The sequence below is a fragment of the Aeromonas sp. AE23HZ002T15 genome, assembly GCF_054165525.2.
The window spans coordinates 2,425,001-2,470,000 of the sequence record NZ_CM201342.1; the positions used below are offsets into that span (position 1 = coordinate 2,425,001).

At 60.8% G+C, this 45,000-nt stretch carries 41 protein-coding genes, 1 tRNA gene and 2 rRNA genes (2 of these 44 only partly in view); 18 read left to right on the forward strand and 26 right to left on the reverse strand.

Annotated features, from left to right (window positions below):
- A protein-coding gene (polA, locus tag ACT5M9_RS11295; RefSeq protein ID WP_457983188.1) for a DNA polymerase I crosses the window boundary here: on the reverse strand, positions 1-1,777 show its 5' portion. It extends 992 nt beyond the left edge of the window; 1,777 of the gene's 2,769 nt are visible here — the first part of the coding sequence; its start codon is at positions 1,775-1,777; the stop codon falls past the left edge of the window.
- A 402-nt stretch (positions 1,778-2,179) separates the two neighbouring features.
- On the opposite strand from polA, the gene elbB reads away from it, so the two are divergent.
- The gene (gene elbB / locus ACT5M9_RS11300) at positions 2,180-2,830 is read left to right on the forward strand and encodes an isoprenoid biosynthesis glyoxalase ElbB (protein WP_457983190.1); all 651 of its coding nucleotides are present in this window, start codon (positions 2,180-2,182) and stop codon (positions 2,828-2,830) included.
- 173 nt (positions 2,831-3,003) lie between these two features.
- On the opposite strand, the gene zapB is transcribed toward elbB, so the two are convergent.
- From zapB to fieF, 4 genes are all read right to left on the reverse strand, one after another.
- Positions 3,004-3,213 (reverse strand): cell division protein ZapB, encoded by a 210-nt coding sequence (zapB, locus tag ACT5M9_RS11305; RefSeq protein ID WP_349920353.1) that lies wholly within the window; start codon positions 3,211-3,213, stop codon positions 3,004-3,006.
- A 248-nt stretch (positions 3,214-3,461) separates the two neighbouring features.
- Positions 3,462-4,742: a hypothetical protein gene (locus ACT5M9_RS11310; protein ID WP_457983191.1), complete on the reverse strand. Its 1,281-nt coding sequence runs from the start codon at positions 4,740-4,742 to the stop codon at positions 3,462-3,464.
- The gene (gene cysE, locus ACT5M9_RS11315; RefSeq protein WP_438551087.1) at positions 4,743-5,522 is read right to left on the reverse strand and encodes a serine O-acetyltransferase; all 780 of its coding nucleotides are present in this window, start codon (positions 5,520-5,522) and stop codon (positions 4,743-4,745) included.
- Between the two features lie 8 nt (positions 5,523-5,530).
- A complete protein-coding gene (gene fieF, locus ACT5M9_RS11320; RefSeq protein WP_457983194.1) occupies positions 5,531-6,442 on the reverse strand; it encodes a cation efflux pump FieF in 912 nt (303 codons plus the stop codon).
- Between the two features lie 86 nt (positions 6,443-6,528).
- Between fieF and ACT5M9_RS11325 the strand changes: the two genes are divergently transcribed.
- The 3 genes from ACT5M9_RS11325 (at position 6,529) to trmL (ending at position 9,107) form a co-directional block, all read left to right on the forward strand.
- On the forward strand, positions 6,529-7,221 hold the full coding sequence (locus ACT5M9_RS11325) for a response regulator (RefSeq protein WP_438551085.1): 693 nt from the start codon (positions 6,529-6,531) through the stop codon (positions 7,219-7,221).
- A complete protein-coding gene (locus ACT5M9_RS11330) occupies positions 7,218-8,573 on the forward strand; it encodes an ATP-binding protein (RefSeq protein ID WP_457983196.1) in 1,356 nt (451 codons plus the stop codon). The genes ACT5M9_RS11325 and ACT5M9_RS11330 overlap by 4 nt, the downstream gene beginning before the upstream one ends.
- A gap of 69 nt (positions 8,574-8,642) precedes the next feature.
- The gene (gene trmL / locus ACT5M9_RS11335) at positions 8,643-9,107 is read left to right on the forward strand and encodes a tRNA (uridine(34)/cytosine(34)/5-carboxymethylaminomethyluridine(34)-2'-O)-methyltransferase TrmL (RefSeq protein ID WP_457983198.1); all 465 of its coding nucleotides are present in this window, start codon (positions 8,643-8,645) and stop codon (positions 9,105-9,107) included.
- A gap of 77 nt (positions 9,108-9,184) precedes the next feature.
- Here trmL and ACT5M9_RS11340 read toward each other — a convergent pair whose 3' ends face one another.
- The 4 genes from ACT5M9_RS11340 to lexA all read right to left on the reverse strand — a co-directional run bounded on the left by ACT5M9_RS11340 (position 9,185) and on the right by lexA (position 12,732).
- Complete coding sequence (locus tag ACT5M9_RS11340) at positions 9,185-10,555, reverse strand: MATE family efflux transporter (RefSeq protein ID WP_457983200.1); 1,371 nt, start codon at positions 10,553-10,555, stop codon at positions 9,185-9,187.
- Positions 10,556-10,577: 22 nt separating this feature from the next.
- Entirely contained in the window at positions 10,578-11,204 is a 627-nt protein-coding gene (locus ACT5M9_RS11345; RefSeq protein ID WP_457983202.1) for an SCO family protein, read from the reverse strand.
- Between the two features lie 227 nt (positions 11,205-11,431).
- Positions 11,432-11,722 carry a hypothetical protein gene (locus ACT5M9_RS11350; RefSeq protein WP_438551080.1) on the reverse strand — a complete coding sequence of 97 codons (291 nt, stop codon included), beginning with the start codon at positions 11,720-11,722 and terminating at the stop codon, positions 11,432-11,434.
- A gap of 383 nt (positions 11,723-12,105) precedes the next feature.
- Positions 12,106-12,732 carry a transcriptional repressor LexA gene (lexA, locus tag ACT5M9_RS11355; RefSeq protein ID WP_438551079.1) on the reverse strand — a complete coding sequence of 209 codons (627 nt, stop codon included), beginning with the start codon at positions 12,730-12,732 and terminating at the stop codon, positions 12,106-12,108.
- 214 nt (positions 12,733-12,946) lie between these two features.
- On the opposite strand from lexA, the gene plsB reads away from it, so the two are divergent.
- On the forward strand, positions 12,947-15,370 hold the full coding sequence (plsB, locus tag ACT5M9_RS11360) for a glycerol-3-phosphate 1-O-acyltransferase PlsB (protein ID WP_457983204.1): 2,424 nt from the start codon (positions 12,947-12,949) through the stop codon (positions 15,368-15,370).
- Between the two features lie 86 nt (positions 15,371-15,456).
- On the opposite strand, the gene ubiA is transcribed toward plsB, so the two are convergent.
- A complete protein-coding gene (ubiA, locus tag ACT5M9_RS11365; protein ID WP_438551077.1) occupies positions 15,457-16,320 on the reverse strand; it encodes a 4-hydroxybenzoate octaprenyltransferase in 864 nt (287 codons plus the stop codon).
- Positions 16,317-16,868, reverse strand: coding sequence for a chorismate--pyruvate lyase family protein (locus ACT5M9_RS11370; RefSeq protein ID WP_457983206.1), 552 nt, complete (start codon positions 16,866-16,868; stop codon positions 16,317-16,319). Before ACT5M9_RS11370 ends, ubiA begins: the two co-directional genes overlap by 4 nt.
- 145 nt (positions 16,869-17,013) lie before the next feature.
- Between ACT5M9_RS11370 and ACT5M9_RS11375 the strand changes: the two genes are divergently transcribed.
- Positions 17,014-17,439 carry a flagellar basal body-associated protein FliL gene (locus ACT5M9_RS11375; protein WP_438551075.1) on the forward strand — a complete coding sequence of 142 codons (426 nt, stop codon included), beginning with the start codon at positions 17,014-17,016 and terminating at the stop codon, positions 17,437-17,439.
- A gap of 79 nt (positions 17,440-17,518) precedes the next feature.
- A complete protein-coding gene (locus ACT5M9_RS11380; RefSeq protein ID WP_457983207.1) occupies positions 17,519-17,689 on the forward strand; it encodes a hypothetical protein in 171 nt (56 codons plus the stop codon).
- Positions 17,690-17,768: 79 nt separating this feature from the next.
- On the opposite strand, the gene ACT5M9_RS11385 is transcribed toward ACT5M9_RS11380, so the two are convergent.
- The 4 genes from ACT5M9_RS11385 to ACT5M9_RS11400 form a co-directional block, all read right to left on the reverse strand.
- The gene (locus ACT5M9_RS11385; RefSeq protein ID WP_457983209.1) at positions 17,769-18,113 is read right to left on the reverse strand and encodes a DUF2799 domain-containing protein; all 345 of its coding nucleotides are present in this window, start codon (positions 18,111-18,113) and stop codon (positions 17,769-17,771) included.
- A gap of 185 nt (positions 18,114-18,298) precedes the next feature.
- The gene (locus tag ACT5M9_RS11390; RefSeq protein ID WP_349920384.1) at positions 18,299-18,421 is read right to left on the reverse strand and encodes a hypothetical protein; all 123 of its coding nucleotides are present in this window, start codon (positions 18,419-18,421) and stop codon (positions 18,299-18,301) included.
- 72 nt (positions 18,422-18,493) lie between these two features.
- Entirely contained in the window at positions 18,494-19,474 is a 981-nt protein-coding gene (gene acuI, locus ACT5M9_RS11395; RefSeq protein WP_457983211.1) for an acrylyl-CoA reductase (NADPH), read from the reverse strand.
- Positions 19,475-19,496: 22 nt separating this feature from the next.
- Complete coding sequence (locus ACT5M9_RS11400) at positions 19,497-20,519, reverse strand: LacI family DNA-binding transcriptional regulator (protein ID WP_457983213.1); 1,023 nt, start codon at positions 20,517-20,519, stop codon at positions 19,497-19,499.
- Positions 20,520-20,773: 254 nt separating this feature from the next.
- Between ACT5M9_RS11400 and ACT5M9_RS11405 the strand changes: the two genes are divergently transcribed.
- The 4 genes from ACT5M9_RS11405 to ACT5M9_RS11420 all read left to right on the forward strand — a co-directional run bounded on the left by ACT5M9_RS11405 (position 20,774) and on the right by ACT5M9_RS11420 (position 24,153).
- A complete protein-coding gene (locus tag ACT5M9_RS11405; protein ID WP_100860733.1) occupies positions 20,774-21,217 on the forward strand; it encodes a PTS sugar transporter subunit IIA in 444 nt (147 codons plus the stop codon).
- 34 nt (positions 21,218-21,251) lie between these two features.
- Entirely contained in the window at positions 21,252-21,539 is a 288-nt protein-coding gene (locus tag ACT5M9_RS11410) for a PTS sugar transporter subunit IIB (RefSeq protein WP_438551069.1), read from the forward strand.
- 68 nt (positions 21,540-21,607) lie between these two features.
- A complete protein-coding gene (gene ulaA, locus ACT5M9_RS11415; RefSeq protein ID WP_438551068.1) occupies positions 21,608-22,864 on the forward strand; it encodes a PTS ascorbate transporter subunit IIC in 1,257 nt (418 codons plus the stop codon).
- A 224-nt stretch (positions 22,865-23,088) separates the two neighbouring features.
- Positions 23,089-24,153: a glycosyltransferase family 9 protein gene (locus tag ACT5M9_RS11420; protein WP_457983232.1), complete on the forward strand. Its 1,065-nt coding sequence runs from the start codon at positions 23,089-23,091 to the stop codon at positions 24,151-24,153.
- Here ACT5M9_RS11420 and ACT5M9_RS11425 read toward each other — a convergent pair.
- The 6 genes from ACT5M9_RS11425 to rfaD form a co-directional block, all read right to left on the reverse strand.
- A complete protein-coding gene (locus tag ACT5M9_RS11425; RefSeq protein WP_520395639.1) occupies positions 24,104-25,126 on the reverse strand; it encodes a glycosyltransferase family 9 protein in 1,023 nt (340 codons plus the stop codon). The genes ACT5M9_RS11420 and ACT5M9_RS11425 overlap by 50 nt on opposite strands.
- A gap of 56 nt (positions 25,127-25,182) precedes the next feature.
- Positions 25,183-25,863, reverse strand: coding sequence for a glycosyltransferase family 25 protein (locus ACT5M9_RS11430; protein WP_457983215.1), 681 nt, complete (start codon positions 25,861-25,863; stop codon positions 25,183-25,185).
- Positions 25,860-27,071, reverse strand: coding sequence for an O-antigen ligase family protein (locus ACT5M9_RS11435; protein WP_457983217.1), 1,212 nt, complete (start codon positions 27,069-27,071; stop codon positions 25,860-25,862). The genes ACT5M9_RS11430 and ACT5M9_RS11435 overlap by 4 nt, the downstream gene beginning before the upstream one ends.
- A gap of 6 nt (positions 27,072-27,077) precedes the next feature.
- Entirely contained in the window at positions 27,078-28,838 is a 1,761-nt protein-coding gene (locus tag ACT5M9_RS11440) for a bifunctional glycosyltransferase family 4 protein/polysaccharide deacetylase (protein ID WP_457983219.1), read from the reverse strand.
- A gap of 89 nt (positions 28,839-28,927) precedes the next feature.
- The gene (locus ACT5M9_RS11445) at positions 28,928-30,055 is read right to left on the reverse strand and encodes a glycosyltransferase (RefSeq protein WP_457983221.1); all 1,128 of its coding nucleotides are present in this window, start codon (positions 30,053-30,055) and stop codon (positions 28,928-28,930) included.
- A gap of 87 nt (positions 30,056-30,142) precedes the next feature.
- Positions 30,143-31,102 (reverse strand): ADP-glyceromanno-heptose 6-epimerase, encoded by a 960-nt coding sequence (gene rfaD, locus ACT5M9_RS11450; RefSeq protein WP_457983223.1) that lies wholly within the window; start codon positions 31,100-31,102, stop codon positions 30,143-30,145.
- 156 nt (positions 31,103-31,258) lie between these two features.
- Here rfaD and ACT5M9_RS11455 point away from each other — a divergent pair, with 156 nt between their 5' ends.
- The 5 genes from ACT5M9_RS11455 (at position 31,259) to ACT5M9_RS11475 (ending at position 37,409) form a co-directional block, all read left to right on the forward strand.
- Positions 31,259-31,903 carry a TetR/AcrR family transcriptional regulator gene (locus ACT5M9_RS11455; protein WP_332505141.1) on the forward strand — a complete coding sequence of 215 codons (645 nt, stop codon included), beginning with the start codon at positions 31,259-31,261 and terminating at the stop codon, positions 31,901-31,903.
- 177 nt (positions 31,904-32,080) lie between these two features.
- Positions 32,081-33,271, forward strand: coding sequence for a glycine C-acetyltransferase (gene kbl, locus ACT5M9_RS11460; RefSeq protein WP_457983224.1), 1,191 nt, complete (start codon positions 32,081-32,083; stop codon positions 33,269-33,271).
- 90 nt (positions 33,272-33,361) lie between these two features.
- The gene (tdh, locus tag ACT5M9_RS11465) at positions 33,362-34,387 is read left to right on the forward strand and encodes an L-threonine 3-dehydrogenase, zinc-binding type (protein WP_033131338.1); all 1,026 of its coding nucleotides are present in this window, start codon (positions 33,362-33,364) and stop codon (positions 34,385-34,387) included.
- Positions 34,388-34,596: 209 nt separating this feature from the next.
- On the forward strand, positions 34,597-35,049 hold the full coding sequence (locus tag ACT5M9_RS11470; protein ID WP_457983225.1) for a c-type cytochrome: 453 nt from the start codon (positions 34,597-34,599) through the stop codon (positions 35,047-35,049).
- Between the two features lie 83 nt (positions 35,050-35,132).
- Complete coding sequence (locus ACT5M9_RS11475; protein ID WP_457983226.1) at positions 35,133-37,409, forward strand: putative bifunctional diguanylate cyclase/phosphodiesterase; 2,277 nt, start codon at positions 35,133-35,135, stop codon at positions 37,407-37,409.
- 51 nt (positions 37,410-37,460) lie between these two features.
- Here the strand turns inward: ACT5M9_RS11475 and rep are convergent, their stop codons facing one another.
- The gene (rep, locus tag ACT5M9_RS11480) at positions 37,461-39,473 is read right to left on the reverse strand and encodes a DNA helicase Rep (RefSeq protein ID WP_457983227.1); all 2,013 of its coding nucleotides are present in this window, start codon (positions 39,471-39,473) and stop codon (positions 37,461-37,463) included.
- 153 nt (positions 39,474-39,626) lie between these two features.
- On the opposite strand from rep, the gene ACT5M9_RS11485 reads away from it, so the two are divergent.
- Both ACT5M9_RS11485 and ACT5M9_RS11490 read left to right on the forward strand, forming a co-directional pair.
- Positions 39,627-40,847 carry an aminotransferase class V-fold PLP-dependent enzyme gene (locus tag ACT5M9_RS11485; RefSeq protein ID WP_457983229.1) on the forward strand — a complete coding sequence of 407 codons (1,221 nt, stop codon included), beginning with the start codon at positions 39,627-39,629 and terminating at the stop codon, positions 40,845-40,847.
- Between the two features lie 12 nt (positions 40,848-40,859).
- The gene (locus ACT5M9_RS11490) at positions 40,860-41,297 is read left to right on the forward strand and encodes a SufE family protein (RefSeq protein WP_457983230.1); all 438 of its coding nucleotides are present in this window, start codon (positions 40,860-40,862) and stop codon (positions 41,295-41,297) included.
- 69 nt (positions 41,298-41,366) lie between these two features.
- Here the strand turns inward: ACT5M9_RS11490 and tcdA are convergent, their stop codons facing one another.
- From tcdA to ACT5M9_RS11510, 4 genes are all read right to left on the reverse strand, one after another.
- Entirely contained in the window at positions 41,367-42,173 is an 807-nt protein-coding gene (gene tcdA, locus ACT5M9_RS11495; RefSeq protein WP_457983231.1) for a tRNA cyclic N6-threonylcarbamoyladenosine(37) synthase TcdA, read from the reverse strand.
- 157 nt (positions 42,174-42,330) lie between these two features.
- A tRNA-Asp gene (locus tag ACT5M9_RS11500) sits at positions 42,331-42,407 on the reverse strand.
- A 96-nt stretch (positions 42,408-42,503) separates the two neighbouring features.
- A 5S ribosomal RNA gene (gene rrf, locus ACT5M9_RS11505) occupies positions 42,504-42,618 on the reverse strand.
- Positions 42,619-42,740: 122 nt separating this feature from the next.
- Positions 42,741-45,000: ribosomal RNA gene (locus ACT5M9_RS11510) — 23S ribosomal RNA — on the reverse strand (it continues 629 nt past the right edge of the window).

Here is a 45,000-nt window from a genome sequence, read left to right on the forward strand (position 1 = left end):
TGATGATGGGCAGCCCCAGCTTGACGAACAGGATCTCGCCGAGCTGCTTGGGGGACGAGAGATTGAACTCCTGCCCCGCCAGCTCGTGGGCCTGACGCTCCAGCTCCCCCAGCCGCACCTCTATCTCCTGGCTCTGCTGATGCAGCAGCTTGGGCTCTATGGTGGTCCCCATCAGCTCCATTCTGGCCAGCACTGGCAGCAGGGGGAGCTCGATCTCGGTGAATACCTTGGCAAGCTCGGGCAATTTGCTCAGGCTGCCCCACAGGGTCTGATGCAGTCGCAGGGTAATGTCGGCGTCTTCCGCCGCATAGGGGGCCGCCTGCTCCAATTCGATCTGGTTGAAGGTGAGCTGCTTGGCCCCCTTGCCGGCGATCTCCTCGAAGGAGATGGTCTCGACCCCGAGGTACTTGCTGGCCAGGGAATCCATGTCGTGGCGGCTGGCGGTGGAGTTCAGCACATAGGACTCGAGCATGGTGTCGTAGGCGATGCCCTGCAAGTCGATGCCGTGGTTTTTCAGCACGTTGCGATCGTATTTGAGATTCTGGCCAATCTTTGGACGAGCAGGATCTTCCAGCAGGGGCTTGAGTTTGCCGAGCACCAGCGCCTCGCTCAGCTGAACCGGGGCCCCCAGGTAGTCGTGACCGAACGGCACATAGGCCGCCTTGCCCGGTTCGATGGCGAACGACACGCCGACGACGCGCGCCTCCATGTAATCCAGACTGGTGGTCTCGGTATCGAAGGCAAACAGCGGGGCGGCCTTGAGGCGCGCCAGCCAGTCGTCAAACTCGACCTCGTCCAGGATGCAGCGATAGTCTGTCTCGATAGCCGCGGCCGGGGTCGTTTCCTCATCGGAGGGAGCCTGGCTGGCACTCGCGCTGGCCCCTTCATCACCGGACTCCAGCTCCTTGATCAGGTTGCGCAGCTCGTACTCGCGGTAGACCGCCAGCAGGGACTCTTTGTCGATGGGGCCAAGCTGCAACTGCTCCAGCTCCTGCTCCTGCTCCAGCTCTACGTCTGTCTTGATGGTCGCCAGCAGATAGGAGAGGCGCACCTGCTCCTCCTGCTCGCGGAACTTGTCGGCGAAGGCCTTGGAGCCGCGGAAACCGAGGGCGGCCACCTTGTCCAAGTTGGCGGCGATCTCGTCTATGCTGCCTATTCCCTGCAGCAGGGCCAGGGCAGTTTTCTCGCCGACACCCGTCATGCCGGGAATGTTGTCCACCTTGTCCCCCATCAGGGCCAGGTAGTCGATGATGAGCTCGGGGGGCACGCCGAACTTTTCTATCACCCCTTCCCGATCCGTGGTCACATCCTTCATGGTGTCGATCAGGGTGACATGGTCGGAGACCAGTTGCGCCATGTCCTTGTCACCCGTGCTGATGAGCACCGGCAGCTGCTTCTCGGTGGCCTGACGGGCCAGGGTACCGATCACATCGTCCGCCTCGACCCCCTCCACCATCAGGAAGGGGAATCCCATCGCCTTGATCATCTGGTGGATGGGGGCGACCTGGCTGCGCAGATCGTCCGGCATGCTGGCACGGGTCGCCTTGTATTCGGGGTAGATGTCGTCGCGGAAGGTCTTGCCCTTGGCATCGAACACCACGGCCACGTGGCTGTCAGGGTATTGCTTGCGCAGGCTGCGCATCATGTTGGCCATCACCCGGACGGCGCCGCTTGGCAGCCCGGTCGATGTGCGCAGATCGGCCTGCTGGGAAGCGAAGAAGGCGCGGTAGAGATAAGAAGAGCCGTCGACCAGGATGAGGGGATTGCTAGAGGCCATGAAAATAGTCCTGCCAAGAATAAACAGTCGCTAGGATGCCACAGGGCCAGCACCACACCAAGTAGCGGGCATGCATGCTTTGGCGTCGGGGGCGAGCACTTTTTCTGTGGATAACTCTGTGTTCAAAATTGCAGGTTCGCCGATACCACAGTGATAAAGCTGTGTTCAACAATATAAAATCAACTTTAAAACAATAAGATACAAGCACACCTAGAGTTCATCATTTCATTAGGATGATCTCGATCAATGTGGAAAAAATTTTAAGGGGGTCAATACGGCAGGATCCAAAACGAAACAATCCTAGCACAGCGGGATGACTTGACCAGCGAGAGGCAAGGGATAACCATACAAAAAACCAACAATCTACCCTGGCTCACATTTTCATCAATAAAGGAGTTCACCATGAAAAAAGTGGCAGTGATCTTGAGTGGCTGCGGCGTCTTCGACGGGAGCGAGATCCATGAGGCCGTCATCAGCCTGCTGGCGCTGGCCCGCCAAGGGGCCCAGGTCCAATGCTTCGCGCCGAACGTCCCCCAGCTGCATGTCATCAACCATCTGACCGGTGAGGTGAGTGAGGGAGAGAGCCGCAATGTGCTGGTCGAGGCGGCCCGCATCTGCCGCGGACAGATCAAGGATGTGGCCGAGCTGGATGCGGCCGATTATGACGCCCTGCTGGTGCCGGGTGGCTTCGGCGCCGCCAAGAATCTGTGCGATCTCGCCACCCAGGGCGCGAACTGCCGGATCCAGCCGGATGTGCTCAAGGCCTGCCAGAGCTTCGCCAAGGCGCGCAAGCCGGCGGCCTACATCTGCATAGCGCCGGCCATGATCCCCCTCATCTACGGTGCCGGCACCCTGGCCACCATAGGCAATGACGAGGGTACCGCCAACGCCATCGAGGCCATGGGCGGCAGTCATCTCAACTGCCCGGTCAGCGAGTTCGTGGTGGATCAGGAGCGCAAAGTGATCTCGACCCCAGCCTATATGCTGGCACAGAACATAGTGGAAGCGGCCGACGGCATCGAGAAGACGGTCAAACAGCTGTTGACCCTGTAATCGCAGCCTCTGGCTTCCGGGACTTGGCCTACTCAGGCGCAAGCTCGGCAATCGCGGCAATCGCGGCAGCCATAGCACAAGCTGCTGCGACTGCCTCTGCAATATTCCGCCAGAAAACAAAAGGGCCGCTGTATCAGCGGCCCTTGTCATTCTTGCCAGCAGAAGCGGCTGGATTAGATGGCTTCGCCCATCTGATCCATCTTGCCCAGCAGGGCGCGCAGACGCTCTTGCCATGCAACGTGCTCGTTGCGCAGCTGATGGTTCTCGTCTTGCAGCTTGCTGTTCTGCTCTTTCAGCTCGTCCAGCTCCATCTTCAGCAGGGAGATGTTGTCGACGGCGGATTGGACTTTGGATTCGAGTTGCTCAAGGACTTCTAGTGACATATGTGCATACCTGTTTGTTCAATTGCGATGCCCCGAAGCGGGCGATTCAAGCGCGTGGGATGAGCATACCCCGATGCGCTCGGCACAAACAAGACGGTGCGCCGGAAAATGCGCCCTCCATCCCCGTATTGCCTAAATATGCGTCTATTTTTCTCGCAGGCAGCATGAACAGCGGGCTGGGCTGAAGGAGGCAGCACAACGACGCGGTGAAACCCGGGGCCGGTCGGCCTCCCTTCCCGCCGCGATCATCAGCCATGCAGGGCGATGAAGCCCCCCATCAGCAGGCAGGCGACCCCGTACATCAGCAGGCCGTAGAGCAGGTTCCAGCGCAGCAAGAGGCCAGCGCTCAGGTTGTAGCGTGATGCCAGCGCCAGGTTGGATCCAGAGAGCGGACTGGTGCCGGTGGCGAGCCCCCACCCCAGCAGGAAACACATGCCGAGCAGGCTGGGATCCGGCGAGAGGGGCCACAGCAGAGGGGCCAGCCCCGAGATGCTGATGAGGGGGTGGACCCCTATGATGGCCACCAGGAAGATCAGCAGCAGGGTCAGGCTCGCCTCCAGCCAGCCGAAGTGGTTGAACAGCGGCAGGCCGTGGTCACCCCCGAGTTCCAGCACCGAGAGTGCGCTGTTGATGCCCGCCGCCAGCAGGCCGGCGCCAAGGAACAGCACCAGCTGGCCGCCGATGGCGGGGAAGCGCTCCACCACCTGACGCTTGAGGGCGGCTCCGCGCCCGGCACTCGGCATGAACAACAGCGCCAGCAGGGGTGCCACCAGGGCGATCACCGCGAGTATGCTGAGGCTCGGCCAGAACTGGTGCACCAGCAGCACCAGCAGCGCCAGGGTCACCGGCAACCCCAGGGTTTGCAGTCGCAGCGGATAGCCGGCGAAGTCCACCACCCCGAGCCGCTCCACCTGCCAGGCGGTCAGCCCCATGGCCAACAGGGCGGCCAGGATGCCGAACGGCAATATGCTGGCGAGTTGCAGGCCGGGGGCATAGGTGAGCGCCACCGCCATGGCGACGAAGAAGGGGGACCAGAAGGCGGCCGCGCAGAAGATCCGGCTCAGCACCATCACCTGACGCCGCTCCAGGGTACCGTTTTTCTCCAGCCGATCCCCGATGATGAAGAGCACCGAGAGGTTGATGACGGCCCCCAGCAGGTTGAGGCTGGCCATGGTGCTCCAGAGCCCCTTGCGTCCGGACCAGGAATGGGAACCGGTCAGCAGGCCGGAGGTAGCGAGGTTGAGGGTACTGACGGCGGCAAACATGGTGAGCATGTTGATGTTGGGCAGCAGCCAGGCGCCCGGGCTCAGGCTGGCGCCGCGCCACCAGGAGAAGAGCAACAACAGGAGGGCAGCACCATAGAGGGCCAGAGCCTGGCGCCGCGCGGCCCCCACCAGCCAGGGCCAGGTGAGCAGGGAGGCGGCCCAGGCGGCGATGGCCGCCGGCCAGGGGGAGAATCCCAGATAGAGGTGCAGCAGGTTGAGCAGCCACATCCCCAGGATCAGGAAGCCTGACCAGCGCTTGACCACCTAGATGTTCTGATTCATGTCGAAGGAGGGTTTGTCACACTCGGGGCGGCCCACTATCTTGGCCGGCACGCCGGCCACCGTGGTGTGGGGGGGCACGGGATTGATCACCACGCTGCCGGCCCCTATCTTGGCGCCCACGCCGACCTCGATATTGCCGAGCACCTTGGCCCCCGCCCCTATCATGACCCCTTCCCGGATCTTGGGGTGACGATCGCCACTCTCCTTGCCGGTCCCGCCCAGAGTCACGCTCTGCAGGATGGAGACGTCGTCCTCGATCACCGCCGTCTCGCCGACCACTATGCCAGTGGCATGGTCGAACATGATGCCCTTGCCGATCCGCGCGGCCGGGTGCACGTCGACCCCGAACACCACGGAGATCTGGTTCTGCAGATAGAGGGCGAGGGAGCGGCGACCCTGGCGCCACAGCCAGTTGGCGACCCGGTAACCCTGCAGGGCGTGGAACCCCTTGAGGTAGAGCAGCGGGGTGGAGAAGAGATCGACCGCCGGGTCGCGCTCCTGCACGGCGCAGATGTCCGCGGCCACCATGGCCAGCAGCTCGGGCTCGCTGCGCAGGGCCAATTCGATCACCTCTCGCAGGGCGATGGCCGGCATGGTGGTGCTGTCGAGCTTGTTGGCCAGCTGGAAGCTCAGCGCCGATCGCAGATCCCCGTGGTTGAGGATGGTGGAGTGGAAGAAGCTGGCCAGCATGGGCTCCTGGGCCGCCATGCACTGCGCTTCTTGCTGAATTTTTTGCCAGGTATTGGCAACCAGATCGTCCATGTTACAGCCTACTGTTGTTCAGGGTGAGGGCCTTGTTGTTCTTTTGTCAGCACCGAGATGGGGTCCATGTGAATGATCACATCCATTCGCTCAAACGCCTGGCGTACCGCCAGTTCAGCCTCGTCGGCTATCTGATGAGCCTTGACCAGGGGCAGCTGATCATCCAGTTCCAGATGCAGTTGTGCGAAGCGGGTCGGCCCGGATTGGCGGGTACGCAGATCGTGAACACCATGCACCCCTTCTACGGCGCAGCAGAGGGTCATTATTCTCGCTTGTTCTTCCGCTGGCAACTGACGATCGAGCAGGGCCTGCACCGATTCGTAGCCGATCTGGGCGGCCCCCCACACCAGGAACAGCCCGATCAGGATGGCAAACAGACCGTCGGCCCAGTACCACCCCTGCCCCGCCAGCACCAGGGCCAGCAAGACGCCGGCGTTGAGCAGCAGATCGGAGCGGTAGTGCAGCATGTCGGCCTTGATGGCCACGCTCTGGGTGCGTTGCACCACCCAGCGCTGGAAGCTGACCAAGAGCAGGGTCAGCAGGATGGAACCGCCGCTGACCCAGAGACCGGCCTCCAGCCGCTGCACCGGTGCCTGATTGAGCAGGGAAGAGATGCCGTGCATCATCAGCAGCAGGGCCGAGCCCGAGATGAAGGCCGACTGGATGAGCCCCGCCAGGGACTCCGCCTTGCCGTGGCCGAAGCGATGCTCGTCATCCGCCGGCACCAGGGCGTAGCGAATGGCGAACAGGTTGATGAGGGAGGCGCTCACGTCCATGAAGGAGTCGGTGAGCGACGCCAGCAGGCTGGAGGAGTCCGTCATCAGCCAGGCGACCAGCTTGCCGATGATCAGCAGGGTCGCGACGGTGACCGCCGCCATGCTGGCCAGGGTGACCCAGCGAGAATATTGTTGATGGCTCAAAACCGGCTTTCCTCTGGCGCGTAAAAACCTATTATACCCTGACCGGAACGTCAGTTTGACGTTCAAAATCAACGGAGTGACTCCAGATGAACAAAATACTCCTGGTCGACGACGATCTCGAGCTGACCCAGTTGCTGACCGAGATCCTCACCTTGGAAGGGTTCGAGGTGACGGTGGCCGAGGACGGGGAAGAGGGTCTGCAGCGGCTGGCCGAGCAGCGGTTCGATCTGGTGTTGCTGGATGTGATGATGCCGAGGCTCAACGGTTTCGCCATGCTGACCCGGCTGCGCAAGCGCTACGAGACCCCGGTCCTGATGCTGACCGCTCGTGGCGACAGCCAGGACAGAGTCAACGGGCTGGAGGCCGGCGCCGACGACTACCTGGCCAAGCCGTTCGACGATCGCGAGCTGCTGGCCCGGGTGCGGGCCATACTGCGCCGCACCCAGAGCACGCCCCCCCAGCGCGGCGCCTCGGATGAGCTGAGATTCATGGATCTGGTGCTGCAGCCCGGCCTGCAACAGGCCCGTTGCAACGATGAGCTGCTGGAGCTCACCGCCACCGAGTTCGGCCTGCTGGAGTGCCTGCTGCGCAGCCCTGGCCAGATCGTCAGCAAAAATCTGCTGTCCGAACAGGTGCTCGGCAAGAAGCTCGAGCCCTTCGATCGGGCCATCGACATGCACCTGAGCAACCTGCGCAAGAAGTTGCCGGAGCGGGCCGATGGCCAGCCCCGCTTCAAGACGGTGCGTGGTCGCGGCTATCTCTGGCTGGAGCAGGCATGACTGCCATTCGATCCTTTGGCGGACTCTCCACCCAGATCTTCCTCTGGTTCTGGTTCATGCTGCTGGTCTTGCTGGCCGCCGTGGTCATATTGCCCACCCTGGATCCCCGCAACATCATCCCCCTGCCCGAACACGAAGTGACCCGGATGAACAACAACCTGCGGGCGCTGCAGGCGGGAGCTGCGCCGAGCCAGGACTTCGACCTGATGCAGGCCATCAATGCCGCCGGCCTGCTGCCGGTGGACAACGTCTACCTGCGGGACGCCAAGGGTCAGATGCAGTCCACCACCCGCCTCAGCAAGTTCGTCATCCGCTTCATGCTGGATTCGGACAACCCGGCCAAGCCCATGCTCGGCAGCGAGCACCAGAGAGCCATCGCCGGCCCCTTCCTGATGCGTCATCACAGCCAGGACTACCACGTCTACTTCGGTCTCAACGTCGAGAACTCCTACCTCTTCCTCTTCATCCAGATCCTGGATCACCCCATCCAGATCCTCGGCATCGCCATGCTGGTCAGCACCCCGCTCTGCCTGCTGCTGGCCTGGCGACTGACCCGCCCCATCTTGCAGTTGCAGCAGTCCGTCTCCCAGCTGGCGGAGGGCAAGCTGGAGACCCGGATCCCCAACCTGGGGCGGCGGGACGAGATCGGCCAGCTCGCGGATCATGTCAGCCACATGGTGGATACCCTCAAGCGCATGATCCAGAAGCAGAAACAGCTGCTCTCCGACATCTCCCACGAGCTGCGTAGCCCCCTCACCCGCATCCAGCTGGCCCAGGCGCTGATCCGCCGCAAGCAGGGGGACAGCAGCGAGCTGGCCAGGATCGAGGCCGAGATCGCCCGACTCGACAAGCTGATCGGCGATCTGCTGGATCTCTCCCGGGTACAGCAGCACGTGGAGGCCCCCGTGGTGCTCCCCCTGGCGGATCTGCTGGAGCCCATCCTGGACGACGCCATGTTCGAGGCCAACCAGAACGGCAAGCAGCTGCGGCTGCCGCCCCTGCCGGCGGAGTCCATCCGCATGTGGCCGGAGCTGCTGGCGCGGGCCCTGGAGAATCCGCTGCGCAACGCCCTCAAATATGCGCGGGAGTTCATCAAGGTGGACTGGTATCGGGAAGGGCGGGAGTGGGTGATGACCATCCGGGATGACGGCCCCGGCGTGCCGGTGGAGCAGCAGGAGCAGCTGTTCCTGCCCTTCTTCCGGGTGGATGACGCCCGCAATGCCAAGACGGGCGGGACCGGGCTCGGGCTCGCCATCGCCTCCGAGGCCATAGCGCGCCACGGCGGCACCATCCGGGCCAGCAACAATCAGCCGAACGGCCTGGTCATCACCGTACGCCTGCCCATGGCGTGACAATCCCTTTTCATCACGGCGGGCGCTGGGTATGCTGGCGCCCCTTATCCCGTCCCTCAGGACCCCGCCATGCTCGACATCGTGCTCTACCAGCCGGAAATCCCCCCCAACACCGGCAACATCATCCGTCTCTGTGCCAATACCGGCTACCGGTTGCATCTGATAGAGCCACTGGGATTCGAGTGGGATGACAAGCGGGTGAAACGGGCCGGGCTCGACTACCACGAGTTTGCCGAGGTGAAGCGTTGGCCAAGCTATGAGGCGTTTCTAGCCACGGTGGCCCCCAACCGGGTGTTTGCCTGCACCACCAAGGGGCGCACCGCCCACTCGGCGGTCCGCTTCGCCCTGGGGGATGCCCTGCTGTTCGGGCCCGAGAGTCGCGGCCTGCCGGCGGAGATCATCGAGAGCCTGCCGTTCGAGCAGCGCCTGCGCATCCCCATGCTGCCCCAGAGCCGCAGCATGAACCTGGCCAACGCTGTCTCCGTGTTCGTCTACGAGAGCTGGCGCCAGTTCGATTATCAGGGCGCCCTCTGATCCGCTCGTGCCAGGTGCCCACAATCAGGGCAGGCGATCGCAACGCCCCCGGCTAACCGTTCATGTCGGCTGAACGGTCAGGCTGATGGCTCCGGCCTCGCCTGCTCCAGCAGACGGCCATCGCGCTCGAGGCGCCAGCACAGCCAACCCAGGGTCAATCCCCGCCCCATCATCAGGGCCGCCATGGCGGCCCACAGGGCTGCCACGCCCCACGCCTGACACAGCCACCAGATGGGGAAGAAACCGGCGAACACCGCCACCAGCATGCTGTTGCGCATCTCCCGTGCCCGGGTCGCCCCGATGAAGACCCCATCCAGCAGATAGCACCAGACCGCCAGCAGCGGCATGGCCACCAGCCAGGGTAGCTGGCGGTTCGCCTCGGCGATCACCGCCGGGATGTCGGTGATATGGGCGATGAGCAACCCGCCCCCCAGGGCAAACGCCAGGGTGAAGCCCAGGGCGATCAGTCCGGCCCAGCCCAGGTTGAGGGCGATGGCCTCCCGCAGCCCCTGCCTGTCCCGCCGTCCGATGGCGCGCCCCACCATGGCCTCCACCGCGTAGGCAAAGCCATCCAGCCCGTAGGAGATGAGCATCAGGAAGTTGAGCAGCACCGCATTGGCAGCCACCGCCACGTCCCCGAGCCTCGCCCCCTGCAGGGTCATGAAGGCGAAGCAGAGCTGCAGACAGAGGGAGCGGATGAAGATATCCCGATTCAGGCCGAGCAGGCGCCGCAGGGCGGACCACTGAGACCAGCGCCGCCAGGCCCCATGCCAGATCTGCGCCGGCAGATGGCGCAGCCGATGGCTCACCAGCCAGAGCCCCAACCCCAGTGCGCCGTAGTCGGCCAGCAGGGAGGCCGCCGCCACCCCTTTCACCTGCCAGCCCAGTCCCAGCACGAAGGCGGCATCCAGCACCATGTTCACCAGGTTGCTGAAGATGAGCAGCAGCATGGGGCTGCGGGCATCCTGCATGCCCAGCAGCCAGCCCATGATCGCCAGGTTGCACAGGGCCGCCGGGGCGCTCCAGATCCGCACAGAGACATACTCGGTGGCGTAAAACTGCACCTCGGTTGAACCGCCACTCAACACGATGAGAGCCGGCAGGAAGGGCAACAACAGCAGCAACAGCGCCATCCCCAGGGCGATCGCCAACCCCAGCGCCCGCGCCAGGGTATCCAGCTGCCCCTGGGCGTTGCCCGCCCCCTGGGCCTGGGCGGTCAGGCCTGTGGTGGACATGCGCAGGAAGCCCAGCAGCCAGAAGATGAGGTTGATGAGGGTGGCCCCGACCGAGACGCCACCGAGGAACCAGGCCTGGCCGAGATGACCGATCACCCAGGTATCCACCAGCCCCAGCAGCGGGGTGGTGACGTTGGAGAACACCATGGGCAGGGCCAGGGCAAATACGGCGTGGTGACGCTTGGGGTCCCGCAGCCAGGGCGGGATCAGCATGAGCAGAAGACCGGTTGAGGATTCACTGGTCCGCCAGCCGCACTATCTTGGCAAAGTCGGACACCATCCCATCCATCGACACCTGAGGCACCAGACCGGGTCCCGTCTTGGGACGGAACACGGCCACCAGCTTGCCCGCCGGGTCGGTCAGCACGATGGAGGCGGAGTGGTCTATCAGGTACTCATCCCTGCCGTGCTCCACGATGGAATAGACGAGGCCGAGGTTGCGCACGAAGGGGAACAGGTGGTTGTGGGGGGCGGTGACGGCCTTGAACTCGGGCTGGAAGAAGGCGGTGTAGTTTTTGAGGCGGGCGCTGTCATCGCGCTTGGGATCCGCCGAGACGAAGACCACCTGGCTGCTGGGAGCGATCTTTTTCAGCTCGGGGTAGGCGGAGCGCATCTCCGCCAGCGTGGTCGGGCAGATGTCCGGGCAATAGGTGTAGCCGAGAAACAGGAAGGTCCAGTGCCCCACCAGGCTGGTCTGGGTAAAGGGCTTGCCATCCCCGTCGGTCAGGGTGAAGGGATTGATGTCCCGCCCCGCCGGATAGTAGTCGGCCTGCTCCGGCTGGGCAGGCCTGGTCCAGTAATAAACGACCATGATGCTAACCACCAGCAGCATGAAAAACAGGGGGTAACGGGGTTTGACCATATAAAATTGAGCCTTGCCAGGGGTATCAGCCAGAGGATCGGGCCAAATGAAGGGTTATTGTAACCTGCCTGTGCCTGTTTCTGGCTACTCCGGGGTCTGAATACCGAGCAAGACCCGACCTCATCCGGGCTGGCAACCGGTCGTCCTTGCCCCTGCCAGGCTGAAATGCACCCAAGAAACAGAAGCCCCACACAAGGTGGGGCCTGGAACAAACGGGTGACGGGCACTCAGGGCCGCCACCGCTGCCGCACCTGGGGACGCCTGACGACGGCATGCAGAGGAACGACAGGAGCTGTCCAGGGCGCATCCGGCAAGCCGATGTCGTGATGGCGACGAAACAGGCGCACCAGGCGCACTATCTTGTCCTTGGGACATCCCAGCCAGATGGTCCAGCCGCTCCCCTTGTGGTACACCCAGAGCGCATAGAACCACGTCATCCGGCTGCCCTTGATGAAGCGGGTGATGGAGGATGCGGGGGCCGTGTCCGGACCCGGATCCCATGGTGAGCTTGAAGCCATACCTGTCCTCCTTGCGCAACAGGCTACGTCGATCTGCGCCCTTGCCAGGGACAACGCAGGATCACGTGCTGACGCTATGGGCCGCTTCGGGTCATGGGACATCCGAGCGACTCTCCCTACTATCCCGCGCCGCCCCAGCGGCATCGGTGCTGCATCCCTGCGACCTTATGCTGGCCCGCTCAGGCTATCAACCGGGGTATGGCGACCCCTTGGCCCACCGGCGCGAGGCGAGCCATATCCAAGGATATATCTGAAATGCCGGCCCTGCGGCGGTGGTGTGGTCTGAGGAGAACAAAAATGACGGGAAGGAGGAGGGGCAACGGAAACGAAAGGCACAGAAACGACACGGCCTCCCTGAGGAGGCCGTTTGATGGCTGCCGGCATCACATCCAGTCGGCGTTGCGGATAACGCCGACCGCCAGGCCCTCTATGGTGAGGTGCTGGCTGGCGAGATCCACCGAGATGGGGGAGAGCTCTTCGTTCTCCGGCAACAGCCACACCTGGCTGCCCTTGCGCTGGAAGCGTTTGACGGTGACATCCTCATCGAGGCGGGCGACCACCACCTGGCCGTTGCGCACGTCCTGGGTCTTGTGCACCGCCAGCAGATCCCCGTCCATAATGCCGATGTTCTTCATGCTCATGCCTTGGACCCGCAGCAGGAAGTCTGCCCGCGGATGGAAAAGGGCGGGATCCACCTGATAGTGGCTCTCGATATGCTCCTGGGCCAGTATGGGCTCGCCGGCGGCAACCTTGCCGATGAGGGGCAGGCCACTCTCTTCCGCCGGGGCTTCCTCTTCCTCGAGCAGCAGACGGATGCCGCGGGAGGTGCCGGGCATGATCTCGATGACCCCTTTCTTGGCCAGGGCCTTCAGATGTTCCTCGGCCGCATTGGCCGACTTGAAACCAAGCTTCTGGGCAATCTCGGCACGAGTCGGCGGCATGCCGGTCTCGTTCATGTTCGCCTTGATAAGCTCCAGCACTTCAGCCTGGCGGGGAGTAAGGGGTTTCATAACATGGGCACCTGTCTTTTTATACAGCACACTGGCAGTATATACAGTGCTGGGGCCAAGGCAAGGCGTTGCTGATATTTGTCCCGCCTCCGTCGCACTTATTGCCACAAATGACCCATTCTTGATCCTGTGCCGCCACTCATCCTACCTCTCGGCGACAAGCCAGCGGTGTTTTGTTATGCTCACGCCGCATTTTTTTGGAGAGCAGACACCCATGTCCATCGGACAGAAGATTTCCAGAGCCATTCTGCAATGGCCGGTCAGCGGCTTGGTCAATCACAAGAGCCTGCCGGAAAACCCCATTACGGAACTGGACCTGGACCCGGCCAGACCCATTGTCTATGCCCTGAAAACCAGCTCGATCACCGACCTGATGACCCTGCAGCAGTGCTGCGAGGATCTCGGCCTGCCCGGTCCCTTCACCCCGCTGGAACTGGGTGGTCAGCTGCTGCCGCGCTATGTCTGTCTGGATCGCCCGCCTCCCCTGTTTGGCAAGCGCACCAAGCCGCTGCCCTTCCTGCAAGAGTTTCACCAGCTGCTGGACCTGCACAAGCAGGATCCGGCGCTGGATATTCAGGTCGTCCCCGTCACCCTGTTCTGGGGCCGCGGCCCGGGCCGGGAGGGGGAAGAAGCCTCCGGCTGGAACATCATCAGCAGCCTGGCGCCGAACCGCCTCAAGAAGGCGCTGATCGTGATCCTCAAGGGTCGCGAGAACCTGGTGCGCTTCTCCCCGCCCCTCTCCCTACGCTACATGGCGGACAAGCACGGCACCGACGAGGCCATAGCCCACAAGCTGGCGCGGGTGGCGCGCACCCATTTCAGCCGCCAGCAGCTCGCCGCCACCGGCCCCAAGCTGCCGAACCGCAACCTGCTGTTCAAGCAGTTGCTGGACTCCGGCGTGATCCAGCAGGCCATAGAGGAAGAGGCCGAGCGCGAGGGCATCAGCCTGGAGAAGGCGCAGAAGCGCGCCCACGGCTACATGGACGAGATCGCCTCCGACTTCTCCTACCGGCTGATCCGCCTCGGCGAGAGCTTCCTCGGCTGGCTCTGGAACAAGCTCTATCGCGGCCTCTCGGTCAACGGCGCCGAGCGGGTACGCCAACTGGCCCAGGAAGGGCACGAGATCGTCTACGTGCCCTGCCATCGCAGCCACATGGACTACCTGCTGCTCTCCTACGTCATCTATCACCAGGGCATGGTGCCACCCCACATCGCGGCGGGCATCAACCTGAACTTCTGGCCGGCGGGCCCCATCTTCCGCCACGGCGGCGCCTTCTTCATCCGCCGCACCTTCAAGGGCAACCCGCTCTACAGCACGGTATTCCGTGAATACCTGAACCTGCTGTTCGCCAAGGGCTACTCGGTGGAGTTCTTCACCGAGGGTGGCCGTTCGCGCACCGGCCGCCTGCTGCCCCCCAAGACCGGCATGCTGGCCATGACTCTGCAGGCCATGATGCGCGGGCTGGACAGGCCGGTCACCCTGGTCCCCGTCTATCTCGGCTATGAGCACGTGATGGAGGTGAACACCTATCACAACGAGCTCAAGGGCAGCCGCAAGGAGAAGGAGAGCTTCCTGCAGGTACTCGGCATATTGCGCAAGCTGCGCAACTACGGCCGCGGCTTCGTCAACTTCGGCGAACCCCTGACCCTCAACGGCTACCTCGGCGAACATGTGCCGAACTGGAAGGAGAGCATAGGCAAGGAGGAGCGCCCGGAGTGGATGGCTCCCACCGTCAACCAGCTTGCCGAGCTCCTGATGACCCGCATCAACGACGCCGCCGCCGTCAACGGCCTGACTCTGAGCGCCCTGGCCCTGCTGGCCGCCGAGCGCCACGCCCTGACCCGGGACGAACTGCAGGCCCAGCTCAACACCTATCTGGATCTGCTCAAGCAGGTGCCCTACAGCCCCCAGAGCACCCTGCCGGACGAGGATGCCAGGACACTGCTGGATCAGGCGATGGAGCTCAACAAGTTCGAGGTGAGCGAGGACAAGCTCGGCCAGATCATTAGCCTGGACCGCTATCAGGCGATCCTGCTGACCTACTACCGCAACAACATACTGCACCTGTTCGCCCTGCCGTCCCTGGTGGCGGCGCTGATCGAACGCTGCGAGGGGATAGGCCGCTCGGAGATCGTCGCCCGCTGCGTCGACATATACCCCCTGCTCAAGACGGAGCTGTTCCTGCGCTATGAAGAGGAGGAGCTGCCGGCACTGGTGGATGCCCTGCTGGCCGAGCTGCAGCGTCAGCAGCTGATCGAAGCCCGCGACGGCGGCTACTGGGTCAACCCGATCAACCAGATGCGGCTGCTGCTGCTGGCGGAGAGCATTCAGGAGACGCTGCAACGCTACGCCATCGTGCTGACCCGCTTGCTGGCCCAGCCCCGCATCGAGGCGGAGCAGCTGGAGGCGGATGGCCTGATGATGGCGGAGCGCCTCGGCACCCTTCACGGCATCAACGCCCCCGAGTTCTTCGACCAGAAGCTGTTCAGCACCCTGATCCACTCCCTGCGCCGGGAAGGCTATCTGGACACCGGCAGCAAGCCGGATCTCGGCCGCTTCCAGGCCCTGGCCGACAACATAGTGCCGCTGCTCAGCACCCGGATCCGCCGCACCATAGAAGCGGGCAACCGGATCTGATGCCCTGATAAGGCATCATGGAAAATAAAAAGGCCGCATCAGATGCAGCCTTTTTCATGGGTGCTGCCCCCGGAGCATGGGTCTGCCTAGAGGTAGTGGAGCACCACCCCGATCAGCACCAGGGCCCCCACGTAGTTGTTGTTCAGGAACGCCTGGAAGCAGGCCTCGCGCTGACGCTCCCGGATGAGCCGCTGCTGATAGACGAACAGTGCTGCCGCCCCCAGCAGGCCCCAGTAGTAACTCGAGCCAAGCGCCATCAGCTGGCCCACCAGCAACAGGATCAGCAGGGTCGCCAGTTGCAGCACGCCGATGATCCGCTTGTCGTGGCGGCCGAACAGGATGGCGCTCGATTTCAGCCCCAGCTTGAGGTCATCGTCCCTGTCCACCATGGCGTACTGGGTGTCGTAGGCGATGGTCCACAGCAGGTTCGCGAGAAACAGCAGCCAGGCCACGGGGGGCAGGGCGTTGGCCTCGGCTGCATAGGCCATGGGAATGGACCAGGAGAAGGCCATCCCCAGCACCAGCTGGGGTATGGGGATGAAGCGCTTCATGAAGGGGTAACAGACCGCCAGCAGCAGACCGGCGAACGACAGCCCTATGGTGAGCGGGTTCAGGGTCAGCACCAGGCCGAACGAGATGAGCGCCAATACGGCGAACAGGGCCAGCACCTCCCGCGGGGCCACCTTGCCCATGGGCAGGGGGCGACCGGCGGTGCGCTTCACATGGCCGTCGAAGTTGCGATCCGCATAGTCATTGATGACGCAACCGGCGGAGCGCATCAGGAAGACCCCCACCACGAACACCAGCAGGATCCAGAGACTGGGCACGCCGCCGGCTGCCAGCCAGAGCGCCCACAGGGTGGGCCAGAGCAGCAGCAGGGTACCGATGGGTTTGTCGATGCGGGCCAACTGCGCATAGGCCAGTCCCCGCTCCTTGGTTAACAGCTTCACTCCGGCTCCTTAGGCAATGACGGCGAATGGGACAACAACGAGGGCAGGAAGAGTTCGTGGACCAGCAAGGGCCACGGCCCCAGATAGAGACGGGAACGACGACCCCAGACGGTGGCAGCCGGGCAGAAAGCATTGGCCGCTATCTCGAAGCGCGCCAGCAGCAGGCTGTCTCGCCTTGTCGGCTCGGCACCGAATATGCGTTCCCCCAGTGGCTGTTCACCTAGATCATGCAGACCGCTCCCCTGCAGCGCCGCCTCGGCGAACAGGGTCCAACCCAGGATGGCGGGGCCGCCATCGCCGTGGAGTATCACCTCTCGGCACAGGCCCTGGGGGCAGTCGGCAGCCACCAGCGTCTGCTCATCGGCTGCGAGCGGCACACTGCGATTGCCCAGCAGTTGCACCGACAGCTGGCGATGATGGCGACGTAGTCGCCGGGTCATGGAGTCGGCCTCCAACAGCCAGGGACGTAGCGCCTCGGGGGGCTCACAGTGCTCGGGGGCCCGCCAGGGATCGAGCTGGATGAGGGGAACAGTCGGCTCGGACTTCACAGCTTCACCATCCGGAGGTTTCCGTTATCAGGTTAAAATCCGGTTTATTATCCGTAAATCAATGGCGAATTGTAAGAACATCCGTGCTTGACGGCCCCGATGGCAGCATCAAAAATGGGGCATCCGTCGTTGCCGAGCCATTCAGATGAAGATGATCCAGGTCCTGTTGATGTTAATGCTGAGCGTTACCGCCCTGACAGCCTCTGCCTCCGAGGAGGCTGGCGAGCCCGCTTCTGCGGCCGTCAAACCCGGCTTTGCCTATCATGCGCTGGATCCGGACATCATCACCAACTACCTGGGGGAGGGTAAAACCCTGGGCTATGTGCGGGTGACGGTGGAACTGATGGCCGAGAACGAGGCGGACCTCAAGCTGCTGGAGCAGCATGACCCCCTCATCCGCGACGCCATCATCCGCCTGATTGGCAGCAAGACCGGCGCCCAGATCAAGTCCTTGGCGAGCCGGGAAGAGCTGCGCAAGGAGTGCGAGGATCAGGTCAACGAGCTGCTGGTGAAAGAGACCGGCAAGAAGGCGGTGCGCGAGCTCATCTTCACCAAGTACCTGTATCAGTGACCCCTGGGTGAAGCGCTTGATAATAGAGAGTGCAGACCAGCTCCCATCCGTCCCCTATGTTGTCGAGGAGTGAAGCGCCATGGGCCACAAGACGCTGTGTGAATGGCGCCGTAACGAGATCCCGTTCGAGCTCAAGGCCTTGCGCAAGATAGTGCGCAAGCCCAAGTTCGTGTGCGGCAAGTGCGCCCGCAGCGCCAATGACAAGCAGTATCTGTGTCAGCCGCTGCGCCTCAAGGAGAAGGAGGACTAGCCACTTCATCCTTGACCATGGTCCCGGGGTCACGCCAGGCCATCAGTCCAGCCATCGCCGGGGATAACCTGGACAGGGCTCACTGATCGGTCCAGCCCTGACGACCCTGCGCAAACAGGCGGCGCGCCTGGACATCGTTCGGGCAAACACCGCGATACTCCTCCCCCGAGCGACCGGCCAGATAGAGATGCTCCGGGCGGCAGTACCAGGCCAGCCCCTTCTGGCGACCCTGCTGCCACATGGCTACATCCACCTTGTCCCCGCACTGGGTCTGATGGAATTCGACCCGGTCGGCGGCAAAGCCGAGCTTGCCGTCGGCTTCTCCGACGTCGGTCCAGACCTTCTCGCAGGGATCGTCCGAGTTGGAGACGCAGCCCCCAAGCAGGGCGGCACACAGCATGATGAGGAGTGAGCGCATAATCATCCTTGAGCGTCGAGTGAGTGGGGAAACGGCTCTCTGGCGTGACGAAATGCCGTCGGCTCATCCAATCTGAGCGCCATTTGAGCAGTTCATTCTAACCAGACCGACCATGCTCACCAAGTCGCATCCTGCCGAACAGACAAAAAATTGGGCGAGCCCCAGGGCTCGCCCACGCACTCAACCGGGATTCATTGATCGTCGAGGGATTCAAAATCCTGCCACCCCTCGTCGTCCAGCTCCTCCAGTTCGTCCTCCCAGGATTCCGGCTCCCAGTCATCATCGAGCTCGTAATCCGACCTTGGTTCACCCATGCTCATTCTCCTTGGATAGTGCACCGGCTTTCAAAGTCTATCCAGAATCACGGGGCTCGCCAGTGGTCTCGCTCAGAGTTTGACCAGGGTGCGGCCCGCCACCCGGCCCTGGGTAATGGCCTCGGCGGCAGCCACGACCTGCTCCAGCCCTATCTCGGTCACCGCCTGCTCGAAGAAGCGGGCAGGCAGATCTCGCGCCAGCCGCGCCCAGGCCTGCTGACGACGAGCCAGCGGGCACATCACCGAATCCACCCCCTGCAGGCGCACGTTGCGCAGGATGAAGGGCATGACGCTGGTCGGCAGATCGAAACCACCCGCCAGACCGCAGGCGGCCACGGCGCCGCCGTAGTTCATCTGGGCCAGCAGCTTGGCCAGCACCTGGCTGCCGACGGTGTCGATGGCACCGGCCCACAGCTGCTTCTCCAGCGGCTTGGCGGGCTCCAGCAGCTCGCTGCGCGGCACTATGCGACTCGCCCCCAAGGCGGCCAGCATCTCGCCCAGCTCCTCCGGGCGACCGGTCAGGGCCGCGACGCGATAGCCCAGGGCCGCCAGCAGGGCGACGGCTGTGGTGCCCACGCCACCGGCGGCGCCGGTCACCAGCATCTCGCCACTGCCTGGGGTGATGCCCGCCTCCTCCAGCGCCAGCACGCAGAGCATGGCGGTGAGGCCGGCGGTGCCGATGCACATGGCCTGGCGCTCATCCAGCCCGGCCGGCAGCGGCACCAACCAGTCTGCCTTGACGCGAGCCTGCTCGGCCATGCCGCCCCAGTGCACCTCACCCACACCCCAACCGGTCAGCACCACCTTGTCACCCGCCTGATAGCGCGGGTCGGCGGATTCCAGCACGGTACCGGCGAAATCGATGCCGGGCACCAGCGGCCACTGGCGCACTATCTTGCCCTTGCCGGTGATGGCCAGCCCATCCTTGTAGTTGATGGAGCTGAAGCTCACCGCCACCCACACCTCCCCTTCCGGCAGCTGGCTCTCTGCCAACCGGGTCAGGGTAGGGATCGTCTTGCCATCTTGGTTTTCCAGTAACAGAGCCTTGAACATGCTTACCTCTCGGGTTGTGTCGTCAGGTGCTCTGACGCTTTTGCAGTTGAAAATCCAGGGTCAGGGTCGTGCTTGCCACGGCGTCCCCCGCGAGCTGGCGCAGGATGAGCTCAGCGGCCTCTTGCCCCATCCGCTGATAGGGAATGCGGACCGAAGTGAGGGCCGGGTAGCAGGCCCGCGCCACGTCCAGATCGTCGAAGCCGGCGATGGCGAGCTTGCCCGGCACGCTCAGATGGCGGCGCTGGCACTCAAATAGCACGCCGGCGGCCAGCTCGTCGTTGACGCAGATCAGCGCATCCAGCTCGGGCCAGCGCAGCAGAAACTCCCCCAGCATGGCGGCTCCCGTGCTGAAACTGGGCAACTCAGAGGTGTTGATGATGGCATCCGGGGAGAGGTAGTTGTCCAGCAGGGCCTTCTGCCAGCCCTGCATGCGCTGCTGCAGCATCCACTGCTCCTGGCGGGCACAGAGGAAGCCGATATTGCGATAGCCGCGCTCGATGAGATGACGCGTCAGCTGATAACCCGCATCGAAGTTGGAGACACCGACGTTCATGTCGATGGGTTGGCGCGCCATGGCCCCCACCTCCACCACCGGCAGGCGGGCCGCCCTCAGGCGGGTGCGGACCGTCTCGCCAGGATCGCCGCCAAACAGCACCACGGCGGCCGGGTTGTGCTGCAGGAAGTTGCCGAGCAGGCTCTCCTCCTGCTGTTTCAGGTGCTGGGCATCCCCCAGCATGATCTGGTAACCCTCGGCCAGCAGGGTCTGCTGCAGACCGGCGACCATGTCGCCACAGCCGCGCTCCGCCAGGCTCGGGACTATGACCACTATGGTCTGGGAGGTGGCGGAGGCGAGCGCCCCGGCCGCCCGGTTGGGGATATAGCCGAGCTCGTCCACCGCAGCCTCGATGCGCTCGCGCATCTTGTCCGACACCAGCTCCGGGGTACGCAGGGCGCGAGAGACCGTCATGGCCCCCACCCCGGCCAGCCTGGCGACTTCGTTGAGGGTCACCCGACCCGTGCTACGGCGTTTCTTGACTTCTGACATCTATTCCCTTCCTCGGCATGCGGGCTTGCCCACTTTAAGGCAAAAGCGTGGCACTGACTATTTGCTCAAGCCGAATTCTACCCTGTACCGCCCTGCAAGGGGTCAATACGACTCCCTTTAAGAACGAAAATGATAGCGCTATCACAGATCGCTGTTAGCGCTATCTGGTAGCGCTAACTTTCGAGATCAAGTTCACAGTTATGCCGAGGCAAGATCGCTAGATTGGCCCCATCTTATCCAGCCGGATCATGACCATGCTGACTCAACTGTTGACCGAAGAGGTCATCTCCATCGAGGCGGGAGCCCGCGACTGGCGCCATGCCATCGAGCTCGCCACCGCCCCCCTGCTGGCCAACGGCACCATCGAGCCCTCCTATGTGGCGGCGCTGTACCGCTCCCACGAGGAGCTCGGCCCCTACTATGTGCTGGGCCCGGGTCTCGCCATGCCCCACGCCCGCCCGGAAGACGGGGTCAACCGGCTGGGGCTGGGGCTGACGGTGCTGAAAGAGGGGGTCAACTTCGACTCGGAGGGCAATGACCCGGTCCAGCTGCTGGTAACCCTGGCCGCCAGCGACAGCAACTCCCACGTAGAGACCATCGCCCAGCTGGCCGAGTTGTTCATGAACGAAGAAGACGTGGCGGCCATCATTGCGGCCGACACCAAAGACGACATCTTGCGCATCCTGGCGCGCTACTGATCTGCGCCCCGGCGCCCTGAAAGAGGAAGAGACAATGAAAATTCTGGTTGTATGCGGACACGGCCTGGGCACCAGCCTGATGATGGAGATGAGCATCAAGAGCATCCTGAAGGAGCTGAATGTGACCGCCGAGGTGGATCACCGGGATCTCGCCTCCGCCGGCAGCGAAACCGCCGAGATCTTCGTCGCAACCCGCGACATCGCCGAGCAGCTCACCAGCATGGGAGTCAACGGCAAGCTGGTCTCCCTGGACAACATGGTCGACAAGGCCGCCATGAAGGAGCGGCTCTCCGCCGCCCTGCGCGAATTGGGCGCACTCTGAGTTCGCGACTCGCGGCGAGTTCAACACTGCGGCCCGAGGGCCGCATCTTCCATTGATTGGAGCTGACCATGGAATTTTTCAATTTTCTGATGTTTGACGTGCTGTCGGAGCCGGCCGTGCTGGTCGGCCTGATCGCCCTTATCGGCTTGATTGCCCAGAAGAAACCCGTGACCGAGTGCATCAAGGGCACGGTCAAGACCATCATGGGCTTCGTCATCCTGGGAGCCGGCGCCACCCTGGTGGTGAACTCCCTCGGCGACTTCGCCACCATCTTCCAGCACGCCTTCGGTATCAAGGGAGTGGTGCCCAACAACGAGGCCATCGTCTCCATCGCCCAGCAGTCGTTCGGCAAGGAGATGGCGATGATCATGTTCTTCGCCATGCTGGTGAACATCTTGATCGCCCGTCTCACGCCCTGGAAATTCATCTTCCTGACCGGTCACCACACCCTGTTCATGTCCATGATGGTGGCGGCCATCCTCTCCGCCGGCGGCATGAGCGGCATCCCGCTGATCGCGGTGGGCAGCCTGGTGGTCGGTGTGACCATGGTGCTGTTCCCGGCCATCGCCCACCCCTACATGAAGCAGATCACCGGATCCGACGACGTGGCGCTCGGCCACTTCTCCACCTGCTCCTACGTGCTGGCGGGCTGGATCGGCGCCAAGTTCGGCAACAAGGCCCACAGCAGTGAAGAGGTGCAGGTACCCAAGAGCCTGCTATTCCTGCGCGATACCCCGGTGGCCATCTCCTTCACCATGGGCATCATCTTCCTCATCACCTCCGCCTTCGCCGGCCCCGAGTTCGTGTCCAGCGTCGCCAAGGGCAAGCACTGGTTCATGTTCTCCCTGATGCAGTCCATCACCTTCGCCGCCGGTGTCTACGTCATCCTGCAGGGTGTGCGCATGGTCATCGCCGAAATCGTGCCCGCCTTCAAGGGGATCTCCGACAAGCTGGTGCCGAACGCCAAGCCGGCGCTGGACTGCCCCATCGTCTTCCCCTATGCCCCCAACGCGGTGCTGATCGGCTTCCTGTCCAGCTTCACCGCCGGCCTAGTGGGCATGGTGCTGCTCTATCTGCTGGGGCTCACCGTCATCATCCCCGGGGTGGTACCGCACTTCTTCGTCGGCGCCGCCGCCGGGGTATTCGGCAACGCCACCGGGGGTCGCCGTGGTGCCCTGCTGGGTGCCTTCGCCAACGGCCTGCTGATCACCTTCCTGCCGGTGTTCCTGCTGCCGGTGCTGGGGGATCTCGGCTTTGCCAACACCACCTTCAGCGATGCCGACTTCGGCGTAGTGGGCATACTGCTCGGCCTGATCGTGCGCTGATCACACAGAATGTTGCGGACAAAAGGCACGGCCCTGGGGTCGTGCCTTTTGTATTGCGCAGCTCGCGCCCACCTTGAGTGGCGAATAATCCAGCGGCGACAAGAAAATCGGGCCATCAGAGTGTCGGGGATCGGATTTTCACGCCGACGCGGCAGCATCTGACCATTGAGTGCGATATGCTGTTGGGCCCACGAACCACCATGACCTCCGTTGAGGCCTTCTCCATGAAATACCTGGTAGTACAAACCAAACAGATAGGGGACGTGCTGATCTCCACGGCACTGTGCAACAACCTCAAGCAGCATGATCCCGCCGGGGAAGTGCACTATCTGGTGATGGACTACTGCGCGGGCATGGCGGAGGGCAATCCCAACATCGACAGGCTGATCATCATCGAGAAGGCGCGTCGCAACGAGTGGCGCTACATGAAAGAGTTGCTGATGGGGATCCGTCGCGAGCGTTATGACGTGGTGATCAACAGCCAGGGCCAGATGATAGGCCTGCTGACCTGCCTGCTGTCAGGGGCCGGACTGCGCATCGGCTTCGACTCCTTCCCCTGGCGACTCGGCCATAACCGCATAGTGCGGTTTCGCAAGGACACGGAGCATCGGGGCAACAGCACCCTGGTCGACGACAGATTCTCCCTGCTAAAGCCTCTGGGGCTCGCCAAAGAAGATCGCAACTACTATCTCTGGCTGAGTGAGGCGGAGAAGCGGCAGGGACGCGAGAGCCTGCAGGCGGCCGGGGTCGATCTCACCAGGCCGCTCGTCGCCATGGGGGTCAATTCCCTCGGCCACTACAAGCGCTGGCCCATCGACTGCTTCGCCGAGGTGGCGCGCTGGCTCATCGAGGAGCACGACGCCCAGATCCTGATCTACTGCGGCCCGGGGGAAGAGGAGTACAACCGAGGTCTCAAGCCACTGCTGCCAGCAGCGCTGCAGGCCAGCGTGTATGACCAGATCAAGACCCGCTCGGTGCGGGAGCTGGTCGGGCTCTTTGCCCACTGCCAGCTGTTTGTCGGCAACGACACCGGCCCGCGGCACATGGCCCAGGCCATCGGCCTGCCGCTGCTGACCATAGTGGCCCCGGGCGGCGACAAGATCATCGCCAACCCGGTGAACCACCCCCGCTATCAGGCCATCGATATCTTCGATGCCAAGGGAGCGGATTTCCAGCTGCCGACCCAGGAGAAGGACTTCTTCGATGAGGCCCTGTTCCGCTCAATTACACCAAAGCTGGTTATTCAGCGGCTAGCCGCTCTGCTTGCTCAGCCACGGGCAGCAGACTAGCTAGCGCCTCGCAGACGGCCCGGTCATCGACATTGTTCATATCGGCATTCAGGCCAGGGGAATCGCTGAACAGGATCCGAACCCGCGGTGTGCTGGTCGGCAGCCACTGGTTGAAGACTTCACCGTGGCGCGGATAGATGGCCACCAGCGGCTTCTCCAGCCCGACGGCGATGTGCACTATGGCAGTGTCCACCGACAGCACTGCCCTCGCCTGCTGTACGCAGTAGATGGCATCATCGATCGTCTTCACGCCTTCCACCAGCATCACGTTACTCGTCGAACAGGCATTCACCATGGCCTCTGCCGCAGCATAGGTCGCGGGTGAGGAGAGTACCCCGAAGCGACAGGTGGCGAACTCCTCCCCCAAGGCCTTCAGCAACTCAACCATCTTGCCGTGCGAGAAGGACTTGTACTGGGTACTGCCGAAGGGGTTGATGAGGATGAGATCGTCGCAGGGCGAGCTCACATTCCCCTTCCCTGCCACTGGGATGATGTACTGTTGATCCACCTCTTGCGCCCCCAGCAGGGACAGCAGATAGCGATATTTATCCTGGAACAGCAGATCAGCCGTTGCCTTGGACAGCTTGATATTCACGCGTCCTATGCTGTCGTCGAGTGAGGCAACATTGTTGGGAGAGAGCCTGTGAAGGAGATAGAGATCCTTCATCTTCATCCCTTCGGTGAGATGTATCACCAGATCGACATGGGGGATGGAGGAAGCCATCTCCTTGATGGCGCCATAGCCGGGTCGCTTGTTGATCTCGATGACTTCGTCGACCCCGAAACAGTCCCGATACAGGCTGGCCAGGGCTGGGGTCGTGATAACGGTCACCCTCTTGTTGCCCGGCAGCTTTTTTATCTCCCGGAAAAAGAAGGAGGAGATGAAGGAATCACCCAGCTTGGCGTCCCAGCGGACCACCAAGATATGATTGATCTCCCCCTGGATACCGAGTGGCATCTTCTTGTCAAACAAGAGGATACCTAGGGCTCTGCGCACCCGATCACGTAATAGCTGCAAATAACCGATCACTATCGAACCTCGTCATCGGTCACATGAGGACCATAGTTACGATCATCGATCGTGGTATCGAACAGACCGACATCCATACAGCAAGGCTCAACACCCGAGGCCGTCAGACCGTTGAGTTGCAAGCGGCCCGTCAGATAATCGGATGGCATCCGAATGGGATAGGCCTTGCTCAGCAGCTTCTTGGCGCCAGACAGAGTCAAGATATATCCTGCCGTCGATATGATGCCTCGCTTGGAGTTCCGGCTCGGGGAAATATATTTGGCAAGACGATACCCTTCCGGCATCTTCTGCATCCACGGCCAAGACTTCACCTTGCCATGGTGCAAGAAAATAATATCTGACTGGCAAGCAGACATGGCCTTTGACACTATGGACTTGAAGTGGCTGTGCAGATAGATGTCATCCTCCAGCACGACACAGCGCTCTATATTCTTGGCAACCATCATCTCATATATGCGGATATGGCTCATGGCACAGCCAACCTCCCCCAGACTCAGGTCATGGCCACAGAATTTCTTGGCGAGCGGGAAGTCCACCCGTTTTAATTCATCCTCAGGGAGGGTCTTGCCATCCACCGCATCGAAAAATGAAAACTCTATTGCTCGGCTATCCATATGTTGCTTGATAAAGGCGCGCCGATCCTGACTTCTAACCAGGCTTATAACAAATACAGGGATCATGTTGCTTCCTTTTCCATATTTAATTCAATGGCACACCAGCAGAAAACCAGACTCAAGGCATATAGATACAGTGTATTTTGATGTTCAAATGGAACATCGCTTAAGGCACTGACGGCAAAAGATAACGGTATCATGGTATATGGGGAACCCCATCCGGCCTTTTCTACTATCAGCTTCATTGGGTAAAACAAGAAGATCACCAAGGCCAAGATCCCTATCACACCTCGAATAATCAAGTTTTGCATATACTGGCTATGAGCATGTACCAGAGCAGGATCCATTACCAAGGGTGATACAAGTCCATGTGCGATCTGTTGTTCTTTGACGGCAGTAAAACCGTCGGTGCCAACCCCAATCACGGGGGATTTTAGGAATCCGAGCCAAGCACTCTCCCAGGCAACGATACGTAATCCCCATGAGGAATAATATGTTCCACCCTCAATCCCTTTAATATCGGAAACGGCCTCAGCCATTCGTATTTGTACAATACTATTCGTCTGGTAAATACCACCAGCCAAGACCAAAACTAATAAAGCCACAAATGTATACTTTAATGGCTTATACAGAGCTTTATAAATTATTAAAATACCAATCACAACCCCCAGAGCCAACCATACTCCACGGCTCTGGGAGAGATAGAGTGCAAGCAAAGACGCAATTATAGCAATTAACAAGATCGCTTTAGTCCGATATGTTTTTTTTGCTCTGATGAACATGCACCAACTTAAAACGGCCAAAGTCAATGCGGCCTGAGAGAATAAAATAGCGTTAGTAAACCCTTCAACTCTGATAATGCCATTTTTGTACTGCCAAAGGCTTAACAAGCCCAATCCAACACCACCCATAAATATGGCAACACAGCCCACTGAGAGCAATATTTTTTTTCGTGGCATCAGAAGGGAAAATACGGAAACGTAAAACAAACCTCGCATGATGCCATACTGATCACCATGAATTATCCTGTTTATCAAGATCACGGAGCCATAGAAGATAAACACCCAGACGAGACGCCGATCGGTAAAGAAAATGTCCTTCTTTCCCCCGATAAAATAGTTAAGCAGGCCGAGAATACCGGACATGACCAACAAGTTCGACAGAATGCTCTGCCCAGAAGGAACCAGGAACAAACCACAGAATGAAAACGCAATCGTCAGCGCAAAAATGGCTGTTGTTACCTTATCGAGAAATTCAAGAGGCTTAATAGACATCAACGCTTATTTCCTGAATACATAGTTACCACGGATCTTGCGCCAGAGCCCAAACACGTCTGTACGGGGGAAGATGGCGATCCGGCGGATCTGAAGTGGGTCCTGGTGCATGGCTCTGGGACCGCTGTTGGTGGCCACAGCATAACGATAACCGGCGGCCGTCACCTGAGCTTTTGCACTGTCATTCAGATCCCCGTAAGGGTAGGCAAAGGTGATCAGAGAATGGCCGAGCAACTGCTCCAGTCTCTGCTTGTTGGCCTGGATCTCGTGAGCCTGCTGCTCGGGCGTTAGCTTGCTAAGACGAGGATGGGTCAAGGTGTGCCCCCCGATCTCGATATGCTCCGATACCCCCAGGGTACGGATCTCGTCGGCATTCATCAGAGATACCAGCCTGTCGGGATGCGTCGGGTGCTCCACGTCCCAACGATTGTGATCTTCGCCGGTCACTATGTACACCACGGCTTTGTAACCATATTTTTCAAGCAACGGCAACATGCGGGTCAGGTTGTCCCGATAGCCGTCGTCGACGGTGATCATCAGGTACTTCTTGCCATATCGCAGGCGGTGGATAAATCCCTTGTCCGCCAGATCCGCGAATGTCAGCGTCTCGTAGCCGAGCCGCTTCATCAGTTTGAGGTGTTTCTCGAACATGGCGACGGGCAGCCAGGTGCCGTGTACCCCCTTCTCGCTCTCGTGTTCGATGAAGCGGTGATACATGATGACCGGCATCTCGCGGCGCAGGGTCTCCACCACTGCATCCTGATAGATGGATTCAAGCCCCGTCACGACTCCCTGCAGGTCATATTCCTGATGAATACGTTCGCGAACAGGATCAGGCACAGTCTTGCTGGTGAGGGCCGAGACAATCTGAGCCTTCAGTGCGGCAAAATTGATCGCCAGATCCTGTGGTCCTATGTCGCCAAAGTTGCTGGCAAGGGCTTCGTCCAGATTGTGCTCATCCACCAGCCCGATCGCCTTGGCCTCGCCGATGGCGAAGGCTGGACGACCGCAGAGCAGGGCCTCCATCGCCACCCGACCTGCCCCTATCACCAGATCGCAGCCCGCCAGCAGGGTCGGGACATCGTCCACATAACCGACGAACTCGACCTTCTCTTTGAAGCGGGTGAAACGTTCCGGCACCTGAGTGCCGCTGACGACCCGCACCCGGCAAGCCTCCAGATCCAGCACCTCGTCCAGCAAGCGATAGCAGAGCTCCCCCTTGGGACCGCTCAATCGGCCGACGATGGCGATCACCGGCTTGGGATTCTCCGGGACTGGCACGGGCTGGAACTTGTCAGTTTCGATACCGTTACGCAGCACCTGCACTTTGGCCGGATCCACCCCCAGGTTATCGATGATCTGGTGGGCGATGTCCTCGCACACCGCCACCGCCCGGTAGCCGAGCGCATGGAACGCCTTGCGAGAGGCGTGCACCGGCTGACGGCCGTGCACCGTGGTGATCATGGGGGTACCGGTCAGCTTGCAGGCCACGTAGCTGCTCCAGCCGGAGGCGCGTGAATGAGCATGTACCAGCTGGATATGGTGCTTCTTGATGAGATAGACGAGGTAGAACACATGCCAGAAGCGGCGCAATATGCTGCGCTTGTTGAAATGCAGCTTGAACACTGGCCCTTGGGTTGGCTTGGTCAGGGTGTCTGAAACATAGAAGACGTTGTGACCACGGCGGGTCAGCTCATTACCCACAGTGGTGGCATAGACCTCAGCGCCCGTCACTTCGAGCTGGGAGAGTGCCATCAATATATTCATAGTTTTCCGGCTCACGACTAAGGTTGCTCATCCACTCTGCCACAAAATCACCATCTTCTGGTAACCGCGACCGAACCGATGCGAGCAACTCAGGATTGGGTATCTAGTAGACGCTCGACATCCATCATGCTTCGTCTGAAGCTGAAAATGTCGGCTCTCTGCTTGGACAGGCTGGCATAGCGTTCGCAGACCCCTTGGTCTTCCAACAGAGTTTTTATCCCCTCGGCCAAGGTGTTGACATCGTTGACGGGGACCAGATAGCCAAACTCACCGTCATTCAGTGCCTCTTGGGGACCAGTACAGGTTGTCGAGACAATCGCCTTGCCGAGTGTCATCGCCTCTACCAGGACGACCGGGTAGCCCTCATAACGGGAGGACATCACGAAGAGATCGCATCCAGCTATATATGGATAAGGATTGTCCTGAAACCCCAGCAAGCTGGTGTGATCGCTCAGCTGATGCTCCTGGATATATTTTTCCAATACCTCTCTATCCGAACCCTCACCAAGAATGGTGAGATGATAATCCATCCCTGCCGCAATATTCTGATGATGGGCAGCCAACAGGAGATCGAATGCCTTCTGCGAGTTCAGCAATCTGCCAATGGCCAGTACATTCAATCCACGGCCAATCTTGATACTCTCCTTCCCCTTGGCGGCGATAAGAGTTGTATCAACAGGATTATAAATAACTGAAATATTGCTCTCGAGGAAAGGATGAAGGTTCAACACGGATTGTTTGACGCCTTCCGACACGCAGACGACCTCATCCATCCGTTCATACACCACCTTTTCAATCTCTCGAGGCAAGGTATGATGCCGTTCAAGATCGATATGAACCCAGGCTATTTTCTTCTGGGGGCCATTGAGATAAGAGAGCAGCAGGCTGGCATCTCCTTCGAGAAATGAGACACCCACATCGTAATAGTCAGGGAGCAGGACATTGGCCAACCATGGCTTGGCCAGGACCAGGGAATACCACCGTTTCTTCATGGAATAGATGATCCCACGACGCAGAAAACCTGTCGGCTCAGGCCCCAGCAAATATTTTACCTTGATGTAACTCGGCAACGAAGACAGGTATACCCCTTCATATTTCAGCAACAACAAGGTTATTTCATATTTGGCTTCATCGAGATGATTGAGTATGTTGACCAGTACTTTTTCGGCCCCTCCGCCCTCCAGGGTTTTCATCACGAACAGCACTTTTTTCTTCATACTTGAAATCACATAATTTAAGGCGTGAACAAAGAATACAAGGGCTACCCGATAATGGGGTAGCCCTTGTCACTGAAAAAAATTATATCAAGCCCGATTTAGCAAGGCCATGTAATCGGCCACGCCTTCGGCCACTGTCTTGAACTCGCCGTCATAGCCGACACCGCGCAAGCGGGTGAGGTCGGCCTGGGTGAAGCTCTGGTAGCGGCCCTTCAGGTGATCCGGGAAGGGGATGTATTCGATGGCGCCCTGCTGGTGATGCTTGATCACCGCCTCGGCCACGTTCTGGAACGGCTCGGCACGGCCGGTGCCGCAGTTGAAGATGCCGGAGTGCTGTGGATTCTGCCAGAACCAGAGGTTCACCTTGCAGACGTCGTCCACATAGATGAAGTCGCGCATCTGGCCGCCATCCGGGAAGCCGTCACAGCCCTCAAACAGCTTGGGATTCTCTCCCTGCTTCACCTGGGTGTTGAGGTGGAAGGCGACGGAGGCCATGGAGCCCTTGTGCTGCTCGCGTGGGCCGTAGACGTTGAAGTACTTGAGCCCCACGACCTGGGAGTCGATCTCCGGCATCAGGCGGCGCACGTACTGATCAAACAGCTGCTTGGAGTAGCCATAGACGTTGAGGGGCTGCTCGAACTTGGGATCTTCGATGAAGTTGTCGTTGCGCCCGCCGTAGGTCGCGGCGGAGGAGGCGTAGATGAAGGGGATCTCGCGCTCGATGCAGTAGTGGAACAGGTCCTTGGAGTACTCGTAGTTGACCTCCATGATGAACTTGCCGTTCCACTCCGTGGTCGCGGAGCAGGCCCCTTCGTGGAAGATCACCTCGATGCCGCCATCCCACTCTTCGAACTCGTCGCCGGAGACGATGCGCGCCTGGAACTCATCCTTGTCCATGTAATCGGCGATGGTGAGATCGACCAGGTTGACGAACTTGGTGCCGTCGGTCAGATCGTCGATGACCACCACATCGGTGCGTCCCATGGCATTGAGTTGCTTGACCAGATTGCTGCCGATAAAGCCAGCGCCGCCAGTTACTACGATCATGGAGTTTGCCTCGCATACGTTGATGGCCACGTGTGACTGCCTGTTAAAGCTGTGTATAGTGAGCCAATTTGAAATTGCCGAAAAGTTTATCACGGGCCGCAAGGGGATTCGACCTCGATGACTTTCCCCAGCGGGGGCCCGACAGAGGGATCAGCGATGAAGACCAGAGACAGGATCATTCACAGCGCCACCGAGCTGTTCAACGATCAGGGTGAACGCAACATCACCACCAACCACATTGCCGCCCATCTCGGTATCAGCCCGGGCAACCTGTATTACCACTTTCGCAATAAAGAAGACATCATTCACTCCATCTTCGACCAGTATGCCCGCCACCTGAGCGAGAGCTTCACCCCGGCCCGCAGCAACGAGATCAAGCTGGAAGATCTGATGGGTTACCTGGATGCCATCTTCTATCTGATGTGGCAGTTCCGCTTCTTTTACGCAAACCTGCCGGACATTCTGAGTCGCGATGCCCCGCTGCAGCAGAAATACCTCAAGGCCCAGGAGCAGCTCAGAGCCGCCGTGGAGGCCCTGCTCAGGAGCCTACGGGACGGCGGTATCATAGCCGTCAGCGATGACGACCTGCCGGATCTCGGCCAGACCATCAAGATGGTGGTGACCTGCTGGATCCCGTTCCAGATAGCCCAGGCCCCCGCCACCCGCATCACCAAGCCCTTGTTGTATCAGGGAGTCTTGCGCGTGCTCTTCCTGCTGCGCCCCTATGTACAGCCCCAGGTAGCTGAACAGATCCGTCAGCTGGAACAGCACTACCACCAGCTGGCCCAACCAGCTGGGTGAGATCTGTTTCACAATTGTTGAATATCAGCACAATAATTTGAATTCATGGGCAACGGTTGCAGTAAAATGTTGCCCATTCCAGGGTCTGCTGGCGTTTCGTCACGAGAGCCATAGGGCTCTCGCGACCAAACCAACCAACCCTGATTACACAGCTAACACAGCGAATGAGGACCGAGGATGTCTAACGGATTCTATCGTCACCTGAGCGAACAGCTCGAGCAGGTCAAAGCGGAAGGGCTGTACAAGCAGGAACGCATCATCACCTCGGCCCAGCAGGCCCGGATCGCGGTGGGCGGCGAGCAGGTACTGAACTTCTGTGCCAACAACTACCTGGGGCTGGCCAATCACCCCGAGCTTATCAAGGCCGCTCACCAGGGACTGGATAGCCACGGCTTCGGCATGGCCTCGGTGCGCTTCATCTGCGGCACCCAGGATCAGCACAAGGAGCTGGAGCAGAAGCTGTCTGCCTTCCTCGGCACCGAAGACAGCATCCTCTACTCCTCCTGCTTCGATGCCAACGGCGGCCTGTTCGAGACCCTGTTCGGTGCCGAAGACGCCATCATCTCAGATGCCCTGAACCACGCCTCCATCATCGACGGCGTGCGCCTGTGCAAGGCCAAGCGCTATCGCTACGCCAACAACGACATGGCCGAGCTGGAGGCCCAGCTCAAGCAGGCTGACGCCGATGGCGCCCGCTTCAAGCTGATCGCCACCGACGGTGTCTTCTCCATGGACGGCGTCATCGCCGACCTGAAATCCATCTGCGATCTGGCTGACAAGTACGATGCCCTGGTCATGGTGGATGACTCCCACGCGGTGGGCTTCATCGGCGAGAACGGCCGTGGCACCCACGAATACTGCAACGTGCTGGACCGGGTCGACATCATCACCGGCACCCTGGGCAAGGCCCTCGGCGGCGCCTCTGGCGGCTACACCTCGGGCAAGAAAGAGGTGATCGACTGGCTGCGCCAGCGCTCCCGCCCCTATCTGTTCTCCAACTCCCTGGCCCCCTCCATCGTCGCCGCCACCATCAAGGTGATCGACATGCTGGCCGAGGGTCACGCCCTGCGCGCCCAATTGAGAGAGAACAGCGATTACTTCCGTACCCGCATGAGCGCCGCCGGCTTCACCCTGGCCGGCGCCGATCACGCCATCATCCCGGTCATGCTGGGGGATGCCAAGCTGGCCGCAGAAATGGCGAGCCGCATGCTGGCCGCCGGCATCTACGTGGTGGGCTTCTCCTTCCCGGTGGTGCCCAAGGGTCAGGCCCGCATCCGCACCCAGATGTCCGCCGCCCACACCCGTGAGCAGTTGGACAAGGCCATCGATGCCTTCATCCGCATCGGCCGCGAACTGGGCGTGATCTGAGCCCATGGCTGATTGATTAAAACGGGGGCCAAGGTTGGGCCCCATTTTATTACCCTCTGTATTCGGCCAAGCGCCCTGAGGAATGTTGTCATGAAAGCACTCTCCAAATTGAAGAAAGAAGTTGGCATCTGGATGACGGACGTCCCGGCCCCGGAGCTCGGCCACAACGATCTACTGATCAAGATCCGCAAGACCGCCATCTGCGGCACCGACATCCACATCTACAACTGGGATGAGTGGTCCCAGAAGACCATCCCGGTTCCCATGGTGGTGGGTCACGAATACGTGGGGGAAGTGGTCGCCGTCGGTCAGGAGGTGCGTGGCTTCGCGGTGGGTGACCGCGTCTCCGGCGAGGGGCATATCACCTGCGGCCACTGCCGCAACTGCCGTGCCGGCCGCACCCACCTGTGCCGCAACACCATAGGGGTCGGCGTCAACCGCCCCGGATCCTTTGCCGAGTATCTGGTGATCCCGGCCTTCAACGCCTTCAAGCTGCCGGACAACGTACCCGATGAGCTGGCCGCCATCTTTGATCCCTTTGGCAACGCCGTGCACACCGCCCTCTCCTTCGATCTGGTGGGGGAAGACGTGCTCATCACAGGGGCCGGCCCCATCGGCATCATGGCCGCCGCCGTCTGCCGTCATGTGGGCGCCCGTCACGTGGTGATCACCGACGTCAACGAATACCGCCTGGAACTGGCCCGCAAGATGGGGGCCACCCGCGCCGTCAACGTCAGCACGGAAAAACTCTCCGACGTCATGACCGAGCTCGGCATGACCGAAGGTTTCGACGTGGGGCTGGAGATGTCCGGCGTACCCAGCGCCTTCCAGGACATGATCGACAAGATGAACCACGGCGGCAAGATCGCCATGCTCGGCATTCCCCCCGCCACCATGGCCATCGACTGGGGCAAGGTTATCTTCAAGGGACTCTTCATCAAGGGGATCTACGGCCGCGAGATGTTCGAGACCTGGTACAAGATGGCGAGCCTCATCCAGTCCGGGCTGGATCTCTCCCCCATCATCACCCACAACTTCCACATCGACGACTTCCAGAAAGGCTTCGATGCCATGCGCTCCGGTCAGTCCGGCAAGGTGATCCTGAACTGGGATTGATATCCCCGGCACACCTTTCTCCTGTTTGAACCAGAATACCCGGCAAACGCCGGGTTTCTTTCTGTCTGCTCCGAGTCGCCGACCGCTCTTTTTGTCGAAACTTTCTTCACAGATTGCTTAACACTTCACACACAAGCGTTTAATTGGCTGTAACTATTCGGTTATAATCCCGTCGTTTTCTAGGGATAATAAGAACCAGCTGGGAGTGGATGAGCGTGTTGAAAAAACTGAGCTATTTATTGGCTGCCGGCATTGCGGCCATCAGCCTGTCCGGCGCCGCCTTGGCCGCCGATGAGATGTCTCCAGAGGCCATCGCCGAGCGGATCGCTCCGGTCGGCCAGGTCTATACCGCCAAGGATCTGGAAGGGATAGCCACGGCCGCCGCCCCTGCGGCTGCAGCGTCGTCCGGTCCCCGTGACGGCGAGACGGTGTTCAAGGGGGCCTGCTTCGCCTGCCACGATACTGGCGCCGCCGGAGCCCCCAAACGGGGTGACAAGGCCGCCTGGGAGCCTCGCATCGCCCAGGGTTTCGACACCCTGCGCAAGCACGCCATCGAGGGCTTCACCGGCAAGACCGGCATGATGCCCCCCAAGGGCACCTGCGCGGCCTGTAGCGATGAAGAGATCGAGAACGCCATCCACTACATGATCGACAAGCTCTAAGTATTTGAAAGGGCTCTATTGCAGCCCTTTCAATCTGTTTACTTCCGGCTACCCTTGAAGGTACGTTCACTCGGGAGTGTTGCATGTCCGCTCAGCCCACCGCACCACAGGACTCCACGCCCCTGCTGGCGATAGTCTCTTCCATCATGGATTTCCCCGCCCTCGGCGCCGCCTCTTCGGAGGATTATCGCCGTCTGGTGCAGCAGCTCGACTCGCTCTGCCCCCTGCAGCACTTTGCCATGCTGGGGCTGGCCGACGGCGGTGTGCACTGGGTATATGAGTACCGGCTTCCTCAGGAGCTCAAGCAGTGGCTGGGACGGGAAGAACCCCGCCTGACCGAGCAGCTCACCCAGCTCGATGAGCAACAGGGCTGGTGCGTGCAGCCCGTGGAGCATGTCGAGGTACAGTGGCTGCTGGCCCGCTCGGTACCCGAGCAGAGCTCAGCCCTGCGTCTGCTGCTGGAATGCCTGGCCAAGCGGCTTCACGAGACCCAGGCCGGCACCCAGTTGGCCGGACAGGCCTCCCCCCTGATGCAGCGGGATCCCAACTGGCAGCAGAAGATAGAGAAAATAAGCCGCATCATGCGCCTGGCCCACAGCCTGCCCCAGCAGGCCCTGCTCTCCCAGCTGGAGGCCGTATTGCGCCAGATGCTGGCCGTGCGGGACATGCTGCTCATCCGCCAGGGCAATCCACGGCTGGAGGCCATCTACCCGGCGCAGCTTTCCCAGGAGGCCGACTTCATCGGGGGCCTGTGCCACAGCACCAACGGCGTCGAGCGGTGCGAGCTGGGCATGCACTGGTACAGCCTGCCTCTGCGCCAGCAACAGCAGTATTTCGCGCACCTCATCATCAGCACCCCCCAGCCCCTGGAGGCCGACGATCGGCTGTTCCTCGACTTCCTGCGCCATCAGCTGACCCTGCTGCTGGAGCTGAAGCGCGTCAGACAGCAGCTGGATGATCTCAATTCCGAGGAGTCCATCAACCGGCGGCTGCAGCAGCTGCGCCAGACCAATCTGCGACTGCAGAAGCAGCTCAAGCAGCATCAGGAGCTGGAGCGCCGGCTGCAGTTCAACGCCCTGCACGATCCCCTGACCATGCTGCCAAACCGGGCCCTGCTGATGAATCACCTCCATCATGCCATGACCCGTTATCGCCGCTACCGAGCGGCCGGCTTCACCCTGATCTTCCTCGATGTGGATCACTTCAAGCAGATCAACGATGCACTCGGCCACGGCGCCGGGGATCAACTGCTGCAGGAGCTCGGCAAGCGCCTGCAGAGCTGCATCCGGCAAAACGACATGGTGGCCAGACTAGGGGGGGACGAGTTCGTCATCTATCTGGACAACAGTCAGCAGGAGGAAGATGTCAGCCCCGTGCTCAACCGCCTGCTCGGCCGCATCGCCCATCCGTTCCGGCTGCAGGGCAACGAGCTGACCATCACCGTCAGCCTGGGGGTGGCCAGCGTGTCCGAGCAGATCACCGATGTCAGCGAGCTGCTGCATCAGGCGGATCTCGCCATGTATCAGGCCAAGCGCAACGGCCGCAGCCGCATCGTCAACTACTCGGAGGCCTGCAGGGAGAGCGTGGGTTCACCGGAGGAGCGGCTCGTCAACGCCTTGCGGGAGGGCAGGATAGTGCCCTACTTCCAGCCGGTGATCCGGCTCGAGGACAGCTGCCTGACGGCGCTGGAGGTGATGGCCCGCTGGATCACGGAGGAAGGGGAGCTGAAAGACGCCTTCGACTTCATTCCGCTGGCGGAACAGTGCGGCCTCATCCAGGAGCTAGACCAGCAGATCCTCAGCCGCACCTGCCAGCAGCTCAAGCGCTGGTTGCCGGTGTCGGGCCCCGGCCGCTTCAAGGTGGCCCTCAACCTGTCCGGCAAGCATCTGGCCAACCGGGAGCATATCCTGCAACTGGTCAACATCATGGAAGAAGAGGGGGTCATGCCGAGCTACTTCATCTTCGAGTTCAACGAGCGGGAGCTGTCCAGGCAGAGCGCGGACTCGCTCACCTCCCTGCACGAGCTCAGGGCCAAGGGCATCCAGATCAGCCTGGACGACTTCGGCACCGGTTTTTCCTCCCTCAACGCCCTGTTCCACTTCCCGGTGGACTACATCAAGGTGGATGACAGCTTCACCCACCGCATGCTCAACTCCCCCAAGGATCTCGCGCTGATCCGCGCCATGCGGGACATCTGCCAGGATCTCGACTTCACCCTGGTGGTCGAGGGCATCGAAACCCCTCAGCAGTTGCAGAAGCTGATCGATCTCGGCTGCACCATGGGGCAGGGGCGCCACATCTCTCCTCCCCTGCCGGGAGCCGACATCACCCCCTTGCTGGGCCAGGCTGGCATGGCTTGACGCAGGTTACGGCCGCATCGTGCAGCCAGTCTGAACTCAATCCTTCTTGCCTCAATCCTTTTTAAACAAGGCCCGCAGGTTGGCGACCCCGACCTGCCCCTTCTGCTGGCGCTCCTCGGCGGTCACTACCTTACGGTTCTCCCACTCCAGGTCGTCCTGGGGCAACTCCAGCAGGAAGCGGCTCGGCTCGGGGCGGATGGACTCACCGTACTGGCGCCGCTCCTTGCACAGCGTGAAGGTGAGCTCGGCCTGGGCGCGGGTGATACCCACGTAGGCGAGGCGCCGCTCCTCCTCCACATTGTCCTCGTCGATGCTGGTCTGGTGCGGCAGCAACCCCTCCTCCATGCCCACCATGTAGACGTAGGGAAACTCCAGCCCCTTGGAGGCGTGCAGCGTCATCAGCTGCACCTGATCCGCATCGTCCTCCCCCTCGTTGCGCTCCATCATGTCGCGCAGGGTGAGCCGGGTGACCACCTGAGGCAGGGTCATGGGCTCGTCCAGCTCGTTGCCCTCCAGCATCTCGGTGATCCAGCGGTAAAGGGTGGAGACGTTCTGCATCCGCATCTCCGCCGCCTTGGGGCTCGGCGATGTCTCGTAGAGCCACTCCTCGTAGTGGATCTCCTTGATCATGTCCCGCACCGCCTCCACCGGATTGCCGCGCAGGGCCTGATCCCCGAGCCGCACCAGCCAATTGGTGAAGGCCTGCAGGGCGACGAGGCCGCGGCCAGAGAGGTGCTGCTCCAGCCCCAGCTCGAAGCTGGCGGCAAACAGGCTCTTGCCGCGCTGGTTCGCGTACTCGCCGAGCTTCTCCAGGGTGGTGGGGCCTATCTCTCGGCGCGGCAGGTTGACCACCCGCAGAAACGCGGTGTCCTCGTCCGGGTTCACCAGCAGCTTGAGGTAGGCCATGATGTCCTTGATCTCGGTGCGGGAGAAGAAGGAGGTGCCCCCCGAGATGCGGTAGGGGATGCGGTTCGTCATCAGCGCCTTCTCGAAGATGCGCGACTGGTGGTTGCCCCGGTAGAGGATGGCGTAGTCCTTGAACCGGGTGCGGTTCATGAACTTGTGGCCCATCAGCTCGGCGGCGATGCGCTCCGCCTCGTGCTCCTCGTTCTTGGCGAACAGCACCTTGACCGGCACCCCGTAGTCGAGCTCGGAGAAGAGCGCCTTGTCGTAGACGTGGGGGTTGTTGGCGATCAGGATGTTCGCGCACTTGAGGATGCGCTTCTTGGAGCGGTAGTTCTGCTCCAGCTTGATCAGCTTGAGGCTCGGGAAGTCCTCGTTCAGCAGCACAAGGTTCTGCGGCTTGGCGCCACGCCAGGAGTAGATGGACTGGTCGTCGTCCCCCACCACGGTGAAGCGGGCCCGCTCGCCGACGATCTGCTTCACCAGCTCGTACTGGCTGGTGTTGGTGTCCTGATACTCATCGACCAGCAGGTAGCGGATCTTGTTCTGCCAGCGGGTACGCACCTCCTCGTTGCTCTTGAGCAGCAGGGTCGGCATCACGATGAGATCGTCGAAATCCAGCGCGTTGTAGGCCACCATCTGACGGTGATAACGCTCATAAAGCTGGGCCATCAGCACCTCTTCCGGCCCGCGGGCGATGCGCATGGCGCGGGCCGGCAGTATGAGGTCGTTCTTCCAGTTGGAGATCTGGGTGATGAGAGCGGACAGCTTGTCCTTGTCGTTGTCGAGCTCGGCTTCCGTCAGCTCCTTGAGCAGCGCCAGCTGGTCGGTGTCGTCGAACAGAGAGAAGTTCGCCTTGAGGTTCAGGCTCTTGTGCTCGCGGCGGATGATATCCAGCCCCAGGGTGTGGAAGGTGGAGACCATGAGCCCCCGCGCCTCCTTGCGGCCCAGGGTCTGGCCGACCCGCTCCTTCATCTCCCGCGCCGCCTTGTTGGTGAAGGTGACCGCGGCTATGTTGCGGGCGTTGTAGCCACACTGCTGCACCAGGTAGGCGATCTTGTTGGTGATGACCCGGGTCTTGCCCGATCCGGCGCCCGCCAGCACCAGGCAAGGGCCGGAGACAAACTTGACCGCTTCGTTCTGATTGGGGTTGAGCTTCATGGGCCGGATCTCTTGGCTTATGATGAGGGGCGGCATTGTAACAGAGATCCCGCAGGCAGCCGAAACCGGACGCGGGACCCCACCACTTCGCCTTGTGTTTGACCGCCAATTTCAGGATCATGGCCGACTTTTCCAGAAGATGACGAGGGGAGCATGAACCAGCAACAGCACGGGAGGCTGCGCAGCCAGTTTCCAGCCTTGGCGCAGAAGGTCAACGGCCACCCCCTGATCTATCTGGACAATGCCGCCACCACCCAGAAACCGCAGCGGGTTCTGGAAGCGATTGCTCGCTACTACAGCACAGACAACGCCAACGTACACCGTGCCGCCCACGCCCTGAGCGGCCGCGCCACCCTCGCCTTCGAATCTGCCCGCGAGACAGTCGCCCGCTTCATCAAGGCCCCCCGCCCGCAGGAGGTGATCTGGACCCGCGGCACCACGGAGGCGATCAACCTGGTGGCCCAGAGCTGGGGCTTGAGCGAGCTGCAGGCGGGGGACGAGATAGTGCTCAGCACCCTGGAGCACCACGCCAATATAGTGCCCTGGCAGCTCGTCGCCCAGCGCACCGGCGCCCTTATCCGCGTCATTCCGCTGGATAAGAACGGCGATCTCGATATGGACGCCTACCTCGGGTTACTGGGCACCCGCACCCGGCTGGTGAGCGTCGCCCATGTCTCCAATGCCCTCGGCACCGTCAATCCGGTCAAGGAGATAGTGGCGGCCGCCAAGGCGGTGGGGGCTCTGACCCTGATCGATGGCGCCCAGGCGGTGGCTCATCTCGAGGTGGATGTGCAGGCCATCGGCTGCGACTTCTACGCCTTCTCCGGCCACAAGCTCTACGGCCCGACCGGGATCGGCGTGCTCTGGGGCCGCACCGAATTGCTGGAGCGCATGCCCCCCTGGCAGGCGGGTGGCGAGATGATCGACAGGGTCAGCTTTGCCGGCACCACCTTCAACGTCCTGCCATTCAAATTCGAGGCGGGCACCCCTCACATCGCCGGCGCCATCGGCCTCGCCAGCGCCATCGACTTCATCACGGATCTGGACAAGGCCGAACTGGTCCGCCACGAAGCGGCTCTCACCGACTATCTGGTGGCAGGACTGCGGCAGGTACCTGGCCTGCGCCTCATCGGTGAACCCAGGCAGCGCGCCGGCGCCGTCTCCTTCCTCCTGGACGATATCCATCCGCAGGATGCCGCCACTCTGCTCGACATGCAGGGCATAGCGCTGCGAGTCGGCCACCACTGCGCCATGCCGCTGATGGAGAGCCTTGGGATCGGCGGCACCATGCGCGCCTCGCTGGCCTGCTACAACGATCAGGATGACGTGGATGCCCTGCTGGCAGCCCTGCACAAGTTAAGCGACTTCTTCTAAGGGATGATCGACATGAACGAGCTCACAACCTATACCCCCATCGGCCGGGAGCCCGATGAAAACGCCATCCGCCAGCAGTTTGTGGCAGCCAAGGGTTGGGAAAATCAGTACCGGCTCATTATCCAGCTCGGCAAGTTGTTGCCCGCCCTGCCAGCCGAGTGGCAGCAGGAAGAGTTTCGTCTCAAGGGATGCGAGAGCCAGGCCTGGCTGAAGGGGGAGCAGAGTGAGGATGGCCGCTGGCACTTCGCCTGCGACTCCGATGCCCGCATCGTGCGCGGCCTGATCGTCATCGTGCTGGCGGCGCTCAATCACCGGAGTGCAGCAGCTATTCAGGCGTTCGACGTGGACGGCTATTTCGCCGAGTTGGGGCTGGAGAAGCACCTGAGCCCGTCTCGGGGCAACGGCCTCAGAGCCATAGTGCAGGGCATAGTGGCGCTGGCGACGGCCTGACACCTCACTTCGCAGCAACCAAAAAGAGCGCCCTGGGGCGCTCTTTTCGTTGATGCATTGTCTGAAAATCTACTCGGCGGACTTCTCGGCCCGGGCGCCCCGCTCGGCGATCTTCTTCAGCACGCGGGAGGCAGCCACCAGGCCAAACGTCGCCGTTACCGGCGTGACGGCCCCGAAGCCGGAGGCGCAATCCATCTTCATGTTGCCATCGCTGGCAGCCTTGGCCTGACAGGTGCCGCCCTTGCCGTCCGGGTAGCTCAGCTGCTCGGTGGAGAAGACGCACTCCACCCCGAACTTGCGGGCCGGATTCTTGCTGAAGTGGTGCAGACGGCGCAGGTCGGAGCGCACCTTGGCAGCCAGCGGATCCTGAATGGTCTTGGCGAGATCGGCCACGGTGATCTGGGTCGGGTCCATCTGTCCGCCGGCACCACCCGCCACTATCACGGGGATCTTGTTGCGCTTGCAGAAGGCGATCAGCGCCACCTTCGCCTTGACCGAGTCGATGGCATCCACCACATAGTCGAACTCTTTCTTGATATGTTCGGCCAGATTGTCGGCGGTGACGAAGTCATCCACCTCGATCACGGCACAATCCGGGTTGATGGCACGGATGCGCTCCGCCATCACTTCAGTCTTGAGGCGCCCCACAGTCCCCTGCATGGCGTGGATCTGGCGGTTGGTGTTGGTGATGCAGATGTCATCCATGTCGATCAGGGTGATCTGGTTGATGCCGGCACGAGCAAGTGCCTCCGCCGCCCAAGAGCCCACGCCGCCGATGCCCACCACGCAGACTCTCGCCTGACTGAAGGAACTGAGCGCGCTCTGACCATAAAGACGGGCAATGCCCCCGAATCGCTGTAGATATTCTGCTTTCATACCACCACCTTGCTTGAGGGCAGCTATTATAGCGGCAACGGCAGTCCGAGACATCATCAGATAGGATATGGCGGGTAGGGGAGAAGGGTGCAAGACGCTGAATTTTCAGAGTGCTGAAATGAAAAAAGCCCAGTCTTTCGACTGGGCTTCTTGTTAGTGGCGGAGCGGACGGGACTCGAACCCGCGACCCCCGGCGTGACAGGCCGGTATTCTAACCGACTGAACTACCGCTCCGCATTCGGTTAGCTTTCGCTAAATCATGTGCCGCTTCGTTGAGGTGTCATCCTCGCAGCCAGTGATGTGATTTTGCACATCGCTGTTTAATTGGGTGCCTGGCAGTGTCCTACTCTCGCATGGCGAATGCCACACTACCATCGGCGCTACCGCGTTTCACTTCTGAGTTCGGCATGGGATCAGGTGGTTCCACGGCGCTATGGCCGCCAGGCAAATTCTTAATCCAGAAAGCTGACGTGAATAACGATGTTGCTCGTGGCTTGTCGTTATCACTGAATTTTTGAGTAGTTCTTGGGGTTTGTTACAAGTCTCAGAACACTTCTTGGGTGTTGTATGGTTAAGCCTCACGGGTAATTAGTATGGGTTAGCTCAACACGTCGCCGCGCTTACACACCCCACCTATCAACGTTGTGGTCTCCAACGGCCCTTTAGGACCCTCAAGGGGTCAGGGATGACTCATCTCAGGGCTCGCTTCCCGCTTAGATGCTTTCAGCGGTTATCGATTCCGAACTTAGCTACCGGGCAGTGCCACTGGCGTGACAACCCGAACACCAGAGGTTCGTTCACTCCGGTCCTCTCGTACTAGGAGCAACTCCCTTCAATCATCCAACGCCCACGGCAGATAGGGACCGAACTGTCTCACGACGTTCTGAACCCAGCTCGCGTACCACTTTAAATGGCGAACAGCCATACCCTTGGGACCGACTTCAGCCCCAGGATGTGATGAGCCGACATCGAGGTGCCAAACACCGCCGTCGATATGAACTCTTGGGCGGTATCAGCCTGTTATCCCCGGAGTACCTTTTATCCGTTGAGCGATGGCCCTTCCATTCAGAACCACCGGATCACTATGACCTACTTTCGTACCTGCTCGACCTGTCCGTCTCGCAGTTAAGCTGGCTTATGCCATTGCACTAACCTCCTGATGTCCGACCAGGATTAGCCAACCTTCGTGCTCCTCCGTTACTCTTTGGGAGGAGACCGCCCCAGTCAAACTACCCACCAGGCACTGTCCGCGAGCCCGATTCAGGGCCCTGCGTTAGAACATCAAACATACAAGGGTGGTATTTCAAGGACGGCTCCACGACAACTGGCGTCATCGCTTCAAAGCCTCCCACCTATCCTACACATGTAGGTTCAATGTTCAGTGCCAAGCTGTAGTAAAGGTTCACGGGGTCTTTCCGTCTAGCCGCGGGTACACCGCATCTTCACGGCGAATTCGATTTCACTGAGTCTCGGGTGGAGACAGCATGGCCATGGTTACACCATTCGTGCAGGTCGGAACTTACCCGACAAGGAATTTCGCTACCTTAGGACCGTTATAGTTACGGCCGCCGTTTACCGGGGCTTCGATCAAGAGCTTCGCTTGCGCTAACCCCATCAATTAACCTTCCGGCACCGGGCAGGTGTCACACCCTATACGTCCACTTTCGTGTTTGCAGAGTGCTGTGTTTTTGATAAACAGTCCCAGCCATCTGGTCACTGCGACTCCCGACAGCTCCATCCGCAAGGGACTTCACCATCAAGAGCGAACCTTCTCCCGAAGTTACGGTTCTATTTTGCCTAGTTCCTTCACCCGAGTTCTCTCAAGCGCCTTGGTATTCTCTACCCGACCACCTGTGTCGGTTTGGGGTACGATGACTTGTAATCTGAAGCTTAGAGGCTTTTCCTGGAAGCAGGGCATCAATGGCTTCCGCACCGTAGTGCGTTCGTCTCGTGTCTCAGTGTTGTGTCTCCGGATTTGCCTAGAAACACCACCTACGCACTTTCACCAGGACAACCGTCGCCTGGCCCACCTAGCCTTCTCCGTCCCCCCATCGCAATTACAAGTCGTGCAGGAATATTAACCTGCTTCCCATCGACTACGCCTTTCGGCCTCGCCTTAGGGGTCGACTCACCCTGCCCCGATTAACGTTGGACAGGAACCCTTGGTCTTCCGGCGAGGAGGCTTTTCACCCCCTTTATCGTTACTTACGTCAGCATTCGCACTTCTGATATCTCCAGCATGCCTCTCGACACACCTTCGCAGACTTACAGAACGCTCCCCTACCACTCACGCTTAGCGTGAATCCGCGGCTTCGGTGCCTGGTTTGAGCCCCGTTACATCTTCCGCGCAGGCCGACTCGACTAGTGAGCTATTACGCTTTCTTTAAATGATGGCTGCTTCTAAGCCAACATCCTAGCTGTCTGAGCCTTCCCACATCGTTTCCCACTTAACCAGAACTTTGGGACCTTAGCCGGCGGTCTGGGTTGTTTCCCTCTTCACGACGGACGTTAGCACCCGCCGTGTGTCTCCCGGATATTACTTACTGGTATTCGGAGTTTGCATGGGGTTGGTAAGTCGGGATGACCCCCTAGCCCAAACAGTGCTCTACCCCCAGTAGTATTCGTCCGAGGCGCTACCTAAATAGCTTTCGGGGAGAACCAGCTATCTCCGAGTTTGATTGGCCTTTCACCCCCAGCCACAGGTCATCCCCTAACTTTGCAACGTTAGTGGGTTCGGTCCTCCAGTTGATGTTACTCAACCTTCAACCTGCCCATGGCTAGATCACCCGGTTTCGGGTCTACACCTTGCAACTAGACGCCCAGTTAA

What these genes read in the sequence shown, in the direction of transcription:
- ulaA (WP_438551068.1), top strand. Translation starts at nt 21,608, where the DNA reads ATGGAATTTTTCAATTTTCTGATGTTTGACGTGCTGTCGGAGCCGGCC.
- ACT5M9_RS11350 (WP_438551080.1), bottom strand. Translation starts at nt 11,722, where the DNA reads ATGGCTTCAAGCTCACCATGGGATCCGGGTCCGGACACGGCCCCCGCA.
- ACT5M9_RS11485 (WP_457983229.1), top strand. Translation starts at nt 39,627, where the DNA reads ATGAACCAGCAACAGCACGGGAGGCTGCGCAGCCAGTTTCCAGCCTTG.
- elbB (WP_457983190.1), top strand. Translation starts at nt 2,180, where the DNA reads ATGAAAAAAGTGGCAGTGATCTTGAGTGGCTGCGGCGTCTTCGACGGG.
- lexA (WP_438551079.1), bottom strand. Translation starts at nt 12,732, where the DNA reads ATGAAACCCCTTACTCCCCGCCAGGCTGAAGTGCTGGAGCTTATCAAG.
- rep (WP_457983227.1), bottom strand. Translation starts at nt 39,473, where the DNA reads ATGAAGCTCAACCCCAATCAGAACGAAGCGGTCAAGTTTGTCTCCGGC.
- ACT5M9_RS11445 (WP_457983221.1), bottom strand. Translation starts at nt 30,055, where the DNA reads ATGAAGAAAAAAGTGCTGTTCGTGATGAAAACCCTGGAGGGCGGAGGG.
- ACT5M9_RS11470 (WP_457983225.1), top strand. Translation starts at nt 34,597, where the DNA reads ATGAGCGTGTTGAAAAAACTGAGCTATTTATTGGCTGCCGGCATTGCG.
- ACT5M9_RS11410 (WP_438551069.1), top strand. Translation starts at nt 21,252, where the DNA reads ATGAAAATTCTGGTTGTATGCGGACACGGCCTGGGCACCAGCCTGATG.
- ACT5M9_RS11400 (WP_457983213.1), bottom strand. Translation starts at nt 20,519, where the DNA reads ATGTCAGAAGTCAAGAAACGCCGTAGCACGGGTCGGGTGACCCTCAAC.
- ACT5M9_RS11405 (WP_100860733.1), top strand. Translation starts at nt 20,774, where the DNA reads ATGCTGACTCAACTGTTGACCGAAGAGGTCATCTCCATCGAGGCGGGA.
- ACT5M9_RS11455 (WP_332505141.1), top strand. Translation starts at nt 31,259, where the DNA reads ATGAAGACCAGAGACAGGATCATTCACAGCGCCACCGAGCTGTTCAAC.
- kbl (WP_457983224.1), top strand. Translation starts at nt 32,081, where the DNA reads ATGTCTAACGGATTCTATCGTCACCTGAGCGAACAGCTCGAGCAGGTC.
- zapB (WP_349920353.1), bottom strand. Translation starts at nt 3,213, where the DNA reads ATGTCACTAGAAGTCCTTGAGCAACTCGAATCCAAAGTCCAATCCGCC.
- cysE (WP_438551087.1), bottom strand. Translation starts at nt 5,522, where the DNA reads ATGGACGATCTGGTTGCCAATACCTGGCAAAAAATTCAGCAAGAAGCG.
- ACT5M9_RS11490 (WP_457983230.1), top strand. Translation starts at nt 40,860, where the DNA reads ATGAACGAGCTCACAACCTATACCCCCATCGGCCGGGAGCCCGATGAA.
- plsB (WP_457983204.1), top strand. Translation starts at nt 12,947, where the DNA reads ATGTCCATCGGACAGAAGATTTCCAGAGCCATTCTGCAATGGCCGGTC.
- ACT5M9_RS11475 (WP_457983226.1), top strand. Translation starts at nt 35,133, where the DNA reads ATGTCCGCTCAGCCCACCGCACCACAGGACTCCACGCCCCTGCTGGCG.
- acuI (WP_457983211.1), bottom strand. Translation starts at nt 19,474, where the DNA reads ATGTTCAAGGCTCTGTTACTGGAAAACCAAGATGGCAAGACGATCCCT.
- ACT5M9_RS11340 (WP_457983200.1), bottom strand. Translation starts at nt 10,555, where the DNA reads ATGCTGATCCCGCCCTGGCTGCGGGACCCCAAGCGTCACCACGCCGTA.
- ACT5M9_RS11375 (WP_438551075.1), top strand. Translation starts at nt 17,014, where the DNA reads ATGAAGATGATCCAGGTCCTGTTGATGTTAATGCTGAGCGTTACCGCC.
- ACT5M9_RS11390 (WP_349920384.1), bottom strand. Translation starts at nt 18,421, where the DNA reads ATGGGTGAACCAAGGTCGGATTACGAGCTCGATGATGACTGGGAGCCG.
- tcdA (WP_457983231.1), bottom strand. Translation starts at nt 42,173, where the DNA reads ATGAAAGCAGAATATCTACAGCGATTCGGGGGCATTGCCCGTCTTTAT.
- ACT5M9_RS11345 (WP_457983202.1), bottom strand. Translation starts at nt 11,204, where the DNA reads ATGGTCAAACCCCGTTACCCCCTGTTTTTCATGCTGCTGGTGGTTAGC.
- trmL (WP_457983198.1), top strand. Translation starts at nt 8,643, where the DNA reads ATGCTCGACATCGTGCTCTACCAGCCGGAAATCCCCCCCAACACCGGC.
- ACT5M9_RS11430 (WP_457983215.1), bottom strand. Translation starts at nt 25,863, where the DNA reads ATGATCCCTGTATTTGTTATAAGCCTGGTTAGAAGTCAGGATCGGCGC.
- ACT5M9_RS11420 (WP_457983232.1), top strand. Translation starts at nt 23,089, where the DNA reads ATGAAATACCTGGTAGTACAAACCAAACAGATAGGGGACGTGCTGATC.
- ACT5M9_RS11325 (WP_438551085.1), top strand. Translation starts at nt 6,529, where the DNA reads ATGAACAAAATACTCCTGGTCGACGACGATCTCGAGCTGACCCAGTTG.
- ACT5M9_RS11435 (WP_457983217.1), bottom strand. Translation starts at nt 27,071, where the DNA reads ATGTCTATTAAGCCTCTTGAATTTCTCGATAAGGTAACAACAGCCATT.
- ACT5M9_RS11380 (WP_457983207.1), top strand. Translation starts at nt 17,519, where the DNA reads ATGGGCCACAAGACGCTGTGTGAATGGCGCCGTAACGAGATCCCGTTC.
- ACT5M9_RS11385 (WP_457983209.1), bottom strand. Translation starts at nt 18,113, where the DNA reads ATGATTATGCGCTCACTCCTCATCATGCTGTGTGCCGCCCTGCTTGGG.
- rfaD (WP_457983223.1), bottom strand. Translation starts at nt 31,102, where the DNA reads ATGATCGTAGTAACTGGCGGCGCTGGCTTTATCGGCAGCAATCTGGTC.
- ACT5M9_RS11440 (WP_457983219.1), bottom strand. Translation starts at nt 28,838, where the DNA reads ATGAATATATTGATGGCACTCTCCCAGCTCGAAGTGACGGGCGCTGAG.
- tdh (WP_033131338.1), top strand. Translation starts at nt 33,362, where the DNA reads ATGAAAGCACTCTCCAAATTGAAGAAAGAAGTTGGCATCTGGATGACG.
- ACT5M9_RS11330 (WP_457983196.1), top strand. Translation starts at nt 7,218, where the DNA reads ATGACTGCCATTCGATCCTTTGGCGGACTCTCCACCCAGATCTTCCTC.